The organism is Kitasatospora sp. NPDC034035, assembly GCF_055575755.1.
Window position 1 is genome coordinate 57,672 of sequence record NZ_JBVISA010000013.1, and the last position, 47,848, is coordinate 105,519.

45 protein-coding genes, 1 tRNA gene and 1 riboswitch are annotated in these 47,848 nt (G+C 73.0%); of the genes, 32 read left to right on the forward strand and 14 right to left on the reverse strand.

Going from position 1 to position 47,848, the window contains the following annotated elements; translation table 11 throughout:
* The first annotated feature begins 337 nt into the window (after positions 1-337).
* Positions 338-2,665 carry a xanthine dehydrogenase family protein molybdopterin-binding subunit gene (locus tag ACZ52J_RS19835; protein ID WP_360496789.1) on the forward strand — a complete coding sequence of 776 codons (2,328 nt, stop codon included), beginning with the start codon at positions 338-340 and terminating at the stop codon, positions 2,663-2,665.
* Positions 2,666-2,733: 68 nt separating this feature from the next.
* Here ACZ52J_RS19835 and ACZ52J_RS19840 read toward each other — a convergent pair.
* A tRNA-Cys gene (locus tag ACZ52J_RS19840) sits at positions 2,734-2,805 on the reverse strand.
* An 85-nt stretch (positions 2,806-2,890) separates the two neighbouring features.
* A riboswitch (guanidine-III (ykkC-III) riboswitch) is annotated at positions 2,891-2,956 on the forward strand.
* Positions 2,957-2,999: 43 nt separating this feature from the next.
* Here ACZ52J_RS19840 and ACZ52J_RS19845 point away from each other — a divergent pair.
* Both ACZ52J_RS19845 and ACZ52J_RS19850 read left to right on the forward strand, forming a co-directional pair.
* Entirely contained in the window at positions 3,000-3,314 is a 315-nt protein-coding gene (locus ACZ52J_RS19845; RefSeq protein WP_360496791.1) for a DMT family transporter, read from the forward strand.
* A 93-nt stretch (positions 3,315-3,407) separates the two neighbouring features.
* Positions 3,408-4,847 (forward strand): MFS transporter, encoded by a 1,440-nt coding sequence (locus ACZ52J_RS19850; RefSeq protein ID WP_465620347.1) that lies wholly within the window; start codon positions 3,408-3,410, stop codon positions 4,845-4,847.
* 3 nt (positions 4,848-4,850) lie between these two features.
* Here the strand turns inward: ACZ52J_RS19850 and ACZ52J_RS19855 are convergent, their stop codons facing one another.
* Positions 4,851-6,206, reverse strand: a complete 1,356-nt coding sequence (locus ACZ52J_RS19855) for a polysaccharide deacetylase family protein (protein WP_465620349.1) — start codon at positions 6,204-6,206, stop codon at positions 4,851-4,853.
* A gap of 404 nt (positions 6,207-6,610) precedes the next feature.
* Between ACZ52J_RS19855 and ACZ52J_RS19860 the strand changes: the two genes are divergently transcribed.
* Genes ACZ52J_RS19860 through ACZ52J_RS19870 form a run of 3 tightly spaced genes read left to right on the forward strand, consistent with a single transcriptional unit; the run spans position 6,611 to position 11,159 of the window.
* Positions 6,611-7,255, forward strand: coding sequence for a class F sortase (locus tag ACZ52J_RS19860; protein WP_360496800.1), 645 nt, complete (start codon positions 6,611-6,613; stop codon positions 7,253-7,255).
* Positions 7,252-8,577, forward strand: coding sequence for an alpha/beta hydrolase (locus ACZ52J_RS19865; protein WP_465620351.1), 1,326 nt, complete (start codon positions 7,252-7,254; stop codon positions 8,575-8,577). The genes ACZ52J_RS19860 and ACZ52J_RS19865 overlap by 4 nt, the downstream gene beginning before the upstream one ends.
* Positions 8,574-11,159 carry a bifunctional lysylphosphatidylglycerol flippase/synthetase MprF gene (locus tag ACZ52J_RS19870; protein WP_465620353.1) on the forward strand — a complete coding sequence of 862 codons (2,586 nt, stop codon included), beginning with the start codon at positions 8,574-8,576 and terminating at the stop codon, positions 11,157-11,159. Before ACZ52J_RS19865 ends, ACZ52J_RS19870 begins: the two co-directional genes overlap by 4 nt.
* A 94-nt stretch (positions 11,160-11,253) precedes the next feature.
* Here ACZ52J_RS19870 and ACZ52J_RS19875 read toward each other — a convergent pair whose 3' ends face one another.
* Positions 11,254-11,679, reverse strand: coding sequence for an SsgA family sporulation/cell division regulator (locus tag ACZ52J_RS19875; RefSeq protein ID WP_465620355.1), 426 nt, complete (start codon positions 11,677-11,679; stop codon positions 11,254-11,256).
* A 308-nt stretch (positions 11,680-11,987) separates the two neighbouring features.
* On the opposite strand from ACZ52J_RS19875, the gene ACZ52J_RS19880 reads away from it, so the two are divergent.
* From ACZ52J_RS19880 to ACZ52J_RS19890, 3 genes are all read left to right on the forward strand, one after another.
* Complete coding sequence (locus ACZ52J_RS19880) at positions 11,988-13,820, forward strand: DEAD/DEAH box helicase (RefSeq protein WP_396288879.1); 1,833 nt, start codon at positions 11,988-11,990, stop codon at positions 13,818-13,820.
* Positions 13,821-14,214: 394 nt separating this feature from the next.
* Positions 14,215-14,865 carry an IclR family transcriptional regulator gene (locus tag ACZ52J_RS19885; RefSeq protein ID WP_355671840.1) on the forward strand — a complete coding sequence of 217 codons (651 nt, stop codon included), beginning with the start codon at positions 14,215-14,217 and terminating at the stop codon, positions 14,863-14,865.
* 102 nt (positions 14,866-14,967) lie between these two features.
* Positions 14,968-15,774, forward strand: coding sequence for a S16 family serine protease (locus ACZ52J_RS19890; protein WP_465620357.1), 807 nt, complete (start codon positions 14,968-14,970; stop codon positions 15,772-15,774).
* A 33-nt stretch (positions 15,775-15,807) separates the two neighbouring features.
* Here the strand turns inward: ACZ52J_RS19890 and ACZ52J_RS19895 are convergent, their stop codons facing one another.
* Both ACZ52J_RS19895 and ACZ52J_RS19900 read right to left on the reverse strand, forming a co-directional pair.
* Positions 15,808-16,374 carry an Lrp/AsnC family transcriptional regulator gene (locus ACZ52J_RS19895; protein WP_465620359.1) on the reverse strand — a complete coding sequence of 189 codons (567 nt, stop codon included), beginning with the start codon at positions 16,372-16,374 and terminating at the stop codon, positions 15,808-15,810.
* 118 nt (positions 16,375-16,492) lie between these two features.
* Positions 16,493-17,029 carry a hypothetical protein gene (locus tag ACZ52J_RS19900; protein WP_465620360.1) on the reverse strand — a complete coding sequence of 179 codons (537 nt, stop codon included), beginning with the start codon at positions 17,027-17,029 and terminating at the stop codon, positions 16,493-16,495.
* 133 nt (positions 17,030-17,162) lie between these two features.
* Between ACZ52J_RS19900 and ACZ52J_RS19905 the strand changes: the two genes are divergently transcribed.
* From ACZ52J_RS19905 to ACZ52J_RS19920, 4 genes are all read left to right on the forward strand, one after another.
* Positions 17,163-17,867, forward strand: coding sequence for a response regulator transcription factor (locus ACZ52J_RS19905; protein WP_465620362.1), 705 nt, complete (start codon positions 17,163-17,165; stop codon positions 17,865-17,867).
* Positions 17,864-19,300, forward strand: a complete 1,437-nt coding sequence (locus ACZ52J_RS19910; protein ID WP_465620363.1) for a sensor histidine kinase — start codon at positions 17,864-17,866, stop codon at positions 19,298-19,300. Before ACZ52J_RS19905 ends, ACZ52J_RS19910 begins: the two co-directional genes overlap by 4 nt.
* A gap of 275 nt (positions 19,301-19,575) precedes the next feature.
* Complete coding sequence (locus tag ACZ52J_RS19915; RefSeq protein WP_465620365.1) at positions 19,576-21,138, forward strand: glycoside hydrolase family 18 protein; 1,563 nt, start codon at positions 19,576-19,578, stop codon at positions 21,136-21,138.
* 173 nt (positions 21,139-21,311) lie between these two features.
* Positions 21,312-22,709 carry a glycosyltransferase 87 family protein gene (locus tag ACZ52J_RS19920; RefSeq protein WP_465620367.1) on the forward strand — a complete coding sequence of 466 codons (1,398 nt, stop codon included), beginning with the start codon at positions 21,312-21,314 and terminating at the stop codon, positions 22,707-22,709.
* A gap of 113 nt (positions 22,710-22,822) precedes the next feature.
* Here the strand turns inward: ACZ52J_RS19920 and ACZ52J_RS19925 are convergent, their stop codons facing one another.
* Positions 22,823-23,239, reverse strand: a complete 417-nt coding sequence (locus ACZ52J_RS19925) for an SsgA family sporulation/cell division regulator (protein WP_350634093.1) — start codon at positions 23,237-23,239, stop codon at positions 22,823-22,825.
* Positions 23,240-23,715: 476 nt separating this feature from the next.
* On the opposite strand from ACZ52J_RS19925, the gene ACZ52J_RS19930 reads away from it, so the two are divergent.
* Together ACZ52J_RS19930 and ACZ52J_RS19935 are read left to right on the forward strand one after the other, a co-directional pair.
* Positions 23,716-25,221 carry an RDD family protein gene (locus ACZ52J_RS19930; protein ID WP_465620369.1) on the forward strand — a complete coding sequence of 502 codons (1,506 nt, stop codon included), beginning with the start codon at positions 23,716-23,718 and terminating at the stop codon, positions 25,219-25,221.
* A 120-nt stretch (positions 25,222-25,341) separates the two neighbouring features.
* Complete coding sequence (locus ACZ52J_RS19935) at positions 25,342-26,106, forward strand: RDD family protein (RefSeq protein WP_465620371.1); 765 nt, start codon at positions 25,342-25,344, stop codon at positions 26,104-26,106.
* A gap of 36 nt (positions 26,107-26,142) precedes the next feature.
* Here the strand turns inward: ACZ52J_RS19935 and ACZ52J_RS19940 are convergent, their stop codons facing one another.
* Positions 26,143-26,463, reverse strand: coding sequence for a hypothetical protein (locus ACZ52J_RS19940; RefSeq protein ID WP_465620373.1), 321 nt, complete (start codon positions 26,461-26,463; stop codon positions 26,143-26,145).
* A gap of 246 nt (positions 26,464-26,709) precedes the next feature.
* On the opposite strand from ACZ52J_RS19940, the gene ACZ52J_RS19945 reads away from it, so the two are divergent.
* From ACZ52J_RS19945 to mycP, 4 genes are all read left to right on the forward strand, one after another.
* Complete coding sequence (locus ACZ52J_RS19945; protein WP_465620375.1) at positions 26,710-27,411, forward strand: endonuclease V; 702 nt, start codon at positions 26,710-26,712, stop codon at positions 27,409-27,411.
* A gap of 95 nt (positions 27,412-27,506) precedes the next feature.
* Positions 27,507-27,983, forward strand: coding sequence for a type VII secretion target (locus ACZ52J_RS19950; protein WP_360496845.1), 477 nt, complete (start codon positions 27,507-27,509; stop codon positions 27,981-27,983).
* 38 nt (positions 27,984-28,021) lie between these two features.
* Positions 28,022-29,461, forward strand: coding sequence for a WXG100 family type VII secretion target (locus ACZ52J_RS19955; RefSeq protein WP_465620377.1), 1,440 nt, complete (start codon positions 28,022-28,024; stop codon positions 29,459-29,461).
* Between the two features lie 86 nt (positions 29,462-29,547).
* Entirely contained in the window at positions 29,548-30,801 is a 1,254-nt protein-coding gene (gene mycP / locus ACZ52J_RS19960) for a type VII secretion-associated serine protease mycosin (protein WP_465620379.1), read from the forward strand.
* A gap of 175 nt (positions 30,802-30,976) precedes the next feature.
* Here the strand turns inward: mycP and ACZ52J_RS19965 are convergent, their stop codons facing one another.
* Positions 30,977-31,663: an NAD(P)-dependent oxidoreductase gene (locus ACZ52J_RS19965; RefSeq protein ID WP_465620381.1), complete on the reverse strand. Its 687-nt coding sequence runs from the start codon at positions 31,661-31,663 to the stop codon at positions 30,977-30,979.
* 145 nt (positions 31,664-31,808) lie between these two features.
* Between ACZ52J_RS19965 and ACZ52J_RS19970 the strand changes: the two genes are divergently transcribed.
* Both ACZ52J_RS19970 and ACZ52J_RS19975 read left to right on the forward strand, forming a co-directional pair.
* The gene (locus ACZ52J_RS19970) at positions 31,809-32,213 is read left to right on the forward strand and encodes a winged helix-turn-helix transcriptional regulator (RefSeq protein WP_360496858.1); all 405 of its coding nucleotides are present in this window, start codon (positions 31,809-31,811) and stop codon (positions 32,211-32,213) included.
* A gap of 89 nt (positions 32,214-32,302) precedes the next feature.
* The gene (locus ACZ52J_RS19975; RefSeq protein WP_465620383.1) at positions 32,303-32,923 is read left to right on the forward strand and encodes a DinB family protein; all 621 of its coding nucleotides are present in this window, start codon (positions 32,303-32,305) and stop codon (positions 32,921-32,923) included.
* A gap of 30 nt (positions 32,924-32,953) precedes the next feature.
* Here ACZ52J_RS19975 and ACZ52J_RS19980 read toward each other — a convergent pair whose 3' ends face one another.
* Together ACZ52J_RS19980 and ACZ52J_RS19985 are read right to left on the reverse strand one after the other, a co-directional pair.
* Complete coding sequence (locus tag ACZ52J_RS19980) at positions 32,954-33,394, reverse strand: RNA polymerase sigma factor (RefSeq protein ID WP_360496864.1); 441 nt, start codon at positions 33,392-33,394, stop codon at positions 32,954-32,956.
* Positions 33,395-34,066: 672 nt separating this feature from the next.
* Positions 34,067-34,717, reverse strand: coding sequence for a hypothetical protein (locus ACZ52J_RS19985; protein ID WP_360496866.1), 651 nt, complete (start codon positions 34,715-34,717; stop codon positions 34,067-34,069).
* A gap of 256 nt (positions 34,718-34,973) precedes the next feature.
* On the opposite strand from ACZ52J_RS19985, the gene ACZ52J_RS19990 reads away from it, so the two are divergent.
* Positions 34,974-35,978, forward strand: a complete 1,005-nt coding sequence (locus ACZ52J_RS19990; RefSeq protein ID WP_465620386.1) for a hypothetical protein — start codon at positions 34,974-34,976, stop codon at positions 35,976-35,978.
* A 58-nt stretch (positions 35,979-36,036) separates the two neighbouring features.
* Here the strand turns inward: ACZ52J_RS19990 and ACZ52J_RS19995 are convergent, their stop codons facing one another.
* Together ACZ52J_RS19995 and ACZ52J_RS20000 are read right to left on the reverse strand one after the other, a co-directional pair.
* Positions 36,037-36,627: an isochorismatase family protein gene (locus tag ACZ52J_RS19995; RefSeq protein WP_465620388.1), complete on the reverse strand. Its 591-nt coding sequence runs from the start codon at positions 36,625-36,627 to the stop codon at positions 36,037-36,039.
* 309 nt (positions 36,628-36,936) lie between these two features.
* A complete protein-coding gene (locus ACZ52J_RS20000) occupies positions 36,937-38,271 on the reverse strand; it encodes a nicotinate phosphoribosyltransferase (protein WP_465620390.1) in 1,335 nt (444 codons plus the stop codon).
* 217 nt (positions 38,272-38,488) lie between these two features.
* Here ACZ52J_RS20000 and clpS point away from each other — a divergent pair, with 217 nt between their 5' ends.
* From clpS to ACZ52J_RS20035, 7 genes are all read left to right on the forward strand, one after another.
* Entirely contained in the window at positions 38,489-38,782 is a 294-nt protein-coding gene (gene clpS / locus ACZ52J_RS20005) for an ATP-dependent Clp protease adapter ClpS (protein WP_360253397.1), read from the forward strand.
* Between the two features lie 106 nt (positions 38,783-38,888).
* The gene (locus tag ACZ52J_RS20010; protein WP_465620392.1) at positions 38,889-39,461 is read left to right on the forward strand and encodes a DUF2017 domain-containing protein; all 573 of its coding nucleotides are present in this window, start codon (positions 38,889-38,891) and stop codon (positions 39,459-39,461) included.
* Between the two features lie 352 nt (positions 39,462-39,813).
* Entirely contained in the window at positions 39,814-41,232 is a 1,419-nt protein-coding gene (locus ACZ52J_RS20015; protein ID WP_465620394.1) for an amino acid permease, read from the forward strand.
* Between the two features lie 124 nt (positions 41,233-41,356).
* Entirely contained in the window at positions 41,357-41,788 is a 432-nt protein-coding gene (locus ACZ52J_RS20020) for a M67 family metallopeptidase (protein WP_360496883.1), read from the forward strand.
* A gap of 139 nt (positions 41,789-41,927) precedes the next feature.
* Entirely contained in the window at positions 41,928-42,047 is a 120-nt protein-coding gene (locus tag ACZ52J_RS20025; RefSeq protein WP_317621128.1) for a putative leader peptide, read from the forward strand.
* 121 nt (positions 42,048-42,168) lie between these two features.
* Positions 42,169-42,447: a MoaD/ThiS family protein gene (locus ACZ52J_RS20030; protein WP_360496886.1), complete on the forward strand. Its 279-nt coding sequence runs from the start codon at positions 42,169-42,171 to the stop codon at positions 42,445-42,447.
* Positions 42,448-42,554: 107 nt separating this feature from the next.
* Positions 42,555-43,523, forward strand: a complete 969-nt coding sequence (locus ACZ52J_RS20035; RefSeq protein WP_465620397.1) for a PLP-dependent cysteine synthase family protein — start codon at positions 42,555-42,557, stop codon at positions 43,521-43,523.
* Positions 43,524-43,553: 30 nt separating this feature from the next.
* Here the strand turns inward: ACZ52J_RS20035 and ACZ52J_RS20040 are convergent, their stop codons facing one another.
* The gene (locus tag ACZ52J_RS20040) at positions 43,554-44,012 is read right to left on the reverse strand and encodes a type II toxin-antitoxin system PemK/MazF family toxin (protein ID WP_465620399.1); all 459 of its coding nucleotides are present in this window, start codon (positions 44,010-44,012) and stop codon (positions 43,554-43,556) included.
* Between the two features lie 225 nt (positions 44,013-44,237).
* On the opposite strand from ACZ52J_RS20040, the gene ACZ52J_RS20045 reads away from it, so the two are divergent.
* A complete protein-coding gene (locus ACZ52J_RS20045; protein ID WP_465620401.1) occupies positions 44,238-44,429 on the forward strand; it encodes a MerR family transcriptional regulator in 192 nt (63 codons plus the stop codon).
* A 232-nt stretch (positions 44,430-44,661) separates the two neighbouring features.
* Positions 44,662-45,408, forward strand: coding sequence for an MBL fold metallo-hydrolase (locus tag ACZ52J_RS20050; RefSeq protein WP_465620403.1), 747 nt, complete (start codon positions 44,662-44,664; stop codon positions 45,406-45,408).
* A gap of 85 nt (positions 45,409-45,493) precedes the next feature.
* Here the strand turns inward: ACZ52J_RS20050 and ACZ52J_RS20055 are convergent, their stop codons facing one another.
* Positions 45,494-46,408 carry a branched-chain amino acid transaminase gene (locus tag ACZ52J_RS20055; RefSeq protein WP_465620404.1) on the reverse strand — a complete coding sequence of 305 codons (915 nt, stop codon included), beginning with the start codon at positions 46,406-46,408 and terminating at the stop codon, positions 45,494-45,496.
* A gap of 201 nt (positions 46,409-46,609) precedes the next feature.
* Between ACZ52J_RS20055 and ACZ52J_RS20060 the strand changes: the two genes are divergently transcribed.
* The gene (locus tag ACZ52J_RS20060) at positions 46,610-47,623 is read left to right on the forward strand and encodes a helix-turn-helix transcriptional regulator (protein WP_465620406.1); all 1,014 of its coding nucleotides are present in this window, start codon (positions 46,610-46,612) and stop codon (positions 47,621-47,623) included.
* The last annotated feature ends 225 nt before the right edge of the window (positions 47,624-47,848 follow it).

Consider the following 47,848-nt stretch of genomic DNA (forward strand, 5'->3'; position numbering starts at 1 on the left):
AGGCCTCCGGCGACCAGGTCTACTACCCGCCGCAGGGCTACCCCGAGCAGCCGTACCAGGGCACCACCCCCGCCCACGGCACCTACCTGCCCTACCCGGACGGCCACCAGCAGCAGAACGGCTACGACACCGGGTACGACGCCCCGGTCTACGAGCCGACCCCCGCGCACGGCACCCCGCTGCCCGGCGCCGCCTTCGACGGCACGCCGCCGCACGGCACCCCGTACGCCGCCCAGCACCCGCACGGTGCCCCGGTCGAGGGCGGTTCCCCGGCCGGCGTCCCGTACGGTGCCACCCCCGCCCACGGCATCCGGCTCCCCGAGGACGACCACGCATCATGACGTCGCCTACCGACATCGGCGCAGCACTCCAGCAGGACGGCGGCGAGGGCGGCGCACCGGAGCCGTTCGGCCTGGGCAGCTCCCCGCTGCGCAGCGACGCGCTGCCCAAGGCGCTCGGCATCTACCCGTACGCGGCCGACCTGTGGGCCGAGGGGCTGCTGTGGGGCGCGGTGCTGCGCTCGCCGCACCCGCACGCCCGGATCCGCGGCATCGACACCTCGGCCGCGCTCGCGCTGCCCGGCGTGCACGCCGTGGTCACCGCCGCCGACCTGCCGCCCGGCCCGGACGGCACCCCCGACGGCGCCCCGGCCGGCCCGGTCGTCGCCGACCGGCCGGTGCTGGCCGCCGGCGTGGTGCGCCACCACGGCGAGCCGATCGCCGCGGTGGCCGCCGACCACCCGGACACCGCCCGGCTGGCGGTCGGTCTGATCACGGTCGACTACGAGCCCTTGGAGGCCGTGACCGACCCCGAGCAGGCCTTCACCGCGCCGCCGCTGCACCCGGACGGCAACCTCTTCCGCCACCTGCCGCTGCGCACCGGGGACTCCGAGGCGGTCGGCGAGATCGTCGTCGAGGGCCTCTACCAGGTCGGCCGGCAGGACCCGGCGCCGCTCGGCGCCGAGGCCGGCCTGGCCGTGCCGCGCCCGGACGGCGGCGTCGAGCTGCACCTGTCCTCCACCGACCCGCACGGCGACCGCGACCGCACCGCCGCATGCCTCGGCCTGGAGCCCGACCGGGTCCGGCTGGTGGTCACCGGCGTGCCCGGCGCCACCACCGACCGCGAGGACATCTCCTTCCAGGTCACCCTGGCCCTGCTGGCGCTGCGCACCGGCCGCCCGGTGAAGATGACCCTCACCCGCGAGGAGTCCTTCCAGACCCACACCTCGCGCCACCCCGCGCTCCTGCGCTACCGCCACCACGCCGACGCCGAGGGCACGTTGGTGAAGGTCGAGGCGCAGATCCTGCTGGACGGCGGCGCCTACGCGGACGTCTCCGCCGAGGCGCTGGCCGCCGCGGCGGCCTTCTCGGCCGGCCCGTACGTCTGCCCCAACGTCTTCGTGGACGCCTGGGCGGTGCGCACCAACAACCCGCCGGCCGGGCGGATGCGCGGCGAGGGCGCGCTGCAGGCCTGCTTCGCGTACGAGTCGCAGCTGGACCAGCTGGCCGCCCGGGTGGGCGTGGACCCGGTGGAGATCCGCCGGCGCAACGCGATGTCCACCGGCGACCTGCTGCCCACCGGGCAGGCGGTCACCTGCCCGGCGCCGGTGCGCGCGCTGCTGGACGCCGTCGCGGACGAGCCGCTGCCGGCCCTGCCGGTGGACGACCCGGACGCCGAGTGGCTGCTGCCGGGCGGGCCCGGCGGCGCGGGCGACCCGGCGGCGGTGCGGCGCGGCATCGGCTACGCCGTCGGCATGGTGCACATGCTGGGCGCCGAGGGCGAGGACGAGGTGTCCACCGCGACCGTGCGGGTCAGCGGCGACCACGCCACGGTGATCTGCGCGGCCGTCGACGCCGGGCAGGGCTTCGCCACGCTGGCCCGGCAGATCGTGCAGACCGTGCTGGGAGTCAGCGAGGTCTACATCGCGCCGGCCGACAGCGACCAGTCGATCGCCGGGCCCTCCGCCCGCGGCCGGCACACCTGGGTCTCCGGCGGCGCCGTCGAGCGGGCCGCGCTGATGGTCCGCCACCAGCTGCTGCAGCCGATCGCGGCCAACTTCGGGATGTCGGCGGAGCTGCTGCAGATCGCCGACGGCAAGATCACCTCGTACGACGGGGTGCTCGGCATGCCGGTCGCCGAGGCGCTGGAGGGCAAGGAGCTCTGGGCCACCGCGCAGTGCCGCCCGCACCCCACCGAGCCGCTGGACGAGGCCGGGCAGGGCGACGCCTTCGTCTCCATCTCGTTCTGCGCGATGCGCGCGGTGGTGGACGTGGACATCGAGCTGGGCGCCGTGCGGGTGGTCGAGATGACGGTCGCCCAGGACGTCGGCCGGGCGCTGAACCCGCGGCAGATCGAGGACCGGATCGAGGCGGGCGTGGCCCAGGGCGTCGGCCTGGCACTGCTGGAGGACCTGCGCACCGAGGGCGGCGTGCTGCAGAACCCCTCGCTCACGGGCTACCGGCTGCCCACCGCGCTGGACACCCCGCAGGTGCGGATCGCCGCGCTGCTGGAGGAGCGCGACGTGGTCGCCCCCTTCGGTGCCAAGGCGGTCGGCGCGGCCCCCGCGGTGGTCGCCCCGGCGGCCGTCGCCGCGGCCGTCCGCGCCGCCACGGCCCTGCCGGTCGGCCGGCTGCCGATCCGGCCGGAGGACGCCGTCACGGCCTGAGTGGGGAAATGCGCAAAAGGAATTGCCGGTCGACTTTTCCGGGTCGACCGGCAATTCCTTTTTCATCGAGGCCGTGGCGGGAATTGAACCCGCGTACACCGCTTTGCAGACGGTCCCCTCAGCCACTCGGGCACACGGCCAGTGAATTCATGGTGGCGGATCCGGGGGAGGAGGGTCAACGAAGTTTTGTAAATTCTGTATGGCAATGTGTGCTACGGTCGAAGAGCGGTGGCGTTATTCACGCCACCCCGGACGAGCGCGTCGTACCCGGTGACGACAAGACGGCGCAGTTCAGCGGCAATCCGGCCGCTGTGGACTGCGGAGGTACACCGTCGTGGCCTGGCTCGTTCTGATCGTCTCGGGTCTCCTGGAGACCGTCTGGGCGGTCGCCCTGGAATCGTCCAAGGGCTTCTCCCGCCTCGTTCCCACCCTCGTCTTCGGCGTCGCGCTGCTGTTCAGCATGGGCGGCCTGGCGTACGCGATGCGCACCATTCCGATCGGCACCGGGTACGCGGTCTGGGTCGGCATCGGCGCGGTCGGCACCGCGCTCTACGGGATGGCCGCCCTGGGGGACGCGGTGACCATGGCCCGGATCGCCTGCCTGCTGCTGATCGTCTCCGGCGTGGTCGGCCTCAAGGTGCTGCACTGACGTGGCACCGACGGGGACCTAGGCCCACGGGACCAGTCGGTCACCGACTCTGGTCAGGGGTCATCGGCGCGGACGGCTCTTACGATGTCACGTATGACCACTGCCTCCCCCACCTCGGTCGACCCCGTACCGATACCCCTCGACGACGACCCCGGCGGCGGGGTGCTCAGCGGCCGCTACCGCGCGCTGACGCTGGGGATCGTCTCGGTGGTCCTGGTGATCGCCTTCGAGGCGACGGCCGTCAACACCGCGATGCCGACGGCGGCCCGCCAACTGCACGGCCTCGGGCTGTACGCCTTCGCCTTCTCCGGCTACTTCACCACCACGCTGTTCGCCCTGGTCGTCTCCGGCCAGTGGTGCGACCGGCGCGGGCCGCTGCAGCCGCTGTTCACCGGGATCGGGGTGTTCGGCGTCGGCCTGCTGGTGGCCGGGACGGCGCCCGGGATGTGGGTGTTCGTGGCCGGCCGGGCGATCCAGGGCCTCGGCGGCGGGCTGGTGATCGTCGCGCTGTACGTGGTGGTCGGCCGGGCCTATCCGGAGCGGCTGCGGCCGTCGGTGTTCGCGGCCTTCTCCTCGGCCTGGGTGCTGCCCTCGATCGTGGGCCCGCTGGTCGCCGGGGCGGTCACCCAGCACCTCGGCTGGCGCTGGGTGTTCCTGGCCGTGCCGGTGCTGATCCTGCTGCCGCTGGCCGTGATGGGCCCGGCGCTGGCCCGCTCCGAGCGGGAGCACCCGGTGGCCAAGGGCGCGGACTTCGACCGCCGCCGCACCGTGCTGGCCGCGATGGCGGCGCTCGGTGCCGGGCTGCTGCAGTACGCGGGCCAGCGCCGCGACCTGATCGGGCTGCTTCCCGGGATCGCCGGGGCGGCGCTGCTGGCGCCGGCCGTCCTGGGGCTGCTGCCGAAGCGGACCCTGCGGGCGGGGCGTGGGCTGCCGACGGTGATCCTGCTGCGCGGGGTGGCCGCGGGGGCGTTCTTCGCGGCCGAGGCCTTCATCCCGCTGATGATGACCACCCAGCGCGGCCTGTCGCCGACGCTGGCCGGGCTCACCCTGACCAGCGGCGGGCTCTCCTGGGCGCTGGGTTCCTGGCTGCAGGGCCGGCCGGGGGCCGAGCGCTACCGCGAGGCGATGATCCGGGGCGGCTTCGTGCTGACCGCGGCGGCGATCGCGGGCGCCGCGCTGGTGCTGGTCCCGGGGGTGCCGGCCTGGGTGGCGGCGGTGGCCTGGGGGATCGGCGGCGTCGGGATGGGACTGGCCATCGCGAGCGTCAGCGTGCTGATGATGAAGCTGTCCGCGCCGGAGGACGCCGGGGCGAACTCGGCCGCGCTGCAGATGAGCGACGCGCTGGGCAATGTGCTGCTCACGGGCCTGGCCGGGGTGCTGTTCGCGGCGCTGGGCGGCGGAGCCCTGGCGGCCGGCCACGGACAGGCCGAAGGCGCCGGCTCGCCCGGCGCCTTCGCGGTGATCCTGCTGGTGATGGCCGGGGTCGCCCTGCTGGGAGCGCTGCTCTCCGGCCGGGTCCGTACCCGGTCCTGACGGTCAGCCGGCGGCGGCGGTGGTGGCGGTGGTGGCGGTGGTGGCGGTGGTGGCGGTGCCGGCGGAGGAGGGGACCGGCGCCGCCGCCGGGGTGCCGAGGAAGGCCTCCCAGCCGCCCGTCGGGGACTGGCCCGGGGCGAGGGTCTGCAGCTTGCGCAGCACCGCCGGGTCCTGGGCGTCCAGCCAGTCGACCAGCTGGCGGAAGGAGACCAGCCGGACCTCCGACTTGCCCGCGACGGTCTTGAGGACGTCCTCGACGGCGTTCATGTAGATGCCGCCGTTCCACTCCTCGAAGTGGTTGCCGATGATGTACGGCGCCCGGTTGCTGTTGTAGGTGCGGTCGAAGCCCATCAGGTAGGCGTCGCGGGCCTGGGCCTGGAAGCCCGGGTGGAGCGCCGGGTCGGCCTTGGTGTTGGGGCCGCACTGGTTGTACATGATGTTGTAGTCCATCGAGAGCACCTGGAAGGTGTGCCCGGGGAAGGGGATGGACTGCAGCGGGAGGTCCCACAGCGCGCCGCCCTGGATCTTCTGCGGCCACACCTGGGTGCCGTTGCCGCTGCTGTCGTAGCGCCAGCCGCGCTTGACCGCGGTGGGCAGCAGGTTGCGCTGGCCCTCCAGGCAGGGGGTGCGGCTGCCGATCAGCTCCTTGCGGTAGTCGAAGGGCAGCGCGGGCAGGTCGGTGAAGCCGGTGTTGGTGCGCCAGTTCGTCACGAAGTCCATCGCCTGCTGGATCTCGCTGTCCCACTCCTCCGGGGACCACTTGCCGACGCCGGTGGCGCCGCAGAAGTGGCCGTTGAAGTGGGTGCCGATCTCGTGGCCCTCCAGCCAGGCCGCGTGCACGTTCTCCAGGGTGTCGCGGATGTGCCGGTCGCTGAGGTAGCCGATGTCGGAGGCGCCGACCTTGTGCTGCGGCGGGCGGTAGAGGTCCTTCTTGGACTCGGGCAGCAGGTAGAGGCCGCTGAGGAAGAAGGTCATCTTCGCGTCGTGATCCTGGGCCAGCCGGCGGAAGCGGGCGAACAGGCCGTTGTCGAGCTCGCCGGCGCCGTCCCAGGAGAAGACCACGAACTGTGGCGGGCGCTGCCCGGGCTGCAGCCGCTCGGGGACGGGCTGGCGCGGCTGGACACCGGTGTCGGAGGTGGAGCCGTCGCCGATCAGGACGGCCTGCGGCTTGGGGGCCGGGGCCGGGGCCGGGGCCGGGGTGGGAGTGGCGCTCTGCCCGGCGTCCGCGCCACCGGTGGGCTTGGCGGAACCGGTCGCCCGCTCCCCGCCGGCGGCGTGGTTGCTGCCGCAGCCGGCCGCCAGGGTGGCGGCGGTGGCGGCGCCGGCCGCCAGCAGGGTGCGGCGGGAGAGAGCGTCCATGGTCACTCCGTTCGTGAGGCGGGCGGCAGCGTGCGGGAGTGCGGGGTCCGATCTGACATCCGGGGGATCGAACCCGTAACCGCGTCAGCATGGCATGCGGGCGGAAGTGGTCGAAGAGGCGCAGCGGATGGTCGTAACCGATCGCCCGAACGCCGCAACCGATCGCGGCCGTAGAACCGTCGCTGGCTCGTGTCGGGCGCGGTGCCCGCAGTGATCGCCGGCGGGAGGTATTCGTCGCGCTCCGCGACCGGCCGCGCACGTCGGGCAGGAAAGCGGCCGGCAGCCCTGCCGATCGGCGGGTGTCAGTATGACCATCGTATGGACGTGCTTTACAGTCCGATCCGGTTGAATTGTTCCCAGGAAACTCCCAGGAAGCGGGATTCCGTCGGCAGAGGGGAGCGCCCGTGGGCGTCCAGCAGAGCAGGAGCCCCTGGCCGGGCACCCTGGCGGCGGGAGCCGCGCTGGTGCTCGGTGCCTGGCTGCTGCACGGCGGCGGCTCGCCGGTGCTGCCGCCCGCCCCGGACGGCGGCCAGGCCCAGGCCGGCATCGCGCCGGTCTCCGTCGTCCCGCCGCTGGGGCCGTCCGCGCCGACCCGGATCCGCATCCCGGCCGTCCGCCTGGACGCCCCGGTCACCACGCTCGGGCTGGATTCCGAGGGCCACCTGCAGGCCCCGCCCGAGGCGGACCGTAACCTGGCGGGCTGGTACCGCGGTGGGGCCAGCCCCGGTCAGCGCGGCACCGCGATCCTCGCAGGGCACGTCGACAACAAGGCGGGTCCGGCCGTCTTCTATCATCTGGGCGCGCTCCGTCGGGGGGACCGGATCGAGATCGCCCGGGCGGACGGAGCCACCGCCGTCTACCAGCTGTACGCCATCGAAGTGCACGATCGAAAGGACTTCCCGGACGAACGGGTCTACCGTCAGGCCTCGGACGCGCAGCTGCGGGTGATCACCTGCGGTGGCGCGTACAGCGAGGAACACGGCTACGACGGCAACGTCGTCGCCTACGGTTTCCTGGCCGACACCACCCATCCGGGCATAGCCGCATGAGCACGCTCACCCTTGCCACCCGTTGGAATCCGATCGACTGGCCGCTCACCGAGGGCCCGATCCCGCACGCCGTGCTCGCGGCCGGCTGGGCGGCGCTGTTCGCGCTCGCCGTCGGCCGCGACCGGAGCTGGTGGCGGTTCCGCCTGCCCGCCGCGCTGGCCACCGCGGCCGCCCTCAGCCTGCTGCTCGACGTCGTGGTCGACGGCTGGTGGCACCCCTTCCCGGAAGGCACGCCCGAGTACGTCACCTGGTGGATAGCCATCGCCCTGCTCGGGTTCTGCCTGGTCGGCTACCGCATCCGCCGGCTCACCTGGCGGCGGCGCGGGATCGCGCTCGGCCTGAGCGGGCTGGTGCTGCTGATGGCCGCCTCCGAGGTCAACATCGGCTTCGGGCAGTACCCGAGCGGGCGCGTGATGCTGGCGCCGTGGCTGACCAAGACCAGCGGGCTGGTCCCCGCGAAGGTCGGGCAGACCGTGGCCGCCCCGCCGGACAAGGTGCTCGACGAGGTCTGGCAGGCCCCGGCGAACCTGCCCGACAAGGGCACCGTCTCGGTGGTGCCGATCCCCGGCCTCAGGTCGGGCTTCAAGGCCCGCGACGCCTACGTCTACCTCCCGCCCGCCTACCAGGCCACCCCGCGACCGCTGCTGCCGGTGGTCGTCATGCTCACCGGCCAGCCCGGGGCGCCGGGGGACTGGGTGCTCTCGGGGCAGATCAACGAGACGATGGACGCGTTCGCCGCGCAGCACAACGGCCTCGCGCCGATCGTGGTGATGCCCGACGAGCTCGGCTCGACCTGGTTCAACACGCTCTGCATGGACTCCAAGCTCGCCAAGATGCAGACCTACCTGGCGTCGGACGTTCCCGACTGGATCCACGAGAACCTGCAGACCGCCACCAGCCGGAAGAGCTGGGCGATCGGCGGCGCCTCGATGGGCGGCACCTGCGCGCTCCAGCTCGGCGTCAACGCGCCCGACGTGTACGGCACCGTCCTGGACATGTCCGGGCAGGACGAGCCGACCCTGGGCAACCGGGAGGGCACCATCAGGGCCGCGTTCGGCGGCGACGCGAAGAAGTTCGACGCGGTCGACCCGGTCCACGTGATGGCCCGCAGGAAGTTCCCGGACACCAGCGTCGCCCTCCTCGTCGGCGAGACCGACGACGAGTTCAGGCCGCAGATGGAGAAGATCTACCAGGCTGTTCAGGGGGCCGGGATGAAGGCGAAGTTCGAACTGATGCCGGGCGGCCACGGCTGGGTGGTCTTCCGCCCCGGCATCGTCCGGCAGATCCCGTGGATCGCCCAACAGACCGGGCTGACCCGGTGAGCGGGGCGGGCACCGCGGTCGCCGGCGAGCACGCGCAGACGTCCGAACGGGTCGTCGGCCAGCGGGGCGCGCGGCGCGACTCCGAGCGGGGCGCGGACCGCGCGCCGGTCACCCGGACGCCGGAGCCGCGCCCGCAGCGGGTGCGGCGGGCGGCCCGGGCGCTCGGCTCCCGGCTGCGCGCGGCGCCGCTGACGCTGGCGCTGCTGGCCGGGCTCTGGCTGGTCGGCGCGGCCACCGGCAGCCTGGGCAGCGGGCCGTCCGACCGGCTGCTGGAGCAGGCCGGGGTCGGCCTGCCCACGCTCGGCGAAGGCCACTGGTGGACGCCGGTCACCTCGATGGCCTGGTGCTCCGGCAGCGGCTCGTACGTGTTCACCAGCCTGCTGCTGCTCCTGGTCGGCCCGGCCGCCGAACACCGGCTCGGCCGCCTGCGCACCCTCGCGGTGCTGGTCGGCGGGCAGGTCGTCGGCACCCTGCTGGGCGCCGGGCTCATCGCGTTCGGCTCCTCGGCCGGGGAACAGTGGACCGCCTCGGTGGCCGACCAGATCTCGGTCGGCCCCGGCGTCGGCCTGTTCGCGCTGGCCGGGGTCCTCGGGTACCGGCTCACCGTGCTCTGGCGCCGCCGACTGCACCTGCTCGTGCTGCTCGTCCCGCTGGTCATGACGCTGTACGTCGGCCACCTGCAGAGCGTCCAGCGGTGCGCCGCCGCGCTGGCCGGGCTCGGCGTGGGCGCGCTGCTCAGCCGCGGCCGCCCGTACCTGCGCTCGCACCGCTCCTCGCACTCCGAGACCCGGGTGCTGGTCGCGCTCTGCCTGGTCGTCGCCGCCTTCGGGCCGCTGATCGCCTCGCTGTACGACAACGCCAGCGGACCGTTCAACGCCTTCTCCGAGCTGTACTTCTCCCACCGGCTCAGCCCGGACGAGGTCGCCGACTTCTGCTCGCTCTCGGCGCACGACTGCGCCCGCGCACACGCCGTCGTCCGGATCTTCGACACCCCCGGCCGGCTGATGGCCGCCCTGTTCCCGGCCCTGCTGCTGGTGCTCGCCGAGGGGCTGCGCAGGGGACTGCGGTTCGCCTGGCTGGTCACCATCGCCACCGAACTGCTCTGGGTGGCGCTGCTGGGCTGGCTGTACCTGGACGCCGGGCCGGTCAGCCGGGACGTGGTCCAGTACTTCGTCGAGGCGATGCTGCTGCCACTGCTGACCACCGGCCTGCTGCTGGCCACCCACAAGCGGTTCCGGGTGCGGCTGTCCGGCCGGTCGGTGCGCCGACTGGCCCTGGTGCCGGGCTGCGCCGCGCTCCTCTCCTCGGCCGCGTACGTCGGGCTCGGACGGCTGGTGGCCGACCAGTTCGAGCCGGGGGCGAACGTCCGCCGACTGCTGCACGGGCTGCCGGCGCAGTTCCTGCCGCCCGCGTACAACGACCTGACACCGGACTACCCGATCGCGGTCGGATCGGTGGCGCGCTTCCTGGAGACGTACTGCGGGCTGGCGTTCTGGGTGGTGGCGCTGGTCGCGCTGCTGTCGGCCTTCCGCCGGCCGGTGCTGCACACCGACGCGGAGGCGGCGGCCCGGGCCAGGGCGCTGCTGACCGAGCACGGCGGCGGGACGCTGTCCTTCATCACCACCTGGGACGGCAACCACTACTGGTTCGACGAGCAGGGCCGGGCGGGCGTCGCCTACCGGGTGATCGGCACCATCGCGCTGACCACCGGCGACCCGTTCGGCGCGCCGGAGAACCGGGCCGGGGCGGTGGCCGGCTTCGCCCGGTACTGCGACGCGCGCGGCTGGACGCCGTGCTTCTACAGCGTCTACGGGCAGACCAGGGACGCCGCCGCGCAGCTCGGCTGGCGCTCGGTGCAGGTCGCCGAGGACACCGTGGTCCCGCTGCCCGAGCTGGCCTTCACCGGCCGCAAGTGGCAGGACATCCGCACCGCCCTCAACAAGGCCGGCAAGCAGGGCATCACCGCGGAGTGGTGGGCGTACCACGAGGCGCCGCTCGCCCTGCGGGAGCAGATCCGGGCGATCTCCGAGGAGTGGGTCTCCGAGAAGGGCCTGCCGGAGATGGGCTTCACGCTCGGCGGGCTGGAGGAGCTGGACGACCCGGACGTCCGGGTGCTGGTCGCGGTGGACGAGCAGCGGGTGGTGCACGGGCTGACCAGCTGGATGCCGGTGTACGAGAACGGCGTGCCGGTCGGCTGGACGCTGGACTTCATGCGCCGGCGCTCGGACGGCTTCCGCGGTGTCAGCGAGTTCCTGATCGCCTCGGCCGCGCTCGGCTTCAAGGAGGAGGGCGCCCGCTTCCTGTCGCTGTCGGGCGCGCCGCTGGCCCGCACCGGGCAGGACGAGGGGCCCACCGGGCTGCAGCGGATGCTGGACTGGATGGGCAAGGCGCTGGAGCCGGTGTACGGCTTCCGCTCGCTGCTCGCGTTCAAGGCGAAGTTCCAGCCGGAGTACCGGCCGATGTACATGGCCTACCCCGACCCGGCCGCGCTGCCCGGCATCACGAGGGCGATCGGCAAGGCGTACCTGCCGCACCTGACGGCGGCGCAGGGCGTCCGGCTGATGCGCAAGCTGTCGGGCTGAGGGAGGGGCGAGCAGGCGACTGGGTGGGCGAGTGGCAGGCGGGCGAGAGGCGGCCCGGAAGCGCGGGGGGCGCTCCCGGACGCCGGCTCGCCCGTCAGCCGAGCAACTGGGCGAGGGCGCGGTCGGCGTCCAGGTGCAGGTGCTCCTCGCCCTCGGGGACGAGCAGCCGGCTGCGCCACAGGAAGCGGCGCAGGTCGCCGGTGTCGAACCGGAGCAGCGCGGTGCCCTCCGGGGCCCGCAGCTCGACCATGGTGCGGCGGCCGAGCGCGGGCCGGACGTGGACGTCGCCGACGCCGGCCGGCAGCTCGATGCCGGACGAGAGCAGCCGGCGGGCGAAGACCCAGACGATGTCCTCGGCGCTCTGGCCCTCCTCGGCCTCGTCCAGCGAGAACTCGGCCGGGAAGGCCATCCGTACGGCCAGCGGGTCCTCCGGCAGGTAGGACAGCACGACCCGCAGCCGGGCGGAGCGGTGGGGGGAGAGGATCAGGCGGGCCTGGACGGTCTCTTCGACGGTGCGCACGGGCGGTCCCTTCGGTTCGGTGCGAGGCCGCGCTGGGGGCAGGGGGTCGGTGCGGCCTCACCCTGGTGAGAGTCCTGGTGACCGCCGTGATTACCGGGTTTCGAGAGCGATCGGACGTGAGCCGCGTCACATCGATTTCCGGCCGCGCGAGCCGGGCGCGAGGCCTCGCCTGGAGGCCCGAACGGCGCCGGACCGGTAGGCTGGGCGGGTTGTCCGATCGCCGCCCGACCGCGGGGCGGGGCCGCAAAACCGCCCCTGACCTGCGATGATCCCCCTCGGAGACCGTGAGTACTGCCGCCGCCTCCTCGATGCCGCTGTTCTCCGACACGTCGGAGCCGCAGGAGCCCGTCCGGGCCGTCGGCCATGCCGCGCCCGTCGGCTCGCACCACCTGTCGCCGGCCTTCCCCGGCCGTGCCCCCTGGGGCACCGCGGGCAAGCTGCGGGCCTGGCAGCAGGGCGCGCTGGACAAGTACATCGAGTCGCAGCCGCGTGACTTCCTCGCGGTCGCCACCCCGGGCGCAGGAAAGACCACCTTCGCGCTCACCCTTGCCTCGTACCTGCTGCACAACCACCTGGTGCAGCAGGTGACCGTGGTCGCGCCGACCGAGCACCTGAAGAAGCAGTGGGCCGAGGCCGCCGCGCGGATAGGCATCAAGCTGGACCCGGGGTACTCCTCCGGGCCGCTGTCCCGGGAGTACCACGGCATCGTGGTCACCTACGCGGGCGTCGGGGTCAACCCGATGCTGCACCGCAACCGCACCGAGGCCCGCAAGACCCTCGTGATCATGGACGAGATCCACCACGCCGGTGACTCCAAGTCCTGGGGCGAGGCCTGCTTCGAGGCCTTCGAGCCGGCCGCCCGCCGACTGGCGCTGACCGGTACGCCGTTCCGCTCGGACACCAACCCGATCCCCTTCGTCCAGTACGAAGCGGGCGGCGACGGCATCCGCAAGTCCGTCGCCGACTACACCTACGGCTACGGACACGCCCTCGCCGACCATGTCGTCCGCCCGGTGATCTTCCTCAGCTACAGCGGCAACATGCGCTGGCGCACCAAGGCCGGCGACGAGTTGGAGGCCCGGCTCGGCGAGCCGATGACCAAGGACCTGATCGCCCAGGCCTGGCGCACCGCGCTGTCCCCGCAGGGCGAGTGGATCCCGGCCGTGCTCCAGGCCGCCGACCGGCGGCTGAGCGAGGTCCGCAAGGCGATCCCGGACGCCGGCGGGCTGGTGATCGCCACCGACCAGACCGTGGCCCGCGCGTACGCCAAGATGCTGCGCGAGATCAGCGGCGAGAAGGTCGCCCTGGTGCTCTCCGACGAGACCGAGGCGTCCCAGCGGATCTCCGACTTCTCGGCCGGGACCTCCCGCTGGATGGTCGCGGTCCGTATGGTGTCCGAGGGCGTCGACGTGCCCCGGCTGGCCGTCGGGGTGTACGCGACCTCGATCTCCACCCCGCTGTTCTTCGCCCAGGCCGTCGGCCGCTTCGTGCGCGCCCGCAAGCGCGGCGAGACCGCCTCGGTGTTCCTGCCGACCATCCCGATGCTGCTGGGCTTCGCCAACGAGATGGAGGTCCAGCGCGACCACGTGCTGGACCGGCCGAAGAAGGAGGGCGAGGGCCTCTTCGACGAGGAGGACCGGCTGCTCGCCGAGGCCGAACGAGCCAACGACGGGCCGGACGGCGCGGGCGGCGAGGAGTTCTCCTACGAGGCGCTGGGCTCCGACGCGGTCTTCGATCGGGTGCTGTACAACGCCATGGAGTTCGGCATGCAGGCCCACCCGGGGAGCGAGGAGGAGGAGGACTACCTCGGCATCCCGGGCCTGCTGGAGCCGGACCAGGTGCAGATGCTGCTGCAGAAGCGCCAGCACCGGCAGATCCAGCGCAGCAAGACCAAGCCCGCCGAGGAGGCCGACCTGCTGGAGCTGCCGGCCGAGCAGCGGCCGGTCGTCACCCACCAGGAGCTCCGCGAGCTGCGCAAGGAGCTGAACGCGCTGGTGGCCGCCTGGCACCACCGCACCAGCCAGCCGCACGGCACCATCCACAACGAGCTGCGCCGCCAGTGCGGCGGGCCGCTCACCGCGCAGGCCACCGCCAACCAGCTCACGGCGCGGATCGCCAAGATCCGGGAGTGGGCGAAGTAACGGTTCGGCGGGAGCGCGCGGTTCGACCCTGCGGTCCGCCCCTGTGGTCCGACTCTGTGGTCCGTGTCCGGGAGTGTCCGGACTTCGGACCTGAGTCGAACGCATGCCCTGATCTGCCCGGAGAATTGGGGGCGTTTGTCCGGAATCTGCGGCGATGTTGAAGTCGATCACGCCCGAATTTTGGACAACCACTTCCGCCGCGACATTTCCTTCACTACCTTTCCCCCACGCTCTTCCGCCGGGCAACCCCCCCGCGGGACGGCGTCGCAGGACCGTACCGGCGTCAAGGACGACACCGCGTACGGCCCGAGCGCGGCCACCCCCACCTGCGCGCGACACCGACCCCCGGCCGGCGCCGCCCGCCCCGCGAGCGCCGCGGAAAGGATTGCCCGTCGTGACAGCCGAGACCTCCCAGACCCTGGACCGAGGCGTCCGGGTCCTCAAACTCCTCGCCGACTCCGAGCGGGGGCTCACCGTCACCGAACTCGCCGCCCGGCTGGCCGTCAACCGCACCGTCGTCTACCGGCTGCTGGCCACCCTGGAGCAGCACGGCCTGGTCCGCCGGGACATCGGCGGACGCGCCCGGGTCGGCCTCGGCGTGCTGAGGCTCGCGCACCGGGTGCACCCGCTGCTGCGCGAGGCCGCGCTGCCGGCCCTGCGCAGCCTCGCCGAGGACCTCGGCGCCACCGCCCACCTGACCCTGGTGGACGGCAACGAGGCGCTGGCCGTCGCCGTGGTCGAGCCGAGCTGGACCGACTTCCACGTCGCTTACCGGACCGGCCTGCGCCACCCGCTCACCGAGAGCGCGGCCGGACGGGCGATCCTGGAGGCCCGCACCTTCCCCAGCCAGCGGCGGCCCGAGCAGGGCTTCGTCATCACCCGCGCGGAGGAGCAGTCCGGGGCGTGCGGGGCGGCCGCCGCGCTGCTCGGACTGAGCGGCATCGAGGGCAGCGTCGGCGTGGTGATGCTCAACGGCATGGTGCCCGAGCGGGTCGGGCCCCGGGTGGTGGAGGCGGCGACCGAGGTGGCCGACGCCCTGAGGTAGCGCCCCCGCCCCGAGCGCCCCGAGGTAGCGCCCCCGCTCCCGATCGCCCCGAGGCGAGCGGGCGCACCACGGCGGGGCGTCGGGTGTGTTTGGATTCCCCTTGTGTCCGACACCAAGCTCTCCAAGGCCCTCACCGCCCCGCGGACCCGCGCGCTCGCGCTGTGCGGAGCGCTGGTCACCGCGCTGTTCGGCGTGGCCGCCTTCGTCCCGCTGCCGTACACCGTCACCTGGCCGGGCCTGACCGCGGACACCCTGGGCAGCTACCAGGACAAGCCGGTGCTCACCATCACCGGGGCACCACTGCGCACCACCGAGGGCGAGCTGCGGATGGTCACCATCACGGCGACCAACCCGGACCAGCGCAACACCTTCCTGCGGTCCATGCAGGCCTGGTTCAATCCGAAGGAGGCGGTCCGCCCGACCGACACGGTCTACCCGCAGGGCAACCCGGCCAAGGCCGAGGAGGTCACGGCCCAGCAGATGGCCGAGTCGCAGGACAGCGCCACCGCGGCCGCGCTGAGCTACCTCCACCTGTCGCCGGACCAGGTGAAGGTCAAGGTCGACCTGGGCGACGTCGGCGGCCCGAGCGCCGGCCAGATGCTGGCGCTGGGCATCGTCGACAAGCTCGCCGGCGACGGCCAGGGCGGCGACCTCACCGGCGGGCGCACGATCGCGGGCACCGGCACCATCGACAAGGACGGCACGGTCGGCCCGGTCGGCGGCGTCCCGCTGAAGACGCAGGCGGCCGCCCGGGACGGCGCGACGGTGTTCCTGCTCCCCAGGGACGAGTGCACGGACGCCAAGGTGAACACGCCGGCGTCGCTGCGACTGGTGCCGGTCGGCACGCTCGGCGAGGCGGTCTCGGTGCTGCAGGCACTCAAGAGCGGCGGCAGCGTCCCCGCCTGCTGACCGGGCGCGCCCTGCCGACGGCCGGACCCCGTCCTACTCGGCGGCGGCCTGGTCCACCAGCGGCAGGATCCGGTACGGCACCGGGTTCTCCAGCACGATCGCGGTGGACGAGCGGACGATCCCGTCGAAGCCCACCACCCGGTCGATCACCCGCTGCAGATCGGCGTTGGAACGGGCCACGATCCGCACCATCATGTCCCCGATCCCGGTGATGGTGTGCAGTTCCAGCACCTCCGGCACGCCCGCCAGGTGCGCCCGCACGTCCGTGCCCTGGCCCTGGGAGATCTCCAGGGTCGCGAAGGCCGTCACCGGGTAGCCGATCGCCGCCGGGTCCACCTCCGGGCCGAAGCCGCCGATCACCCCCTTGGCCTGGAGCCGGTCCAGCCGGGCCTGCACGGTGCCCCGGGCGACCTGCAGCCGGCGCGAGCACTCCAGCACCCCGATCCGGGGCTCCTCGGCGAGCAGCCGGATCAGCCGGCCGTCCAGGGCGTCGATGGTGTCGTTCGTGCTGCCCGCGACGGCGCCCTGCGGGGCGACGGGGTCGGCCGGGCCGGGGGAACTGGGAGAGCTGGGGGAGCTCGGGGATGGGGCGGGGGTCATCGCGGCACCGTCCTCCGGTGGGCATTCTGTACAGCGGCGCGGCCGATTCTCCCGCCCCGGGGCACGGCTTGACCAGCGACTCCCGGGCGGGCCGTCGGCGTGCCGAACGGACGGGTTGCTAGCGGACGGCCGTCTCCACGGTCGGGGGGTGCCCGTTCCAGGAGACGAAGACCGAGTTGGCCTGGGCGTCCCTGGTGAAGTCGATCCGCATCCACTGGGGGCCGTCCCACACCTGCATCTGCCAGCCCGGGTCCGGGGTGGCGGACACCAGCGAGGCCCGGTCGGCCTGGAGGTCCAGCGCGACCTTGCCGCCCGGGATCGGATAGCTCCTGACCGTGGACGTCGCGGTGGGCGTCGGCGCGGGCCGGCGGGTGGGCGGCGGGGCGGTCGTGACGGGGGCCGGCCCGTGCGTCGCGGTGGCGGGCGGGGAGGTCGGCTGGGCCGGGGTCGCGGACTGCGCCGCCGAGCGCGGCTGCTCGGGGGCGGCGGTCGGGGAGTACGGCGTGCCGTCGGCCTTCGGGGAGGGCAGCGGCAGTGCCGTGGGCCGCTCGAACGCGGCGCCGGTCAGCACCGCGTGCACGCCGAACCAGGACAGCGCCACCGCCGCCCCGGTGGCCGCCGCCCAGGCGCCGAGCTGTACCAGTCCGTTCCGCATCGTCCGCACATCCTGCCGTATTTCCCCCTGTCCGAGACCGGCACCCCCGGTATTCCTCAGGGCAGTTGCACAATGTCCGGACCGGCCCCCGAGGTACAGACCACTGTCCGCCGATGGCGTACCGTGCAGGCCCATGGCAACAGTGCTCGTGGTCGAGGACGACCCCTTCGTACGTTCCGCCCTCATCCGCCACCTGACGGACACCGGCCACGCGGTCCGCAGCGTGGGCACCGCACTCGAGGCGCTGCGGGAGGTCGCCCAGGTCGGCTGTGACCTGGTGATCCTCGACCTGGGCCTGCCCGACCTGGACGGCAGCGAGGCACTCAAGATGATCCGGGGCCTGACCAACGTGCCGGTGATCATCTCCACCGCCCGGGACGACGAGGCCGAGATCGTCCGGCTGCTCAACGACGGTGCCGACGACTACCTGGTGAAACCTTTCTCCGGAGAGCACCTCAGCGCCCGGATGGCCGCCGTGCTGCGCCGGCTCGGCAGCGGCGCGGCACCCGTCGCCCAGGTCCTGCGGGTCGGCGGCCTGGCCATCGACCTCCAGCGTCGTGAGGCCTCCCTGGACGGTCGGCCGCTCGACCTGACCCGCCGTGAATTCGACCTGCTGGCCTTCCTCGCCGCCCGGCCCGGCGTGGTCGTGCCGCGCAAGGAGATCCTCGCCGAGGTCTGGCAGCAGACCTACGGCGGCGACCAGACCATCGACGTCCACCTCTCCTGGCTGCGCCGCAAACTCGGCGAGACCGCCTCCAACCCCCGCTACCTGCACACCGTCCGGGGCGTGGGGGTGCGGCTGGAGGCCACCAGGGGCCCGGCGGGGCACCGGACATGAGGAGGTTCGGGCACTCGCTGCGCTGGGCCCTGATCAAGGCCGCCGTGGCCGGGACCACCATGGTCGCACTGGCCTTCCTCATCCCGCTCGGCCTGATGGTCCAGCAGACCGCCCGGGACCGGGCATTCACCGCCGCCGACCGGCAGGCGGCGGCACTCGGACCGGCCCTGGCGATCACCACCGACCAGGACGCCGTCACCCGGGCCCTGGCCAGCACGGACGCGGGCGGGCAGGGACGGATGGCGGTCCACCTGCCGGCCGCGGGGCAGCCCGAGACCCCCGGGACGGGCGGGCCCGGCGGCCCGACCCTGGGGGACGGCCGGGCCGCCGACGGCGACGTGGCCACGGCCGGCGGGCAGGGCCGCTCCTTCACCGTGCAGGTGCCCGGCGGCTACGCACTGCTCCAGCCGGTCGCGGTGGACACCGGGCGGACCGCCGTGGTCGAGGTGTTCGTGGCCGAGAGCGACCTCACCCGGGGCGTCACCACCGCCTGGCTGGTGCTCTCCGCCGTCGCGCTCGGCCTGGTCGCCATCTCGGTGCTGGTCGCCGACCGGATGGGCAACCGGATCGTCGCCTCCGCCCGGCGGCTCGCCGGCGCCGCCCGCTCGCTCGGCGCCGGCAACCTCGCCGTACGGGTCCCGGTGGAGGGCCAGCAGATCGACGGCAGCCCCGAAGAACTGCGCGAAGCCGCCCACGCGTTCAACACCATGGCCGACCGGGTGGTCCAACTCCTCGCCGCCGAACGGGAACTGGCCGCCGACCTGTCCCACCGGCTGCGCACCCCGCTGACCGTACTGCGGCTCAACGCCGCCTCGCTCGGCGACGGCGACGCGGCCGACGCCACCCGGCACGCGGTCGCCCAACTCGAGCGCGAGGTCGACCAGATCATCCGCTCGGCCCGCCGCGCCCCCGAGGACGCGCCCGCCGTCACGGTCGGCTGCGACGCCGCCGAGGTGATCCGCGAACGGGTTGGCTTCTGGTCCGCGCTGGCCGAGGACGAGGGGCGCCGTTGGCAGCTGGCCGGCGCCGAACGGGCGGCACCCGTACCCGTCCAGCGCGGCGACCTGGCGGCCGCCGTCGACGCGCTGCTCGGCAACGTCTTCCGGCACACCGCCATCGGCACCGCCTTCTCCGTGGACGTACTGGCCACCGACAGCTCGGTGATCGTGCTGGTCGGCGACGCCGGACCCGGGTACAGCGACCCGGCCGCCGCCCTCAAACGCGGCGAGGGCCACGGCGGGGAGGGCTCGACCGGCCTCGGCCTGGACATCGTCCGCAAGCTCGCCGAGGCCACCGGCGGCGACCTCGCGCTCGGCCGCTCCGCCGTCCTCGGCGGCGCCGAGACCCGGCTACGGCTGCGCACCCGGCCGCAGGAGGCGGCGCTCACGCGGACCGGGCGGCGGCGCAGCCGGGGAGCGCTCTTCCAGCGGTGACGCGGTGACGCAGTGACTGTGACGCGGCGGGGGCTCGGTGCGGGTCTTGGCGGGGGTCTTGCCGGGGTCTTGGGTGGGGGTCTTCGAGGGGTCTTCCTTAACTGCGGCCTAAGGGAGTTCTACCCCTCGCTCAGTACGCCGGTTCGGCCCCCCGGCCGCCGCTAGCGTCGGTCGCGCCGGTCACCCGACCGAGCCGGACCGGCCGACCGGACATCCGCAGGCACCCCCGTGCCCGGACGGCGGCCGACCGAAGGCACCCGCGGAGGTAACGCGCCATGACCATCCAGCCCACCCGCCGCTCCGGCCACCGCAGGCGCGGCCGCAAGGGCGCGATCATCGGGGCCGCCGCGGTCGCCGCCGCCCTGGTCGTGGGCGGGACGGTCGTCCTCGCCTCCTCGGCCAGCGCGGCCTCGCTCGGCGCCGTCTACAGCCGCACCAGCACCTGGGACGCCGGCTACACCGGCCAGTACCTGGTCACCAACCCGGACAGCAGCCCGATCGAGGACTGGACGCTCAGCTTCGACCTGCCGGCCGGAGCGAAGATCGACTCGCTCTGGAACGCCACCTACACCGCCGAGGGGCAGCACGTCACGGTCAGGCCGGAGGCCTGGAGCAAGCGGCTGGAGCCCGGCAAGAGCGTGGTGGTCGGCTTCGTCGCCCAGGGCGCGGGCGCAGCGCAGGCCGAGCCGGCCAACTGCCTGATCAACAAGGCCTCCTGCAAGGCGGGCGACGGGACCGCGCCCACCCCCTCGGGGCGTCCGACCGCCACTGCCACTGCCACTGCCTCTCCGACGACTCCTCCGACCGCGACCGCGACCGCCAAGCCCAGTCCCACCGCCACGGCGAAGCCGACCACCCCGGCGCCGACCCCCACCCCGACCGCCACCCCCACGGCGACCGGTGTGCCCGTTCCGCCAGTCGGCGCCGGCTTCGCCCCGTACGTGGACACCTCGCTCTACCCGCCGTACGACCTGGCGGCCACCGCCAAGGCGAGCGGCGTGAAGACCTTCAACCTCGCCTTCGTGGTCTCCGGTGGCGGCTGCGTGCCCAAGTGGGGCGGCGTCAGCGACCTGTCCGCCGACGCGGTGGCCGCCCAGATCGGCGCGCTGCGGGCGACCGGCGGCGACGTCCGGATCTCCTTCGGCGGCGCCAACGGCAGCGAGCTCGCCCTCGCCTGCGGCTCCACCGCCGACCTCACGGCCGCGTACCGGAAGGTCGTGGACGCGTACGGCGCCACCAAGCTGGACTTCGACGTCGAGGGCGGCGCGATCGCCGACACCGCCGCCAACACCCGGCGCGCCCAGGCCGTCGCCCAGCTGCAGAAGAACGCCGCCGCCGAGGGCAAGGCCCTCGACGTCTCCTTCACCCTGCCCGCGCTGCCCTCCGGCCTGACCCAGGAGGGCGTCAACCTGGTCGCCGATGCCAAGGCCAACGGCGTCGCGATCGGCGCCGTCAACATCATGGCGATGGACTTCGGCGACGGCGTCGCCCCCAACCCGCAGGGCCGGATGGGCACGTACGCGATCGCCGCGGCCACCGCCACCCAGGCCCAGGTCAAGAGCGTGCTGGGGCTGGACGACGCGGCCGCCTGGCGCAAGGTCGCGGTCACCCCGATGATCGGCGTCAACGACGTGGCCAGCGAGGTCTTCACCGTCGCCGACGCCAAGCAGCTCGCCGACTTCGCCACGGCCAAGCACCTCGCCTGGCTGGCCATGTGGTCCGGCACCCGGGACAAGGCCTGCGAGGGCGGCGCCAAGGCCTACGCCGACGCCACCTGCAGCAGCGTCGTCCAGCAGCCGCTGGACTTCACCCGGGCCCTGGGGGCGTACACGGGCTGAGGCCTCTCCGAGGCCGGGACGCCGTTCGCCCGTGCCCTGCCCGTGAGCTGCCCGCGGGCAGGGCTCGGGCGGCCGGCGCCCTGCTGTCACACTGTGTAGTCGAACGTGTCCGGCCCCGTTCGGGAGGCATCCGGTATCGTCGCTGGTTGGCCGAGCGGTGGACGGAGTGGGCAGTGACAGCGGTGCAAGACGAGCGCAGCCCGGTGCGGACCGCACCCGATCCCTCGCCCGCCCCGCTGTCGGACCGGCTGCGCCGGACGCTCGGTGCTCCCGTCCAGGCCGTGCGGGAGGCCCCCCGCCGTCCGCTGCTGGCCGCCTCCGCGCTGGCGCTGCTGTCCCTGGTCGTGTACGCAGTGGTGCGCCACTTCGTCCACACCTCGATGGTGGACATGATCGTCTACCGGGCCGAGGGCGCCGCCGTCGCCAACGGCACCGACCTGTACGGGCTGCGCGTCACCGAGTGGAACCTGCCCGCGACCTACCCCCCGTTCGCGGCGATGCTGTTCGTGCCGACCACCTGGTTCCCGGTTTCCTTCCTCCGGGTCGCGATCACTCTCGGCAACCTCGGGCTGCTCGCCCTGCTGACCCACCTGTCGTTCAAGCTGGTCGGCTGGCCGCGCCGTGAGCTGCGGCCGATCGGCGTGATCCTGGTGACCGGCCTCGGGGTCTGGCTCGAGCCCGTCTTCACCACGCTCCGCTACGGTCAGATCAACCTCGCGCTCGCCTGCCTGATCCTCTGGGATCTCACCCGTCCGGCTGAACGCCGCAGCAAGGGCGTGGCGATCGGCATCGCCGCCGGCATCAAGCTCACCCCCGGCCTGTTCGCCGTCTACCTGCTGATCACCGGCCGGATCCGGGCCGCCTTCGTGGCCGGCCTCACCTTCCTCGGCACCTTCCTGCTCGGCGCCCTCGTCCTGCCCGACGCGACCTGGGGCTTCTGGACCAAGTACCTCTACGACTCCTCCCGGGTCGGCAAGACCCAGATCGTCGACAACCAGTCGCTGCGCGGCGCCTTCGCCCGCCTGCTGCACACCGCCGAGCCCGGCACCGTCGCCACCCTCGGGGCCGGCCTGGTCGCGCTGGCCGGCCTCGCCGTCGCCGCCTGGGCCGCCCGCAGCGGCCGCTGGCTGCCCCGGGCCGAGGCCTGGGGCGTCTGCTGCGCGGCCGTCACCGCCGTGCTGATCTCGCCGATCAGCTGGACCCACCACTGGGTCTGGTGCGTACCGCTGCTCGTCCTGCTCGCCGCCGAGGCCTCCGTCGAGCACGCCCGCCCGGCGGGCGTCCGCCGACTGCGCTGGCGGGCCGTCTTCTGGGCCACGCTGGTCGCCTTCCTCTCGTTCGCCATGTGGGCGGCGAAGCCGCTCGGCCCGGCCGTCCTCCACATGTCACCGTGGCGCCAGCTGCCGACCTCGGTCTACCCGTGGGTCGGACTCTGCTTCCTGCTCGCCGCCGCGATCCGGATCAGGGCGCGGCGACGTTCCGCCGGCGCTCCGCCAGTCCGGCTGCCCGGACAGCGCGACGGCGGCCCGGACGCCGCCCGCGGCCGTCAGCAGGCCCCCGCGGCCCGCTGAGCCGGCGGGGGCGCCGCTCCTGCTCCCTCGCGTGCTCCGTCGTGTGCCCCCTCGATCGGGCACGTGCCGGTGCACACCGCGACGCACGCTGTGGTGCGCGCTGTGACGCACGCCTAGGCGAGCAGCTCGGCGAGCGAGCCGTCCAGGTCCAGCGCGGCCAGCTCGCTGCCCGGCGGCACCAGCCGGTGCGCCCGCTCCAGCCAGGCCGCGACGGCCGGCAGCGGCGCCTCCAGCAGCGCGTCCCCGGCGGGCGAGCTCAGCGCCAGGCAGAGCACGCTGCGCCGGCCCGAGCGGGTCGGCCAGATCCGCACGTCGCCCTGGCCGCACGGGCGGAAGGTGCCCTCGACCAGCAGCTCGCGGGCGAACACCCAGGTCACCGGGGAGCCGGTGTCCAGGTGGAAGGTGATGTAGACCGCGTACGGGTCGTGGCTGCCGTAGGACAGCCGCGCCGGGACGGGGACGCTGTGCTCCGGCGAGAGCACCAGGTTGAGTTCCAGCTCGTGCTCGACGACGCTGACGGGGCGTTCCATGATCGTCTTCCTCTCCGCCTTCGGGGCGTGCCCGGTTCCGGGCCCTGTGACCTTTGAGAGGGCGGTCCGCACCGGCTCTTACACACGTTTCCGGGATTTCTTTGGGAAGTTCGGCGAGGGGTGGTGAACGGGCGGTTGCATGGCGCGCGCATGCTGCTCGCGCGCCTGGTTCTCTACCGCGAGCGGCCCTCAGCTGTCCGGGGATTCGCGAACTTCCCGTCGCGACTTCGGCGAGGTACTACCCTTTGTGACTGTCCGACGACTGTCCGCCGATCGGTGGCGCCCCCATGCCCGCCGAGCGCCGACCGTGGGCCGACCCTGCGCCGGGTTGTGCGCGCGGGCGGACACGTCGCAGTCGAACCACGCCGATCCACCGGCCGCCCCGTGGCCTACGTCGCCGTCCCTCGTCCTTCCTCGCCTCTTCCTTGCCCCCCATTCCTTGCCCTCATCAGGACCTGCCAGGAAAGAAGACCCCCATGACGGACCGCTCCTTCGCCGACGGCGACCCGGCCGTCGCACCCGAGCCGGGCTACTACCCCGACCCCTCCATCCCCGGCTTCGTCCGGTACTGGGGCGGCTCGGCCTGGGTGCCCGGCACCAGCCGACCCTCGCCCGCCGAGGGCGAGGTGTTGGAGCCGCCCCGGTACGCGACCCGCCGGCCCAACCAGGCCGGGCCGCCGGCGCGGGCGGTGCCGCCGCCGGTGGTGCCGGTGGCCGCGGTTCCGGCGGCCGTGCCGATGTCGGTGCCGGTGTCGGCGCCTGCGGCGGAGGGGCGGACACCTGCGGGCGGGGGCGACACCGGGCCGGTGTACTTCGACCAGACCTCGGGCGGGGCGTCCTTCGTGCTCGGGCCGCGGGTGGCGGAGGTGATCGGCGGGCCGGTGTTCCGGACCGTCGGGCCGACGGCAGGGGGCATCGACGAGCCGGTGGTCGGTACGGCGCCCGAGGCGGTGGCCGCGGCCGAGGCGATGCCCGGGGAGTCGGGATGGCAGGCCGATCCGCGGGCGCAACGGGGACTGATGGACACCGGCGATGCGCCGCGCTGGGTCTCCTGGGGGGTGCTTCCGGGGGCGTCCGAGGAGGAAGAGGGGCGCGCGGAACCGGAGCGCGCTTCTGTTGGCGTGGAACTGGCCGCCGCCGTCGCGCCCGCCACGGCGGCGGTGGTGCGGGCGGCCCCGACGCCATTCGTCGAGGCCTCGGGCGCGGTGCCGGTGGTGGTCGCGCCGGCGGTCACGGCGTCGGTGATCGAGGAAGCGATGGCGGGCACGGGCGCGGGCACGCGCTCGGGCTCGGGCGCGGCCTCGGAGCAGGCGATCTCGGTGTCGGGCCCGGCCGCGCCCACTGCGTCCGTCGTGTCCGCTGTGTCCATTGGGCCTGTTGCGTCCACGGGGCCGGTCGCGGCCGCCGCAGTCGCCCCCACCACTCCGCTGCCCGCCGTGCGGCCGGCCCGGCAGGCCGCCGCCCGTCGTCGCTCCGCGGCCCCCGCCGCCGTGCCGGCCGGGCTGGGACGCCGACTGGCGGCCCGGGCAGTGGACACCGCCGTGCTGCTGGTGGTCGCCGTCGCAGCCGGCATCCCACTCGGCAACTCGGTGTCCGAGCACCTCCAGCAGAAGCTCGACCAGGCCCGGATGGCCAGCGCCCTCACCCGCCGTCAGGTCCAGGTCTGGCTGGTGGACGACGTGGTGCTGGGCAAGATCGCCGTGCTGATCGGCATCCTGCTCTTCGTCAGCCTGCTCCACGAGGTGCTGCCGATCGCCCGTACCGGCCAGACCTTCGGCAAGAGGCTGGCCCGGATCCGCGTGGTGGACGCCGCCGCCCCCGCCGCCAAGACCCGGCTGAGCCTCGGCCGCTCGCTGCTCCGGTGGGCCGTCCGACAGGTGGGCGTGGTGCTGCTGCTCGGCCTGGTCTGGCCGGTGTTCGACCGTCCGGCGAGGCGCGGGTGGCAGGACCGAGCGGCCCGGACCCGGGTGGTGCGGGCCTGAGACGGTGGGCTCCGCAGCTGAGGTGGTGGGCCCTGCAGCCCTCGGCCCTTTCCGTGCCCGAGGCAGCAAAACGGACGAAATATCCCGAACCTCAAGAATGTGCGATGTTCTACTCGGGGCATGAGCACCCACGACCCCTCAGGCTCCCAGCCGGAGGGGGGCGGCAAGCCCTCCTTCGACAAGCAGTCCCCGCAGCCGGGCGGCGGCACGCCGGAAGGCGAGCCGTCGGGCCCGACCCCGTCCGAGGGCCCGTCGGAAGGCACGTCGGAAGGCCCGCCCGACGGTGCGGCCGGCGGCCCCGGCGCGTACCAGGGCACCTACGGAGGAACCACGTACGGCGGACCGGCCCACGGTCAGAACCCGCACGGCCAGAACCCGTACGGCCCGCCCCCGTCCGGCTACGGCACCGGCTACGGCCCCGGCGCATACGGGACCCCCGGCGCCGGACCGGTCCCCGGCATGCCGCCGCTCGGCACCTGGCCCAAGCGGATCGGCGCCCGGCTGATCGACTACCTCATCGTTCAGGCTATCGCCGTGCTCGTGGTGGCGCCCTTCGTCGACCTCAGCGAACGCAACGGCTCGGCCGAGGCCTTCTGGCTCGCCTGCGGCATCTACCTCATCTACGACGCCCTGATGCTCAGCCACGACGGCCAGACCCTCGGCAAGAAGGCGATGAACATCCGCGTCGCCATGCTCATCGACGGCAACACCCCCACCCAGTCCGCCGCCTGGACCCGCTCGGCGGTCTTCATCCTCCCGGCCGTACTCTGCTGCGCCGCGCTCTGGTGGGTCATCGACGGGATCTTCGGCGTCTTCGACAAGCCGTATCGGCAGTGCGTGCACGACAAGGCCGCGAAAACCGTGGTGGTCACCACGAACGTCTGAGCGGCGGCACGGAACGCGCCCGCGCCCGGCGGCGGATCACTGCTGCCGGGCGTACGCGCGTTCGGCGGCGGCGGGAAGGGTGGCAGGGGCGGCCGGGGAGGCCGGGGTGGCGGGGGTGGCCGGGGTTGCAGCGGACGCCGGGGTGGCGGGGGAGGTCCCGGCCGGGCCCGGCTTCCCGGCGGTGGCCGAAGCGGACAGCGAGAGCACCGTCACCACGGTGCCGAGCGCCAGCGAGAACACCACCAGCACCGCGACCGCCAGGACGCCCGAGGCGCCCGAGACAGCCAGCAGCGCCACCGTGGCGGCGACGACAGTGAACGAGCCGAGGCAGGCCTGGGCAGCGGAGGGACGCGGCATGGCGGGGGTCCTTCGCACGTCGGAGGAAACGGGCGGGAATGGTGCCGGTTCCAGAAGTCCTACCCGGCAAGGCAGTTCGCTACCTCCAGGCTAATCCACCGGCCCGGGGGCACAGGGGGCGCACGGGCTCACCCCAGGGTCGTCCGCCCCGGTCTGTACGGTGAAGCGGAACCTGTCGACACCACACGCCACTACGCACCACCACGCGCCGCAGCGCACCATCACCACTCACCGGGGGAACCGACCGTGCCCATTCCCGCCGACTGGCCCACCACCGAGGCCGAGGCGCTCGCCGAACAACAGCGACTGCGCCCCCTCGTCCAGGCCCACGACGACCAGGAGCCCCCCAGCGGACTGATCGCCGGCGTGGACGTCGCCTACGACGACGACCGCGACCTCGTCGTCGCCGCCGCCGTCCTGCTCGACCAGGACACCCTGGACGTCGTCGAACAGGCCACCGCCGTCGGCCGGATCGCCTTCCCCTACGTCCCCGGACTGCTCGCCTTCCGCGAACTGCCCGCCGTCCTCGACGCGCTGGCCGCCCTCACTCACACCCCCGACACCGTCGTCTGCGACGGCTACGGCCTCGCCCACCCCCGCCGCCTCGGCCTCGCCAGCCACCTCGGCGTCCTCACCGGCCTGCGCACCCTCGGCGTCGCCAAAACCCCCTTCACCTTCGACCACCACGAACCCGACGCACCCCGCGGCTCCTGGACCCCGCTCACCGACCCCACCACCGGCGAAGAAGTCGGCCGCGCCGTCCGCACCCGACCCGGAGTCAAACCCGTCTTCGTCTCCGTCGGCCACCGCATCGGCCTCGACACCGCCGTCCGCACCACCCTCGACCTCGCCCACCGCTACCGCCTCCCCGAAACCACCCGACACGCGGACTCCCTGTGCCGCCGCGCCCTCGCCGAAGCCCAGCGCAGCGGGACGACCGCGAACTGACCAAGCCCCGGGCGGGATTCGGGCCCCGTGTGTTAGACATGAGACACCGGGGCCCGGCCCCGACCGCCAGGGACGGACGCACGGGGGGCGCCGAGATGGGATCAGGCACGGGGACAGGCAAGGGGACGGGTACCGGCACCGGTACCGGATCCACCGGCGGAGCCGGACAGGGCTACCGCGTCGAAACCGAACAACTCCGCACCTTCGCCGGCCAAGTACGGCTCCTGCTCGCCGACTTCCAGAAACACGCCGACGGCACCGCCACACACGGACGCAGCGGCGTCGGCAAGAACACCTTCGGCACCTTCGCCGAAGCCACCGAGATCCACGACCGCTACAGCACCATGCGGGACGCGCTGCGCGACGTCCTCAACCAGCTCCAAGAAGCCGTGAACGAAGCCCAGCAGAAGGCCGACCTCACCGCCACCACGTACGAGGAACACGACCAGCACACCGCGCAGAAACTCAAACTCGGCGGCGACGGCTGGTCCGTCGAACAACCCTCCACAACCAGCCAAGCCGCGTACGAGAAGAACCTCACCCCGTCCAACCGCGGCAACGCCACCATCTGACCGCCGCCCGCCCGGACACGAACGGAGGCGAACCGCCCGTGGTCTACACCGACTTCACCAAATACAGCCACGCCCAACTCCGCGCCATGGCACAGGCTCTCGACCCCGGCACGGTCATGGCCGCCGGCGACCCCTGGCGCACCGCTGCCGACACCCTCAAACAGATCCGCCTCACCCTCACCAAAGCCAGCACCGAAGCCGCCACCACCTGGGAAGGCACCACCAGCGACGCCTTCCACACCCGCATGCTCAACCTGGCCGCCAGCATCAACAACGCCGCCGCCTACGCCAACGACGCGGCCAACATCCTCCACAACGTCTCCGAGGCCATGGCCAAGGCCAAACGCGACATGCCCGAAGAACCCGGCAACTGGGACAAGTTCAAGGACACCGTCGGCGACGGCGTCTCCGCCGTCTTCAGCGACAGCGACGACGAACACATCCCCATCGCCGACCGCAAAAAGGCCGAAGCCGCCACCATCATGCAAACCCTCGCCATGCACTACCGCATCGCGACCCCGGCTCTGAAGGCTCCGCCGCCCTATGACCCTAAGAAGCCACCAGCGCCGAAGGACGACCGTGCGGACGGACCGCAAGACGATCCGATCGGAGCTGCGGCGACGGCGGCTGCGATGATGTCTGGTACGTCGGTGGGTGTATCGACAAGGGGGACGAGCGTTCCGCCGCCGCAGCGTTTGAAGTCCTCCCAACCTTCGATGCAGGCTCGCTCCGTATCGAGGAGTGCGTCTGTTGCTCCGGCCGACTCGGGGATCAAAGGGGGAACAGCTCAGGTTCCCCTGAAGTCGTCGGGCTCATCGAGCCAAGGATCCGCTGAAGGAATCTCCGGCAGGCCAGTGCCTCTGCCGAATGGGAGTCTGCCGAGTCCCGTGCTCGCCGGGACCCAGACCTCAGGACTGGACACTGTCCAGACCGGGACCCCTATCAACGGGCCGTTCGGGGGCGGTGGCGGGCATGAGACCGCCCGTTCTAATGGCCCGAACACATCCCTTTCGCCGGTCGGGCCGGTTGTTGGCCAGGGCAAGGTCGGCTCCGGCAGCAGGGAGATCCCGGGTGGTGTCACGCGGGTGGAGGGTCCTGGGTCGCGCAACGGGGGAGTCGGCGGCGGCGAGGTTTATCCGGGTACCGGCGCAGGAGTCCGCGGAGTGCCCGGCGGCAAGCAGTCGGCAGGGTCTCTGGCGCGGCCGGGCGGGGCTGCCGGAGAGGCGGCGAAACCGGGGGCCGGAGCACGAGGTAAGCAGGCCTTTACGGAAGGCGGATCCGGGCTGGGAGCACGAAACCGGGTCCGGGCTGAGCCGGTTGCACCGAGCGCGAACAGTGCCTCTCCCGGTGTCCCGCTGAGCGGGGCGCAAGGACGTAAGAAGGATCGGGAGAAGGGTGGCAAGCGGCCGGACTACCTCGTCGAGGACGACGAGACCTGGGCGTCAGACAAGCCGGCCAACCCGAACGTGGTGGAATGAAGCCGGTCCGTGGACGGACTGGTGATCTGATCGCATCCCGCAGGTCGGTGACCTGCGGGATGCCTCGCTGAGTGAGGTGACCAGGTTTGACGAGCCGCCGGGTGGCGCGTGGTGCGGCGGCACTGGCCGCCGGGGTACTGATGGTGGGCTTCGCCGTGCCAGCGGCGTCGGCCGATCAGATCAGGGATCAGCAATGGGCTCTGAAGACGTTCGAGGCCGAAGCGAAGGTCTGGCCGATCAGCCAAGGTGACGGCGTGGTCGTAGGTGTGATTGACACCGGGGTGAGCCAGGAGCAGCCGGACCTGAGCGGGCAGGTGCTTCCTGGGGCTGACTTCTCCGGTGCGAGCTCAGACGGCCGCGTGGACACCGACGGCCATGGCACCGGGATGGCCAGCCTGATCGCGGGGCATGGACATGGTTCCCGGGAAGGGGTTATGGGCCTGGCCCCGAAGGCGAAGATTCTTCCGGTGAAGGTGGTAACCGACAGCGGCGACTCGGATCCCCAGCCGACGCCTGATTCCCAGCAGAACGATTTCGCGGACGCGATTCGGTTTGCGGTGGATCACGGTGCGAAGGTCGTCAATATTTCTCTCGGAGGTAATTATCGATTCGACTCGAAGTTGCGTAAAGCTGTCAACTATGCGGTGTCGAAGGACGTCGTGCTCGTGGCCAGTACCGGCAACAGCGGCTCTGGCTTTGGCGCTGATTATCCGGCGGCTTTCCCCGGGGTTGTAGCCGTGGGGGCTGTGGACTCCAACGGGGCAGCATGGGACCGTTCCACGTCGGGCGTCGAGACCACGCTCACCGCTCCTGGCGTGGGGATCTACCGTTCCGCGTTGAAGTCATCGACGGGCTACGAGCGTAGGAACGGCACCTCGGACTCCACTGCCTATGTCTCTGCGACTGCGGCACTCATTCGTTCCAAGTACCCGAACCTGTCCGCCGGGCAGGTGATCAATCGGATGATCAAGTCGGCCACGCCTCCGGCCGATGGGTCGGCGGTGCCGAACAACCGGTACGGGTACGGGCTCCTTGCACCGGCGAAGGCTCTGGAAGCGAATCCGGCCGTGGACAACGGGTCTCAGGACAATCCCCTGGTCGGGCGGAAGGAATCGCGGGGTACGCCTCCTCCGATGGATGAGGCCACGGACGAGCCCTCTGCGGAGGTCATGGTTCCTGAGGGGGATGGCAGCAGCAGCAGCGGAATTGGATTTGGTGTCGGGGTGGCGATCGGCCTGGCGCTGTGGGCTGCGCTTGTCTGTGGTGTGGTGTTTGTGGTCGTACTCGTGGTGCGGGCGAGGAGGCGGAAGCGGGCGGCGGCCGGCGGGACGTATCAGTGAGTGCTCAGCCATTCCTCCCGTAGGGCGGCCATGTGGAGGACGTCCCAGTAGCGGTTGTCCCAGGGGGGCCTCGCGGGCGCGGTCTTCGAGGGTGAAGCCGGATTTGCGTAGGTGTGGGCGGGCCGGCGGTCGTGCGGCTCAGGATGGCCGGGGGGTTCCGGTTCGTCCACGCGTTTCATTCGGCGACGGCGATCTGTTCCCGGTGGTGTGTGGGGGTGGTGAGTTCGTCGACGATGGCGGTGGCGAGGTCGGCCTGGGCGATGCGGGGGCCGAGGACGTGGGGGCCGCCGACGCGGTAGCGGCCGGTGCCGGGGGCGGTGCGGTCGAGGTCCATCGGCGGGGTGACGACGACCCAGTCGAGGGCGGCGGGGGAGGCGTGGAGGAGGTCGAGGGCGGCGCTGTGGCCGAGCGAGAAGGCGCGGTAGGCGTCGGGGAAGTCGGGGTCGTCGTGGATGGCGGTGCCGGGGGTGGTCTGCAGGGTGGTGGCGACGCCGACGTGGACGAGGCGTCGCACGCCGGCTTGGCCGAGGCCGGTGACCAGGGCGGTGGTGGCGGCACGGTAGAAGTCGGTGGAGGGGGTGTCGGGGGTGTAGATGCTGCTGACGGCGGCGGCGTGACCGGGGGCGGTGGTGGCGATGGCGGCGGGGTCGGTGACGTCGCAGCGCAGGAGGGTGACGCCGTCGCGGTCGAGGTCGGTGTGGCGTTCGGGGTGGCGGACGGCGGCGGTGACGGTGAGTCCGCGCCGGAGGGCCTCGGCGATGACGGCGCGGCCGACCTGGCCGCCCGCGCCGTAGACGATGACGTCCGTGGTGTGCTGGGCGTCCTTCGGGGCGGTGGCGTCGGTGGTGTCGTTGCTGGTCATGGCGGTCTTCCGTCCGTTGGGGCGGGCGTTGTCGCCCGCCGGTGTGGTGACGGTAGACCGGGGGGTGCCGGTTACTTCAACGGTACCGGGGCGGTACTGGGGGGACGTCGGGTGATGCCGGGGCGGCGGCGGGTACGGTCGGGGTATGACTGGGGGTACGGCAGTGAGTGTGGAGCAGGGTGGCGCCGCGGTGCCGTTGACGGCGGACTTCTTCCCGGACTGCCCGGTGCCGGCCGTGCCGGTGTTGGGCAGCCGGAAGTGGGCGTGGAAGATCATGCGCTGCCTGGAGGGCGGTCCGCGCCGCTTCTCGGAGTTGCGGGTGCCGTTGGTGGGGATCACCGCCAAGGTGTTGGCGGAGTCGCTGCGTTCGATGGAGCAGGACGGTGTGGTGGACCGCACCGAGTACGGCGGGAATCCGCCGCGGGTCGAGTACGCGCTCACGTCGTTGGGCCGGACGTTGCTGGGGCCGATGGACGCGGTGTGCGCGTGGAGCCGTGAGCACCTGGGCGGTCTGCTGGCGGCGCGGGTGGAGTACGAGCGGGAGCGCTGAGCGGGGCCCGACGGGGCTGGCAGTATTTCGGCGGCCGCTGGCGTTCCTGCCGCTGGTGGGGTGCTTGCGGTGGCGGCCATGCTGGGCCCATGAGCACTTCTGAGAACGCCCCGGACACCGCGAACGCCACGGACACCGCGAACGCCACGGACGCCACGAACGCCTCCGGCGCCGCCGGGGAGATCGTCCCCGACACCAAGGACTGGACCTGGGTGCTCGAACGCCCGTGCTCCGACTGTGGGTTGGACACGCCGAAGGTGGTGCCCGCGGATGTCGCCGGGATGATCAGGGCCAATGCGGAGGGCTGGCTGGCGGTGCTGGCCGGGGACGAGGACGGGCTGCGCCGTCGGCCGGAGCCGGGTGTCTGGTCGGACCTGGAGTACGCGTGCCACGTCCGGGACGTCTTCCGGCTGTTCCACGTCCGGTTGAACCTCATGCTCGACCGGGACGACCCGCTGTTCGCGAACTGGGACCAGGACGAGACGGCCGTCGCCGAGCGTTACGGGGAGCAGCTGCCGCGGGTGGTGGCGGGGGAGCTGGCGGAGGCTGCGGAGACGCTGGCCGCGGCCTTCGAGCGGGTGGCCGGCGAGCAGTGGCTGCGGATCGGGAGCCGCTCCGACGGGGCGCGGTTCACGGTCGAGTCGTTCTCCCGGTACCTGATCCACGACCCGGTGCACCACCTGTGCGACGTGACGGGCGAGCGGGTCTGAGACCCTCCGAGGGTCGCGCGGGGCGCGAGGTCACCAGCCGGAGGCCTCGCGCAGCATGGTGCGGCGCAGTCGTCCGGCGACGCTGGCGGCGTCGGTGCCGATGACGTCGGCGATCTCGGGGGCGGCGAGGCCGACGACGTAGTGCAGGATCGCCAGGTCGTCCTCGGCGGGGTGGCGGTCCGGGTCCGGCGACTCCCGCCGGGTGTGCTGGGCGACGGTGCCGCGCAGGATCTCCCAGGCGTGCGCGGTCGGGTTGGAGCTGCCCATCAACTCGCGCCAGTGCACCGCGATTTCGGCGAAGGCCTGTTGGACGGCGGTGGCCGCGTCGCTGCGCTCGGTCAGCCACACCCGGGCGTAGCTGAGGTACCGGGGGCGGTGGAGTTCGCAGAATGCGGTGAACTCCAGAGGTACGTCCTCCGGCTCGCCGGGCCCCGGGGGTGGCTCGGCGGAAGTCGTGTGACGGTTGGTCATCTCGTCTTCTCGGAAAGGGAGATGGGTCTTTGGCGGTCGATCATCTGTGCTCACTCTACGGTAGGCCCTCGGTGCGCTGGGTGACCAATCCGATGGAATGCCCGGAACCCGCCGCCGCCCGGCCGGTTCCGGTGACGACCGGGTGCGGAGCGGTGGTGGAGCGGCCGGGCGGCGGACCGGCGCGGGGCCGGCGGGGCGGTGCCGCGCAGTGGCGGGGGAGGCGTAGGTGCGAGCGCGTCGCAGCTGGTCAGGGGGTATAGGACGGCCATGACTGCAAGGCAGTTGATGTGCCACCGTAGGGCTTGTGACGGCTGACGTCCACGCCCCCGGCGCGAACCCGCGCCCGCACAACCACCCGCGCAACCGCGCTCACGATTACCGCGGCGATCAACGCGCCGAGGGGTGCGGACAGGGACGAGGGCGTCACCACGACCGCCCGTACGACCACACGCATGGCCGCATCCGGGGCCGCGTCCCGGGCCGTGGTCGGGGGCGGGGTCGCTGATCCGGGTGGTCCTGCGGTTGCCGGTCGCCCCCGTGCACATCGACCACGCCCCGGCGGCCGGAAGCTGGCTTCGGCGGCCGGGGCGAAGCGGACGGGCGAAGCGGGCGGCCGAAGCGGACGAGTGGTGCGGTCGCCCGCCGGGAGCTCGTCCGTCGGGAGGCTGTCCGTCAGGAGGTCGTCCCGGCCTCCGACGGGGAGAGCCGGTCGGGGGCGGTGTCCCGTTCGAGCTGGGCGGGGAAGGACTCGACGGCCCGTCGCCGGGCGGCCTGCGCGGCCGTGGCGGCTGCGGCCGCAGCCGCCGCAGCCGCTCCGGCGGCGGCCTCCTCGCGCTCGCACCGGTGTGCCGCACCGACGGCGTGCGCCCCGGTCGCGTGCGCCCCGGAGGCGTGCGAGCCAGGGCCGTGCGCCCCGGCCGCGTGCACCGCCGGAGTGTGTCCGCCGGTGGTGCCGTGTCCTCCGGGAGGCCGTCCCGTCGCGGCTCGTCGGCGTCGGCCGACCGCGGCCCGGGCGGCGTGTTCCTCGGCCGCCTGTCTGGCGGCCAGGTAGGCCTGTACCGCCGCCATGCCGTAGACCGGCTGGATGAGCTGGTGGCCTTTGAAGAACGGTCTGGCCGGGGCGAATCCGGCGGCGACGACCAGGTCGCGGATCTCTGCTATCTCGGCTTCACTGCGGGCGGTGAAGCGGACCTCCCAGCCCTTCTTGTACGTATGGCCCTTTTCGCCGCTCCGGCGGGCGGGGTCCGGGCGGCGGACGTATCCGGGCAGGCGGCCGAGGCGGAGCTGGGCCGCGCGGAGGCCGGCGGTCTCGTCACGTGACATGACGTAAGCCTAGGCAATCCTTGGGGTGGGATTGACGCCCGGAGGGTCCCTCGCCGTATGCCCTTGGTCACTCTGGGTCAGGCGACCAGGTCGGCGATCGTTTTCAATCAGATATGACAACTGTATGGGCGTCAATTACTCCAAATGAGTGAGGGTATGAGGACTTTAGTGCGGGCTGGTCCCGGTTTCGCGACGGTTGCGTAACAGTGCGTCAGGCTCCCGGTCGCGGGTCGCGGCGGTTGGGGATGGTGTCGGCATGAGCTACCGGATTCCCTCGCCTCCGCCGTCGCTGGAGGAGCTGGCGAAGCGTCAGCAGAACGTCGTCACCGCGAGTCAGCTGCGCGCCCGGGGCGTGCCGGCTCGTGTCGTCACCGAGCACTGCCGCCGGGGCGGCCCCTGGCGGCGGCTGCTGCCCAGGGTCTACCTGCTGCAGTCCGACGAGCCCACCCCGGAGCAGCGGATCTGGGCCGCGCTGCTGTACGCGGCGCAGAACGGTCGCGAGGAGGGCCGCCGCGAGGGCGCGGTGATCACCGGGGCGGCCGCGCTGGCGCTGTACGGCTTCGCGGCCGTGCCCCGACTGCCCGCGGTGACCGGGGTGGACGTCCTGGTGCCCCGCCAGCGTCGGCTGAAGGACGTCGGCGAGGTGCGGATCCGGCGCACCGAACGGGAGTTGGTGGCCCGCTCGGTGCACGGCCTGGCCTGTGCGCCGGTGGCCCGGGCGGTCGCGGACGCGCTCGGCGAGTGGACGGCGGACCCGGGGGCTCCGGCGCCGGTGCGCGCGGTGCTGCGGGAAGCCGTCTCCCGTGGCGAGAACGGCTGCACGGTACGCGAGTTGGCCGCCGAGCTGATCGAGTCCGGGCTGACCGACGAGCCCCGGGTGCGCGCCGCGCTGGACGAACTCCTCGCCGCCGAGCGGGACTCGGTGCTGGAGCGGGTCGGTCACCTGGTGGACGAGTGGCTGCTGCCGGTCCCGCTGAACGCCCCCGAGCTGCGGATGCGCCGCGGCACGTACATCGCCGTCCCGGACCTCTACTGGCCGGAGCGCGGCGTCGCGGTGGAGGTGGACTCGGACCTGCGCTGCGTCAGCGAGGGCGAGGCGGCCTGGGTGCGCGGCGGCCAGCACCGGATGGAGTACCTGGGCATCCGCGTGGTGTACGTCTCCGGGGCCCGGCTGGCCGCCGACCCGGACGCGGTCGGCGGCGAGCTGCGCGAGGCCCATCGGGTCGGCGGCACGGACGTGGTGGAGCTTCTGGTGGTCTGAACCTCCCGGTGCCGTCGGCGCGGCATCACGGGGCGTCAGGGGGCGTCAGGCGGGGGCGCTAGGAACGGACCACCGGTGTGCCGACCAGCTCGACCCCGGCCGCCCGCAGCTCCTCCAGCGCGGCGGCGGTGGTCTCCGCGGCCACCCCGGCGGTGAGGTCCAGCAGGACGCGGGTGGCGAAGCCCGCCCGGGCGGCGTCCAGCGCGGTCGCCCGGACGCAGTGGTCGGTGGCGATGCCCACCACGTCGACCTCGTCGACCTGCCGCTCGCGCAGCCACTCCACCGGACCGCGGTTGTTCTCGTCCAGCCCCTCGAAGCCGCTGTACGCCGCCGAGTGGGCGCCCTTCTCGAAGACCGCCTCGACCGCGCCGGAGATCACGGCGGGCGCGAAGTTCGGGTGGAAGCCCACGCCCTCGGTGCCGGCCACGCAGTGCGGCGGCCAGCTGTCGACGTAGTCCGGCTCGGTGGAGAAGTGCGCACCCGGGTCGATGTGGTGGTCGCGGGTGGCGAGGATGTGCTGGTAGCCGGGGGAGGATTCGGCGATCAGGTCGGTGATGGCGGCGGCCACCTCGGCGCCGCCGGTGACGGCCAGGCTGCCGCCCTCGCAGAAGTCGTTCTGAACGTCGACGACGATCAGTGCCCGGTGCATGGCTCGCATCCTCGGATGTCGGGGGCCCGCGGGAGGCGGCGCCCCGGTGGGGGAGCCCTCGGGAGTACTCGGCCCGGCGGTGCGGGGCTCGGGGGTTCTCGGGGAGCTCCGGGGAACTCTACGGCTGACTCTAGGGAGTGCCGCGCGGGGGCGGAAGTCCCGGGGCCGGCCCGGTGGCCGGACCCGGGGCCTCCGCGTGGCGACCGACTGACGACGGGCCGGGTCGGCGGACCGCGTCGGCCGGTGGGTCGTACGGGTCAGTGGGTCGGGTCGGGTCAGTGGGTCGTACGGTTCGGTGGGTCGTACGGGTCAGTGGGTCGGGTCGGTCGGCAGGACCAGCTCGGTCGGCAGCACCGGGTCGCCCTTGGAGAGCTGGGTGGCCGACAGGGGCAGCGCGGCCCGGGCGCGGATGTGCCGTTCGCGGGCGGCGCTCAGCGGCTCCCGGCCGACCGTCTCGCCGGCCCGGACCAGCGGCACCTGCACGAGGTGCGGCCGCAGCTCGTCCGGGACGGGCCCGGTGCCGACCACCTCGGCCTCGGCCACACCGTCGGCGTCGGGCCGGCGGGCGGCCCACTTGCGGCCGCCGATGCTGGTCTTGCCGCCCGCCGCGCGCTTGGCCACCGGCACCAGCGGCCCGCCGTCGGTCCCGGCCCGGGCGACCAGCTTGTAGACCATGGCGCAGGTCGGGTGCCCGCTGCCGGTGACCAGACTGGTGCCGACGCCGTAGCCGTCCACCGGGGCGGCGGCCAGGGCGGCGATCGCGTACTCGTCCAGGTCCGAGGTGACGATGATCCGGGTCTTCTCGGCGCCCAGTTCGTCCAGCTGGCGGCGGACCCGGTGGGCCAGCAGGGTGAGGTCGCCGGAGTCGATCCGGACGGCGCCCAGCTCGGGGCCGGCCACCTCGACCGCGGTGCGCACGGCCTCGCGCAGGTCGAAGGTGTCGACCAGCAGCGTGGTGCCCTTGCCCATCGAGGCGATCTGGGCGCGGAAGGCGTCCCGCTCGCTGTCGTGCACCAGGGTGAAGGCGTGCGCGGCGGTGCCGGTGGTCGGGATGCCGTGGGTGAAGCCGGCCTCCAGGTCGGAGGTGGCGGCGAACCCGGCCACGTAGGCGGCCCGGGCGGCGGCGACGGCGGCCTGCTCGTGGGCCCGGCGGGCGCCCATCTCGATCACCGGGCGGCCGCCGGCGGCGGCGGTCATCCGGGAGGCGGCGGCCGCGATCGCCGAGTCGTGGTTGAGGATCGACAGGATCACCGTCTCCAGGATCACCGCTTCGGCGAAGCTGCCCTCGACGGTGAGCAGCGGCGAGCCGGGGAAGTAGACCTCGCCCTCGGGGTAGCCCTGGATGTCCCCGCGGAAGCGGTAGTCGGCGAGGAAGCGCAGGGTGTCCTCGTCGACCACGCCCTGGCCGGCCAGCCAGTCGAGCTGGGCGGTGGAGAAGCGGAAGTTCTCGACGGCGTCGAGCACCCGGCCGGTGCCGGCCATGACGCCGTAGCGGCGGCCGCCGGGCAGGCGACGGGTGAACACCTCGAAGACGGAGTGGCGGTGCGCGGCCCCGCTGCGCAGGGCGGCCTGCAGCATGGTGAGCTCGTAGCGGTCGGTGAGTAGCGCGGTCGAGCCGGCCGCGCGCACTGAAGTGGCGTCCATGCGGATGATGCTACTACCACTTAGCGTCAGAGTGACGATTTCTCGGAGTGATTCGTCGGCGGGCCCCCCGGGCGCCCGGGATCCGGTGCCGAGGGTCGGCCCCGACGCGCCCTTCGGCTCGGGCCGGTGGGCCGGGTCGGAATCGCCCGGGTGTCCCCCGGATGGCAGCATGGGGCTTGAGGAGTAACGGACGAGTGTGCAGCGAGGAGGACCCGGCGTGAGTGTCGCGCCCGCGGAGATCGAGCGCCCTGAGGTCGAAGGGCTGCCGGTGGCAGAGCCGGACACGCCCTGGGTGACCATCGTGCACAACGACGCGGTCAACCTGATGAGCTACGTCCAGTACGTCTTCCAGGCCTACTTCGGCTATCCGAAGGACAAGGCCCGGAAGCTGATGATGGACGTCCACACCAAGGGGCGGGCGGTGGTCTCCAGCGGTTCCCGCGAGGAGATGGAGCGCGACGTCCAGGCGATGCACGGCTACGGCCTCTGGGCGACGCTGCAGCACGACTGACGCCGCAGCATCACCGGCGCTGCGGCACGACCGGCGCTGCGGCGCGACTGGAGCCGGACCGCCGGCCGGATGACCGAAGACGACGAAGACGGGCTGACCGATACAGATGGCTGGGTTGTTCGAGAGCACCGGCGGTGGCGGCGCGACGATCGCGCTGGACGAGTGGGAGGCCTCCATCCTCCGCTCGCTGGAAGTGCAGTTGCTGGAGCTGATCGGCCCCGGCCCGGGCGGGGAGGGCGGTGACCCGCTGGCCGCGCTGTTCGCCGAGGGGCCGACCGAGGCGCCCGCCGACCCGGTGCTGGCCCGGTTCTTCCCGGACGCCTACGGGGACCCGGAGAAGCCGGACGACGACGAGGCCACGGCCGCGTCCGGGGAGTTCCGCCGCTTCACCGAGCTGGACCTGCGGGCCCGCAAGCGGGGCGACGCGCTGTTCGTCATCCGGGCGCTGGACGGCCTCGGCGGCGACGGGGTGCTCAAGCTGGGCACCCCCGACTGCCCGCGCTGGCTGGGTGCGCTGAACGACCTGCGGCTGGCCCTCGGCGTCCGGCTGGAGGTCACCGAGGGCGAGGAGGAGGGCCTCTACGCGCTGCCGGACGGCGACGAGCGCAAGCCGCTGGTGATGGCGTACCTGTGGCTGGGGGCGCTGCAGGAGTCGCTGCTGGAGGCGATGGCCGACTGAGCGGCGTCGGCCGGGCGAACGGGCCGGGCCGCGTGGGGTAGGGCCGAGTGGGCAGGGCCCGGTCGGGTGAGCAGAGTCCCGGACAAGTGAACAGGGCCTGAACTCAAGGCAATTCCTGCGTGAACGTGGAGCGGCTCGGTCCGCTCCCGTTCGCGCTTCCGGGGCAAGCCTGCCCGGTTTCGGGCAAGCCCAGGCGGTTTCGTCCAGCATGTGGACGATTCGCTGGGTCCTTTCCATGCAAAATAGGACAAACCCTGACAGGTCATGCTCAAATATCGCTCAGATGGGCACCGCTGTCCGGACGTCGCGTGGTACGACTTCTCCACCCCCGAGACGACCAGGACGGTGCATCATGGCCGAGAAGTTGTCCGACCATGTGGTCGAGACCAAGCCGGACGAGGAGGGCTACGAGCGGGGACTCGGCAGCCGCCAGATCCAGATGATCGCGATCGGCGGAGCGATCGGCACCGGCCTCTTCCTCGGCGCCGGCACCGCGATCTCCAAGTCCGGCCCGAGCCTGATCCTCTCCTACGCCATCGCCGGCCTGGTGATCTTCGTGATCATGCGCGCCCTCGGTGAACTCCTCACCTACCGTCCGGTCTCCGGCAGCTTCGCCGAGTACGCGCGGGAGTTCCTCGGCCCCTTCGCCGGCTACGTGACCGGCTGGACGTACTGGCTGTTCTGGGTCGTCACCGGCATGGCCGAGACCACCGCCGCCGCCGTGTACGTGAAGTTCTGGGCACCCGGCATACCCCAGTGGACCAGCGCGCTGACCTTCCTGGTCGTCCTCTACGCGGCCAACCTGATCTCGGTGAAGCTGTTCGGCGAGATCGAGTTCTGGTTCTCCATGGTCAAGGTCACCGCCATCATCGGCATGATCCTGATCGGCGTCGGGGTGCTCACCCTCGGCTTCAGCAAGGCCGGTGACACCGCGTCGATCACCCACCTGTGGCAGGACGGCGGCTTCTTCCCCAAGGGCATCGGCTCCACCGTGATGACCCTTCAGATCGTCATGTTCGCCTACCTGGGCGTCGAACTCGTCGGCGTCACCGCGGGCGAGAGCGAGAACCCCGAGAAGACCCTCCCGCGCGCCATCAACACCCTGCCCTGGCGCATCGCGCTGTTCTACATCGGCGCCCTGGTCGTCATCCTCTCGCTCGTGCCGTGGACCGAATTCCAGCCCGGCGTCAGCCCGTTCGTCGCCGCCTTCGGCAAGATCGGCATCCCGGCGGCGGCCGGCATCATCAACTTCGTGGTGCTCACCGCCGCGCTCTCCTCCTGCAACTCCGGGATGTACTCCACCGGCCGCATGCTGCGCGACCTCGCCCTGCGCGGACAGGCCCCCGGGCAGCTCACCAAGCTCAACTCCCGCCGCACCCCGGCCTTCGCGATCACCGTCTCCAGCCTGCTGATGGGCATCGGCGTGGTGCTCAACTACCTCGTCCCGGCACGGGCGTTCGAGTACATCACCTCGGTCGCCACGGTCTGCGGCCTGTGGACCTGGGCGATGATCCTGATCTCCCAGATCCGCTACCGGAAGGCCTGGAAGGCCGGCCACCTGCCCGCACCCTCCTTCAAGGCGCCCGGCGGCGCCTGGGTCAGCTGGGCCGCGCTCGCCTTCCTCGCCCTGGTCGTGGTGCTGATCGGCCTGGACGAGGACAACCGGATCTCGCTCTACGTCTTCCCGGGCTGGGCGCTGCTGTTGGTGATCGGCTACCGCTTCCTCCAGCGCCGCAACCCGCAGGCCGTCGACAACCCGCAGGCCGGCTGAACCCGCCCCTCGTACGGGCACCGGAACCGCCCCGCGGACACCCGTTGACCGCGCCTCGGACGCCCGGTGCCCGGGCCTCGGACGCCCCGGCGGACAGCCGCCGGGGCGTGGCTATCCTGACCGCATGCTGACCATCACCCGAGAACTCCGCGACCGGATCGTGGCCCACGCCCGCGCCGACCACCCGGACGAGGCCTGTGGCGTGGTCGCCGGGCCGGCCGGCAGCGGACGGCCCGAGCGGTTCATCCCGATGCTCAACGCCGCCCGCTCGCCCACCTTCTACGAGTTCGACTCGGGCGACCTGTTCAAGCTCTACCGCGAGATGGACGACCGCGACGAGGAGCCGGTGATCGTCTACCACTCGCACACCGCCACCGAGGCCTACCCCTCGCGCACCGACGTGAGCTACGCCTCAGAGCCGTTCGCCCACTACGTCCTGGTCTCCACCGCCGACGGCAACGGCGAGGGCGACCCCTACCAGTTCCGCTCGTTCCGCATCGTGGACGGCGAGATCACAGAGGAAGACGTCCAGGTCGTCGAGGCCTACCAGGCCTGACCGGCACCCACCCGGACGCGGCCCGCCGACCCCTCGCGAACGGTCGGCGGGCCCCTGTCGTCTCAGCACTGGGAACGGGAACATCCGGATCCCGAGACGGGCATGTCTAAGCGGGCCCGGGAATCTATACGATGAGCCCATGCGTTCCGTCGATGTGAGCAACCAGGCCCCGGGCACCCGCCTCGTGGCGCGCCTGCACATCGACCTGTGCCGGCACGCCGGCGCGATCTGTCCAGGCACGCCCGCGCGCTCGCGCTGAGAGCCGCCGCACCCCCACCCGGGCCCGCCGCTCCCGCGGCGGCGCCGAGCCCCGGGCACCCGTCCGCCCTGCCGCGCCCGCTGCGGCCCACCCACTCCACGACTCGCACAGGAGCGCACCCATGGCCATCGAGGTCCGCATCCCGACCATCCTCCGCACCTACACCGACGGCGCCAAGGCCGTCGAGGGCAACGGCAGCAACCTCGGGGAACTCTTCACCGACCTCGACGCCCGCCACCCGGGCATCGCCGCCCGCCTGCTGGACGGCGGCGAGCTGCGCCGCTTCGTCAACGTCTACCTGAACGACGAGGACGTCCGCTTCCTGGAGGGCATCTCCACCGCCCTCGCCGACGGCGACAGCGTCACCATCCTGCCCGCCGTGGCCGGCGGCGCCCGCTGATCCCGGTTACCCCGCCGACCTCCCGGTTCCCCCGCCACCGGCGGGGGAACCACCCCTCGTGACCCTCACCGCCGTGTGACCCTCACCGCCGTGGCCGGAGGCCTCCCTTGCGTTACGACAGTCCGCTCGAAGCCGTCGGCAACACCCCGCTGGTCCGCCTGCCGCGGCTGTCCGCCGCCGTCCCCGGCAACACCGAGGGCCTGGTCACCCTCTGGGCCAAGCTGGAGGACCGCAACCCGACCGGCTCGATCAAGGACCGTCCGGCGCTGCACATGATCGAGCGCGCCGAGGCCGACGGCCGGCTCACCCCGGGCTGCACCATCCTCGAGCCCACCAGCGGCAACACCGGCATCTCGCTCGCCATGGCCGCCAAGCTCAAGGGCTACCGGATGGTCTGCGTGATGCCCGAGAACACCAGCGAGGAACGGCGCGAACTGCTCCGCATGTGGGGCGCCGAGATCATCCCCTCCCCGGCCGCCGGCGGCTCCAACACCGCCGTCCGGATCGCCAAGGAGATCGCCGCCGAGCACCCCGACTGGGTGATGCTCTACCAGTACGGCAACCCCGACAACGCGGGCGCCCACTACACCGGCACCGGCCCCGAGATCCTCGCCGACCTGCCGACCGTCACCCACTTCGTGGCCGGCCTCGGCACCACCGGCACCCTGATGGGCGTCGGCCGCTACCTGCGCGAGAAGGTCCCCGGCGTGAAGATCGTCGCCGCCGAACCGCGCTACGACGACCTGGTGTACGGGCTGCGCAACCTCGACGAGGGCTTCGTCCCCGAGCTGTACGACGCCGAGGTGCTCACCACCCGCTTCTCGGTCGGCTCCGCCGACGCCGTCCGCCGCACCCGCGAACTCCTGCAGCAGGAGGGCATCTTCGCGGGCGTCTCCACCGGCGCCATCCTGCACGCGGCGATCGGTGTCGGCCGCAAGGCCGCGGCCGCGGGGGAGCGCGCGGACATCGTCTTCGTGGTCGCCGACGGCGGCTGGAAGTACCTGTCCACCGGCATCTACACCGCCGAGTCCACCGAGGCGGCGGTCGAGGCGCTGCAGGGCCAGCTCTGGGCGTAGCCCGCTCGCGGGCCCGCCTCGGGGCAGGCCCTAGTTCAGCACCTGCTGCGCCCGGGCCCACACCTGCCGGTCCACCGTGCCGGCCCGGCGGCGGAAGGCCGACAGTGGCACCTCGCGCAGCTCGTCGGTCTCCAGCCAGCTGACCCGGCCCTGCCGGTCGCCCACCGAACCGGGCGGCAGCGGCAGTACGCCCGGGCGCTCGGCGTGGTGCTTGCTGGTGATCTTCGCGACGGTGGCGGTCCGGGCGTTCACCCGCAGCACCAGGCACGGGCGGTCCTTCGACCCGGGGCCGTCCTCGAACGGCACCTCCGCCCACCAGATCTCCTGCGGCTCCGGGCGGGCCCTGGTGCTCGGGCGCGGACGCGGGCCGGTCGGCCCCGCCGGGCGCGGGGCCGGGCGGGTGCGCCGTGCCATCAGTGCCACGACCGCCGCCACCAGCGCGACGCCGGCCACCGCCAGGACGACCCAGGTACCAGTCATGCCGTTCATGCGGCGAACCGTACCGGGCCGGGGGCGGACGCCACCACCGTGTCGGCTGTGACAGTTGAGTATTTGTCCGCGCGTTGCTCCCGGTTCGTCACGAAACCGCCACTGTGCCCGTTCCGCGCCGTACGTCCGGCTCGCGCCCGGACAGGCTGCGTCACGAACGTCCGCCCCCGCCCCCCGGAGGTGCCTCGTGAGTGAGCGCAGCGAGCGAACAACCGGACGGTGCGCATGAGCCGTAGCGCCGAACCGTGGTCCTACGCCGAGATCGCCCGCCACATCAACGTCCAGCCCGAGACCGTCCGCAACTACCGGCGGCACGGTCTGCTGCCCGACCCGGACGTGACCGACGCCAACGGCCACCCCCGCTGGTACCCCGACACCATCCGCGCCTGGGCCCGCAACCGCCCCCGGCGCCGCTGATCCCCACCCACACCCCCGCCCCTGCCCCCACCTCCGCTCCCGCCCCCGGTCCCGTCCCCGGCGTTCTGGTGATTCCAGCCACAGCCCGGCACGGGGACGGGGGCAAAGTGCCGCTCCACCCTTACCCTCGACACACCAACGCAGTGCTACCGGCCGGTCCACCGGCCCGGCCTGCCGTTTTCCATGCCGTTTTCCAACAGCAGCCAGGACGTGTCGGGGTGGAGGGGCTCGGATGAAACTGACCGTGGTGGGGTGCTCGGGGAGCTTCCCGTCCGCCGACTCGCCCTGCTCCAGCTACCTGGTCGAGGCGGAGGGCTACCGCGTCGTCCTCGACCTCGGCAACGGAGCCCTCGGCGCCCTGCAGAAGTACACCGGCCTCTACGACGTCGACGCCGTCCTGCTCAGCCACCTGCACGCCGACCACTGCGTCGACCTGTGCGCCTACTGGGTGGCCCGCAACTACCGCGCCGAGGGCTGCCCCGAACTGCTCCCCGTGTACGGCCCGGCCGGCACCGCCGAGCGGCTCGCCCGTGCCTACGACATGCCGGAGAACCCGGGCATGAAGGAGGTCTTCGAGTTCCGCACCCTCACCCCCGGCAGCTTCGACCTCGGCCCGTTCCGGATCGACGTCGCCCAGGTCAACCACCCCGTCGACGCCTTCGCCTTCCGCCTCGAACACGGCGGCCGCTCGCTCGTCTACAGCGGCGACACCGGCGAGAGCGCCGAACTCGTCGAACTCGCGCGCGACACCGACCTCTTCCTCTGCGAGGCCGCGTACATCGACGGCCGCGACACCTACCAGGCCGTCCACCTCAACGGCCGCGAAGCCGGCGAGCACGCCACCGCCGCCGGTGCCCGCCGGCTCGTCCTCACCCACATCCCCCCCTGGACCGACGCCGAGCACAACCGCCGCGACGCGGCCGCCGCCTACACCGGCCCGGTCGACATCGCCCGCGCCGGCGCGGTGTACGAGATCTGACCGGGCCGCCCCGCCCCGCCGGGGCCCGTCCGGTGCCGGGGCCCGTTCGCTGCCGGGACCCGTACGGTGTCGCGGCCGACCCCGGTCAGAGCACCGGCGTCAGCCAGTGCCGGTAGCGCGGGTCGGCGCCCGTCACGGCCGCCTGGTACGCCTCCCGCAACCGGACGGTGACCGGGCCGGGAGACTCGGGGAGCGCACGGTCGTCCAGGGCACGGACCGGGATGACGCCCGCCGCCGTGCCGCAGACGAAGAGCTCGTCCGCCGCGTAGAGATCCGAGCGCAGCAGGCCCTCCACGCGGACCTCCACCCCCAGGTCGCGGGCCAGGGTCAGCACCGTGTCCTGGGTGATGCCCTCCAGAGCGCCCGCGCTCGACGGAGGCGTGCGCAGCACCCCGTCCCGCACGGTGAACACGTTCTCCCCGGTGCACTCGCTCACCGTGCCGTCCGGACCGAGCAGCAGCGCCTCGTCGTAGCCCGCGTCATTCGCCTCCCGACGGGCGAGCACCGAGTTCAGGTACGGGCCGGTGGCCTTCGCCGCGGGCGGCACCGCGTTCGGGTCGTTCCGCCGCCAGCTGCTCGTCTTCAACGTGATCCCGCCCTCCGCGGGCGGGAGTTGGCCCAGCCACTCCCAGCTCGCGATCGACACGGTGACCGGCGACGCCCGCATGTCGATGCCCATCGAGCCGTACCCGAGGAACGCGAAGTGCCGCAGGTAGCACTCTCGGTGGCCGTTGGCGCGCACCAGGTCCACCGTCGCCTTCGTCAAGTCGGCGAGATCGTACGGGAGTTCCATCCGGATCATCCGGGCACTGCGGTCCAGCCGGCGCAGGTGCTCGGACAGCCGGAACACCGCCGGACCGTCCGCCGTGGCGAACACCCGGGTGCCCTCCAACACCCCCGTGCCGTAGTGCAGGCCGTGCGTGAGGACGTGCACCCGGGCCTCCCGCCAGGGCACCAGGGAGCCGTCCAACCAGATCGTCGAAGCTTCGGGAAGAGCCATGCCGCACATCCTGCGCGCCACCGCACCGCAGGTCAGCCCACCCGGGCCGACCGGAACCGGCCATGACCGGGAGCGGAAGACCCGTCCCGCAACGCGGACTCCGCCGGGGCCGCCCGGGCCCGCGGGCCGACGGCGACCGCGCCGTCTCGCGGAGCGGAAACCCCCGACCGGCCCCGCCCCACCCGCACTAGGCTGCGCCCGATGGAGAGCACCACCGGCACCGACGCCACCCGGCTCTACGCCCGCCTGCTCGCCGAACCCGGCCACCCGCCCGAGGCACTCGGCCTCGACTGGGACGCCCCCCGGCTCGCCGCCGCCACCACAGAACTGCACACCCTCGGGCTGCTCCAGCCGGCCGCCGCCCCCGACACGGCCCCCACCGGCACCGCCGTCTCGGTCGACACCGCCGTCCGCCAGCTCCTGCTCGACGCCGATACCCAGGTCACCGCCCTCGTCGCCGCCCTGCGTCACGCCCGCGAATCCGTCGACCGGCTGCACACCGGCTACCTGCCCGTCCAACAGCGCCACCGCACCGGAACCGGTAGCGGAACCGGCACCGGCCTCGAACTCGTCCGCGGCGCCGACCGGATCGCCGCCCTGCTCGAGGACGCCGCCCGCGGCGCCCGCACCGAAGCCCTCTCCCTGCGCCCCGGCCAGGACCTCTCCGGACCCGCCCTGGCCGGCAAACTCGCCCGCGAACGCCTCGCCCTCGCCCACGGCGCCGCCCTGCGCACCATCTACCCGGCCGCCGCGCTGCGCCGCCCGGCCGTGCTGGCGCACGTGCGGGAGCTGACCGGGGCCGGGGCCAGGATCAGGGCGGCGCACTCGCTGCCGCTCTGGCTGATCGTGGTGGACGCCCGGCTGGCGATCCTGCCGGCGCCCGGTTCGGGACCGGGCGGGGACGCTCCGGCCGCCGAGGCGGCGGTGGTGGTCCGCGAGCCGGCGCTGGTCGAACTGGTGGCGGAGCTGTTCGAGTACTTCTGGTCGGCGGCCTGGACGCCGCCGGAGCTCGGACCGGAGGAACGCGAGATGACCGATCGTCAACGCGCCGTGCTGCGACTGCTGGCGGCCGGGCTGACGGACGCGGCGATCGCCCGGAAGCTGGAGGTGTCGGAGCGCACGGTGCGCCGGCTGGTCGCCGAACTGACTGCCGGCCTGGGCGCGGAGAGCCGCTTCCAGGCCGGCGTGCACGCGGCCCGGCGCGGGTGGATCTAGGGCCGGCTCAGGGGGGCGTGAGGCACGAGGCGTTCACCGCCTCAGTTGACCAGGGCTTCCGTCGGTTCGTCCGCCGCCCTTTCCACGCGCTGGAACGCCAGGGCGTCCGGGTGCGCGAAGGGCCCCGCCCCGCCGCCGGGGGAGCGGGGGCGGGGGGGGGGCCTTCGGGAGGGGGGGAAAAGGGAGTTCAGCCCCTGTTGCGTCCTCTCTCTCTTCTTCATCCTC

Bases quoted from the DNA above. Each gene is read 5' to 3' on its own strand.
- ACZ52J_RS19835 (WP_360496789.1), top strand. From the start codon at position 338: ATGACGTCGCCTACCGACATCGGCGCAGCACTCCAGCAGGACGGCGGC.
- ACZ52J_RS19850 (WP_465620347.1), top strand. From the start codon at position 3,408: ATGACCACTGCCTCCCCCACCTCGGTCGACCCCGTACCGATACCCCTC.
- ACZ52J_RS19855 (WP_465620349.1), bottom strand. From the start codon at position 6,206: ATGGACGCTCTCTCCCGCCGCACCCTGCTGGCGGCCGGCGCCGCCACC.
- ACZ52J_RS19865 (WP_465620351.1), top strand. From the start codon at position 7,252: ATGAGCACGCTCACCCTTGCCACCCGTTGGAATCCGATCGACTGGCCG.
- ACZ52J_RS19880 (WP_396288879.1), top strand. From the start codon at position 11,988: ATGCCGCTGTTCTCCGACACGTCGGAGCCGCAGGAGCCCGTCCGGGCC.
- ACZ52J_RS19895 (WP_465620359.1), bottom strand. From the start codon at position 16,374: ATGACCCCCGCCCCATCCCCGAGCTCCCCCAGCTCTCCCAGTTCCCCC.
- ACZ52J_RS19900 (WP_465620360.1), bottom strand. From the start codon at position 17,029: ATGCGGAACGGACTGGTACAGCTCGGCGCCTGGGCGGCGGCCACCGGG.
- ACZ52J_RS19905 (WP_465620362.1), top strand. From the start codon at position 17,163: ATGGCAACAGTGCTCGTGGTCGAGGACGACCCCTTCGTACGTTCCGCC.
- ACZ52J_RS19910 (WP_465620363.1), top strand. From the start codon at position 17,864: ATGAGGAGGTTCGGGCACTCGCTGCGCTGGGCCCTGATCAAGGCCGCC.
- ACZ52J_RS19915 (WP_465620365.1), top strand. From the start codon at position 19,576: ATGACCATCCAGCCCACCCGCCGCTCCGGCCACCGCAGGCGCGGCCGC.
- ACZ52J_RS19925 (WP_350634093.1), bottom strand. From the start codon at position 23,239: ATGGAACGCCCCGTCAGCGTCGTCGAGCACGAGCTGGAACTCAACCTG.
- ACZ52J_RS19930 (WP_465620369.1), top strand. From the start codon at position 23,716: ATGACGGACCGCTCCTTCGCCGACGGCGACCCGGCCGTCGCACCCGAG.
- ACZ52J_RS19935 (WP_465620371.1), top strand. From the start codon at position 25,342: ATGAGCACCCACGACCCCTCAGGCTCCCAGCCGGAGGGGGGCGGCAAG.
- ACZ52J_RS19940 (WP_465620373.1), bottom strand. From the start codon at position 26,463: ATGCCGCGTCCCTCCGCTGCCCAGGCCTGCCTCGGCTCGTTCACTGTC.
- ACZ52J_RS19950 (WP_360496845.1), top strand. From the start codon at position 27,507: ATGGGATCAGGCACGGGGACAGGCAAGGGGACGGGTACCGGCACCGGT.
- ACZ52J_RS19965 (WP_465620381.1), bottom strand. From the start codon at position 31,663: ATGACCAGCAACGACACCACCGACGCCACCGCCCCGAAGGACGCCCAG.
- ACZ52J_RS19970 (WP_360496858.1), top strand. From the start codon at position 31,809: ATGACTGGGGGTACGGCAGTGAGTGTGGAGCAGGGTGGCGCCGCGGTG.
- ACZ52J_RS19975 (WP_465620383.1), top strand. From the start codon at position 32,303: ATGAGCACTTCTGAGAACGCCCCGGACACCGCGAACGCCACGGACACC.
- ACZ52J_RS19980 (WP_360496864.1), bottom strand. From the start codon at position 33,394: ATGACCAACCGTCACACGACTTCCGCCGAGCCACCCCCGGGGCCCGGC.
- ACZ52J_RS19985 (WP_360496866.1), bottom strand. From the start codon at position 34,717: ATGTCACGTGACGAGACCGCCGGCCTCCGCGCGGCCCAGCTCCGCCTC.
- ACZ52J_RS19990 (WP_465620386.1), top strand. From the start codon at position 34,974: ATGAGCTACCGGATTCCCTCGCCTCCGCCGTCGCTGGAGGAGCTGGCG.
- ACZ52J_RS19995 (WP_465620388.1), bottom strand. From the start codon at position 36,627: ATGCACCGGGCACTGATCGTCGTCGACGTTCAGAACGACTTCTGCGAG.
- ACZ52J_RS20000 (WP_465620390.1), bottom strand. From the start codon at position 38,271: ATGGACGCCACTTCAGTGCGCGCGGCCGGCTCGACCGCGCTACTCACC.
- ACZ52J_RS20010 (WP_465620392.1), top strand. From the start codon at position 38,889: ATGGCTGGGTTGTTCGAGAGCACCGGCGGTGGCGGCGCGACGATCGCG.
- ACZ52J_RS20015 (WP_465620394.1), top strand. From the start codon at position 39,814: ATGGCCGAGAAGTTGTCCGACCATGTGGTCGAGACCAAGCCGGACGAG.
- ACZ52J_RS20020 (WP_360496883.1), top strand. From the start codon at position 41,357: ATGCTGACCATCACCCGAGAACTCCGCGACCGGATCGTGGCCCACGCC.
- ACZ52J_RS20025 (WP_317621128.1), top strand. From the start codon at position 41,928: ATGCGTTCCGTCGATGTGAGCAACCAGGCCCCGGGCACCCGCCTCGTG.
- ACZ52J_RS20030 (WP_360496886.1), top strand. From the start codon at position 42,169: ATGGCCATCGAGGTCCGCATCCCGACCATCCTCCGCACCTACACCGAC.
- ACZ52J_RS20040 (WP_465620399.1), bottom strand. From the start codon at position 44,012: ATGAACGGCATGACTGGTACCTGGGTCGTCCTGGCGGTGGCCGGCGTC.
- ACZ52J_RS20045 (WP_465620401.1), top strand. From the start codon at position 44,238: ATGAGCCGTAGCGCCGAACCGTGGTCCTACGCCGAGATCGCCCGCCAC.
- ACZ52J_RS20050 (WP_465620403.1), top strand. From the start codon at position 44,662: ATGAAACTGACCGTGGTGGGGTGCTCGGGGAGCTTCCCGTCCGCCGAC.
- ACZ52J_RS20055 (WP_465620404.1), bottom strand. From the start codon at position 46,408: ATGGCTCTTCCCGAAGCTTCGACGATCTGGTTGGACGGCTCCCTGGTG.
- ACZ52J_RS20060 (WP_465620406.1), top strand. From the start codon at position 46,610: ATGGAGAGCACCACCGGCACCGACGCCACCCGGCTCTACGCCCGCCTG.